Origin of the sequence: Marinobacterium mangrovicola (assembly GCF_004339595.1) — a bacterium.
GTDB classification, from domain to species: domain Bacteria; phylum Pseudomonadota; class Gammaproteobacteria; order Pseudomonadales; family Balneatricaceae; genus Marinobacterium_D; species Marinobacterium_D mangrovicola.
The window spans coordinates 288,358-344,253 of record NZ_SMFU01000008.1; the positions used below are offsets into that span (position 1 = coordinate 288,358).

The window sequence follows — 55,896 nt, forward strand, 5'->3', positions numbered from 1 at the left end:
TGTTTTTAACGGATTGTATTAAGAAAAAAATGTCTGTTTCTTATATTCCAGTTGTTACGGGAATACATCCAGTTATTAGATCTGGAGATGATTTTTTTTCTTCGAAAGAAAAGATTATAGCGAAAAGGAAAATGATAAAAAGAATTTTTGATAGATACGGGTTTATATTTATTATTGCATTCTGGCTGAAGAAATTTGGTCACGTTTTTAAAGAAGGGGATATTGTTTTATTCACTCGTTATATTTTATTTGGCCGATGATATAAATATGCCCCGTGTCTCGATAATTATGCCGGTACATAATGCTTCTGAATTTATCGGTTATTCAATAGGGTCCGTACTCGGACAAATATATTCTGATTGGGAATTGTTATTGGTCGATGATGCTTCATCTGATGATTCTTTTGATATTGCTCAATCCTATCGAGACCATGATTCAAGAATAAATACCTATAAATTAAATGAAAAATCTGGTCCTGCGGTGGCTAGGAACTTTGCGATTTCCAAGGCTGTCGGTAGGTATATAGCGTTTCTTGATTCAGATGATAGTTGGTCTCCGAAAAAACTGGCGATTCAGTTAAAGTTTATGGAAGAGAAAAAGGTTTTCTTCAGCTATTCGGACTACCAAAAAATAGATAGAAATGGGCTTGATATCGGCAGCGTAACAACTCCCCCTGTTGTTAATTATTCTAGACTTCTAAAAGGTAATGTGATCGGTTGTCTGACGGCAATGTACGATACTCAATATTTCAGCAAAGTATATATGCCTGAAATTTTTAAAAGACAGGATTACGGGCTTTGGTTGAAATTGCTTAAAATGACGGACTATGCGTACGGAGTTCAAGAGCCGCTTGCACAGTATCGAGTACATGATAATTCAATATCGGCAAATAAACTGAGTGCTGCGCACTATACCTGGAAACTCTATCGCGAGGTTGAAAGGCTGTCGTTAATTAAGTGCAGCTGGTATTTCTCGCATTATGCTGTTCGTGGCTTGCTTAACAACTATAGATGACTATTAGATTTATTGGCGGATCAGAAAGGATATGATTTCTAGGCTTGCTGTAGGTGTTGTAGGGTTGATCCTGGGGCCGCTTGTGGTTGCACTGATGATGTGGTCATCCCCCCAAGTTTTGTTGTACCCAGACAATGTGCAATTTAATTCTCTGATCGCTATAGCGCTGACTTATCTGCTCTGTAACTTTACGCTTTCCCGTCTCATTACCTACCCCGGTACGCGTGCAAAGCTTTATATCCTGCCCATCGTCACGTTGGCGTTTATGCTCACCTCGGGCTTTTTCCTGGCCAGTCGCCTTGGTTATTCGCGTATGGCGCTGGTATATGGGTGGCTCTTCACGCTGATCTGGTGCTTTGTCAGTTACTCCTTATCTATCCGTTATCGTCAGCGTCGTTTTGCGGTCGTTCCCTTTGGCGAGGCTAAAGGTCTTAGCTTTCCTAATACCGTTCTGACCGATGAACTTCTTTCACCGGAACTGAGGAACAAGCGTACTGATGCGGTGGTGGTTGACCTTGACTCAGATGAGCTCACACCAGAGTGGGAGCGCTTTCTCGCTTACTGTACGCTTTCCCGAATCCCGGTCTACCACGTCACTCAGGTGAGGGAATCCCTGACCGGCCGGGTTTATATAGATCGACTGTCTGAGAACGCGTTCGGTGCGCTACTTCCGCCAGCCCTTTATGAAGCTGCAAAGCGTCTGCTGGATATTCTGGTGTCTCTGGTGGCAATCCCGCTGCTTACCCCTGTGATGTTGCTCACGGCGCTGTTTATCCGGCTGGAAAGCCCTGGGCCGGCGTTGTTCTGTCAGCCTCGGGTAGGGCAGGGCAATCGGGATTTCCGGATCTACAAATTTCGTAGCATGTATAAAGATTCAGAGGCGAAAGGTGCGCAGTTGGCTACCCAGGGTGATGCCCGCGTCACGCGGGTGGGGCGTATTATTCGGCGGCTGCGTATTGACGAGTTACCTCAGTTTTTCAATGTTCTTAAGGGTGACATGAGCCTGATAGGGCCCAGGCCGGAGCAGCGGGCATTGGTTGAGCAGTTTGAAGGCGAGATACCTTTTTACGTATATCGCCATGTGGTTAAGCCGGGCATTACTGGCTGGGCGCAGGTTACTCAGGGTTATGCGGGTGATGTGGATGACACGCGCATCAAACTCGAATATGACTTTTACTATATCAAGCACCTCTCACCCTGGCTGGATCTATTGATCCTGTTCAAGACCATTCGCACTGTGCTTACTGGCTTTGGTGCGCGCTGAGCCTGCATCGCTAATTTTTTCTATGGAAGCAAAATGAAAATACTGGTCACAGGTGGCGCTGGCTATATCGGCTCGCATACCGTTGTGGAGCTGTTATCTAGCGGACATGATGTGCTTGTGCTGGATAACTTCTGTAACAGTTCGCCGTGTGTTCTGGAACGCGTAGAGCAGCTGCATGCGTCTCAAAAACCAGGTGTTGCGCGCCTGCAATGGGTCGAAGGCGATGTCAGGGATCGAGAGTTATTGGATCGGCTATTTGCCGAGCATAGCTTCGATGGAGTAATTCATTTCGCGGGGTTGAAAGTAGTCGGGGAGAGTATCGAGCGGCCGCTGAAATATTATGAACACAATGTGGGCGGCTCTATTATCCTGTGTCAGGCGATGGAGGCGGCGGGGGTATTCAACCTGGTGTTTAGTTCCACAGCCGCTGTCTACGGCACACCTGAACGCCTGCCTGTGTGTGAGTCCCATCCTTGCGGTGAGACCAATAACCCCTACGCTCGCTCTAAACTGATGGTGGAGCACTTGCTAACGGACCTGGCCCGTTCCGATGAACGCTGGTGTGTAGCATTGCTGCGGTACTTCAATCCGACAGGGGCCCACGCCTCTGGAATGATCGGAGAGGAGCCACGTGGGGTCCCAACCAATCTGATGCCCTATATCAGCCAGGTGGCGGCAGGGCGGCGTGAGTGCGTGTCGGTGTTCGGTGGCGATTACCCAACGCCCGATGGCAGTGGGGTGCGTGATTATATTCATGTAGTCGATCTCGCCCTGGGGCACCTTGCAGCACTGAAGTGGATGCAGGAGAACAGGGGAGTGGGTATCTGGAATCTTGGTACCGGAAGGGGTTATTCCGTACTGGAAATGATCAAGGCATTTGAGGCGGTCTCTGGAAAGGCCGTTCCTTACCAGATTGTCGAACGCCGTTCCGGGGATGTCGCTGAGTGTTGGGCGGCGCCATCAAAAGCTGAAGCGGAGCTCAACTGGCGCGCAGAGCGTGGGTTGGATGAGATGATGGCAGATACCTGGCGCTGGCAATCGATGAATCCGCGTGGATATGCAGAGTGAAGTCGTTTATTGGTTGGGGTTTTAGGCCCTTTCTACCTGGAGGTCGAAATTGACCTGTCAGTCTGCGGTAGGGGCGGCATGGAGCGAATCCAAAGGGCGTAACTCTGGAGGCGAGGGCTAGATTGCCGGCTCCGAGGGCGGTTTAGATACGAATGGGAAGGTACATCTGAGAAGTGGTGGGCCCAGCAGGACTTGAACCTGCGACCAATGGATTATGAGTCCACTGCTCTGACCAACTGAGCTATAGGCCCGAAACGAGAGCGCCAATGATACCGGGGCGGTGAGTAGGGCGCAATATGTTGAATTAAAAGGAAAGGCGGGTAGTTCGCAGCGTGCAAAAGATAAGGGGCATGGCTTCATATTGAAGAAGCCATGCCCCTTTTATTTTACTCGTCCAGGAAGCTGCGCAGGTGATCGGAGCGGCTCGGGTGGCGCAGTTTGCGCAGAGCTTTGGCTTCGATCTGACGGATACGCTCACGGGTAACGTCGAACTGCTTACCGACTTCCTCAAGGGTGTGATCGGTGTTCATGTCGATACCGAAGCGCATGCGCAGTACCTTGGCTTCTCGGGCGGTGAGGCCAGAGAGAACGTCTTTGGTCGCTTCGCGCAGGCCTTCGCCGGTAGCGGTATCCACCGGAGAGTGCAGCGTGGTGTCTTCGATGAAGTCACCCAGGCTGGAGTCTTCGTCGTCACCGATCGGCGTTTCCATGGAGATCGGCTCTTTGGCGATCTTCAGGACCTTGCGGATCTTGTCTTCCGGCATCTCCATGCGCTCAGCCAGTTCTTCCGGCAGCGGCTCGCGACCCATCTCCTGAAGCATCTGGCGGGAGATACGGTTGAGCTTGTTGATCGTTTCGATCATGTGCACCGGAATACGGATGGTGCGCGCCTGGTCAGCGATGGAGCGCGTGATCGCCTGACGGATCCACCAGGTGGCGTAAGTTGAGAACTTATAACCACGACGGTATTCGAACTTATCCACCGCCTTCATCAGACCGATGTTGCCTTCCTGGATCAGGTCCAGGAACTGCAGACCGCGGTTGGTGTACTTCTTGGCGATAGAGATAACCAGACGCAGGTTGGCCTCAACCATCTCTTTCTTGGCGCGGCGGGCGCGGGCTTCACCGATCGACATGCGACGGTTGACCTCTTTGATCTCCGCCAGGGAGATGCCCACTTCCTCTTCGATCTGGATCAGGCGACGTTGCGCGCGTTTCAGATCGTTGATGTGGTCTTCGATATACGGAGCGTAACCGGCGCCAGATGCAACCAGATCTTCAGCCCAGGTCGGGTTAGTCTCGTTACCCGGGAATTTCTGGATGAACTCACGACGCGGCATGCGTGCACGCTGGGTGCAGATGCGCATGATGGAACGTTCCTGTGCACGAATACGATCGATGTAATCGCGTACACGTGTTACCAGCGCATCGTAGAAGCGCGGAGACAGCTTGATCGGCGCGAATACGGCGCCCAGTGCTGCCTGTGCTTCACTCAGTTCCTTGGCGTCGTCACCCAGGCGAGCGGCGTGGAAACGTTCAACGGCTTCCTGAATAGCGCCGAAGCGCAGACGTGCTTCCTCGGGATCAGGACCACGCTCTTTCTCTTCGTTGTCGTCTTCCTTCTTGGCGCCGTCGCCATCTTCTTCGTCATCGTCATCATCGTCGTCATCGGATTCATCATCGTCGATGTCGTCGATGGGTGCTTCAGTTTCTTCTGCCGGCGCGTCGGAATCTGGATCGATGTAACCACTGAAGATATCGCTCAGGCGCCCCTCTTCCTGCAACACAGTGTTGTAGGCTTCGAGAATGGTGTCGACACTACCCGGGAACTGCGCCAGTGCTATCATCACTTCGCGGATACCTTCTTCGATACGCTTGGCGATATCGATTTCGCCCTCGCGTGTCAGCAGCTCGACGGTACCCATTTCGCGCATGTACATACGGACAGGATCGGTGGTGCGACCGGCGTCTGATTCGACGGCGGCAAGCGCGGCGACGGCTTCGTCGTCCGCTTCTTCGGCGGAATCACCGCCGGTTAGCAGCAGGTCTTCCGCATCCGGAGCTTCTTCAGACACGGAGATACCCATGTCATTGATCATGCGGATAATGTCTTCGACCTGATCCGGATCGGCGATATCCTGCGGCAGATGGTCGTTCACCTCAGCATAGGTGAGGTAACCCTGTTCTTTACCGCGGGCGATCAGCTCTTTTAAACGTGACTGCTGCTGTTGGGAGTTATCCGACATAGAACCCCTGTCTGAAGAGTAAATGCTGAAGGTGTGACTGATGGCAGTGTGGAATCAAGCGCGACATTATAGCGATTTTGCGCCTCTGTGGCCAGTTTGTATGCAAGAAGAGTTTGCGACTGCCGTCAGGTATTGGCTAACGAACAGTTAAAGAATAGAACAAAATTCCTGCTTTGCTGATGCATTAAGGAAACGCAGATTTGTAGCTCATTGATCCGCCGGGTTTGTGTCGTGCTATCACGCGCCGGCTTAAGGGTAAATAGGGGCGCGGGGCGCGAAATCAAGGGCGGCGGTTCGTGCGCTCCGTCTCTATGGGAGTTGGAGCGCCTTGGCGCAGTCCCTGGCAGGGCCAGGTCTGAGTGCTGTACTGCTCAGGACGACTGGGTGCGGCTCAGTAGCAGAGATTGTAGCTGCTGTTTCTCTTCAGCGGTCAGCGGTGTCTGGCGCTGCTTCTTCATCAGCTCATCGATGCGGGCGTCGCTGTGGCGACCGAGCAGTCGCTGCATGGTTTCGCGGAACAGCTGGGCGGGGTCGATATTGCCCAGCACCGGTTCCATATGAGCGATCTCATTCAGCAGCATCAGGTAGGCCTGGCGCTGCGGATCTTCTTGCCAGTCCACAACCAGCATGCCAAGTGATGCGCCGGGTGTCTGCTGCAGATAGTCCAGTAGCTCGATCAATAGCTCGATATTCGGTTCCTGCAGACCCTTGAGAAGGCCTGCTTCCGACTGGCTTGCGGCCAGTTCCGGGTGGTGCAGCAGGATAGAGATGGCGCTGCTGACCAGGTTGATCTTCACCGAACGGTCCGAGCTCGATCTGGGGCGATTGCGCTGCGCCGGTGCGGCAGGAGCGCTTTCGTGATAGCTCGGCGCGTCGTCCTGGTAATCAGGATAATCCGCAGGAATATAGTCCTGCTCGTCCGCCATCGGCGGCATGTCGTCATAACCCTGGGGCTCGCGCGGTGCCGGGCGCGGTTTGGATTCGCTGCGGCTTGCAGGCTCCGTGGCGCGGTGCAGGTCGATCACGCTATTGAGCTGCTCCAGCGACAGGCCGGTGATTTCACAGATCCGGTCCATCATCATCTGTTGCAGCAGACTTGGCTGCATTGACTGGATCAGCGGCAGGGCCTGATTACTGAAGCGGGCACGGCCATCCATGCTGGATAGATCCGCATCTTCCGCCAGTGCCTTGAAGAAAAATTCGCTCAGCGGCAGGGCTTCGCTGACGCGCTGGGTGAAGGCGGCTTCGCCCTCCTGGCGCACTAGCGTATCCGGGTCTTCACCTTCGGGCAGGAATAGAAAGCGAGCCTGCTGACCGTCTTTGATAACCGGCAGGGTGGTATCCAGGGCTCGTTTCGCAGCCTTGCGTCCGGCGTTGTCGCCGTCAAAGCAGAAGATCACCTCCGGCACGATCTTGAACAGCCGCTCAAGGTGGTGCTCGGTAGTGGCGGTGCCCAGTGTGGCCACGGACCAGGTGATACCGTGCTGGCTCAGGCTGACCACATCCATATAGCCTTCAACAATGAGCAGGCGATTCAGATCGCGGGTCATCTGGCGGGCTTCGTAAAGGCCGTACAGTTCACGCCCTTTGTGGAAGGTGTCGGTTTCCGGCGAGTTCAGATACTTGGGCTTGTCGTCGCCGAGTACCCGGCCACCGAAACCGATGGTGCGGCCACGCGCATCGCGGATGGGGAACATGATGCGGTCGCGAAAGCGGTCGTAGTAGCTGCCGCGCTCCTCATTGTGAATCAGTAGACCGGCACGTTCCAGTTGGCTTTGTGCATTCTCTAGCGACGACAGGTGGCTGAGCAGATTTTCCCAGCCTGGCGGTGCGTAGCCGATCTGAAAGCGGGCGGCGATCTGGCCGGTCAGGCCGCGATTCTTGAGATAGGTGACCGCTTTCTGGCGCTGTTCGTTGCTGCGCAGCTGCTGCTGGTAAAAGCTGTTGGCCTGTTCGAGTACCGAAAACTGGCTTTTGATCTGCTTTTCGCGGGCGATATCAGCGGGGCGATCGTTCTCTTTGGGGACTTCCATACCGGCGAGGCGCGCCAGTTCTTCCACCGCTTCCGGGAAGCTGAGCCGGTCATGTTCCATGACAAAACCGAGCGCGTTACCGCCAGCACCGCAGCCAAAACAGTAGTAGAACTGTTTATCCGGGCTGACTGAAAACGACGGAGACTTTTCCTTGTGGAAAGGGCAGAGGGCGGAGTAGTTTTTGCCGGCGCGTTTGAGCTTGACCCGGCTGTCGACTACATCAACGATGTTGACGCGTGCGAGCAGGTCATCAATGAAATGTTGGGGGATTCGCCCGGCCATAAAACCTCGCTGTCGATTGGCAGCGAGAGCTTAGCGTCAGAGCTTCGCTTTTACCAGTTTGGAAACCTGGCCCATATCGGCACGGCCCTGGAGCTTGGGTTTGATAATACCCATCACTTTACCCATGTCGGCCATTGAGGCGGCGCCGGTTTCGGCAATCGCCTGATCCAGAATCTCGTTGATCTCACTATCACTGAGAGGCTGCGGCAGGAAAGTTTTAATCACCTCCAACTCCTGCTGCTCCTTGTCCGCCAGTTCCGGGCGCTCAGCCGCCAGGTACTGGGCAATCGAATCGCGGCGCTGCTTGACCATTTTGTCCAGCACCTGCAGTACCCGGGCGTCGTCGAGTTCGATGCGTTCATCAACCTCGATGCGTTTGATATCGGACATAATCAGGCGAACCGTGCCGAGGCGGGCCTTATCTTTGGCACGCATGGCGTCTTTCATCGCTGCGGTAATTTGCGCTTTGAGGTCAGACATGGCGGTTTCCTGTGTTCGAGAGTCGGGTATCGATTACAAGTAGTGTGCGTGTTCTACAGGTCGATCAGTACAGGCGTACGCGACGAGCGTTTTCGCGAGATACTTTCTTAGCGTGACGCTTAACAGCAGCAGCTGCAGCACGCTTACGCTGAGTAGTCGGCTTTTCGTAAGACTCACGACGACGAACTTCAGCCAGGATGCCGGCTTTTTCGCAGGAACGCTTGAAACGACGCAGAGCTACGTCAAACGGCTCGTTATCTTTAACTTTAACGCTAGGCATTGTTGATCACCTTTTAGCTGGGATTTTGGGTTTAATTTATTCTCTTTAGCAGGTTCTGAGGCCGCACGCAGAGAATAAGGCCGCAAATTGTAGTCAGGCTGGCTGTCCCTGTAAAGAGATGGGATAATTCCGCGCTATCAATTTTGCACTAAGTTTAGTATCTGCCGCAGCGCTCTTCTTGGCGACCCCATGGCCTTGTGTCTGTAGGGGCCCGCGCGGCTGGTCGGAAACAGGTTTTAAAAAGGCGAAACAATGCGAGTACTGGGGATAGAAACCTCCTGTGACGAAACCGGTGTGGCGCTGTACGACAGTGAAAAAGGGCTGTTGGGCGATGCGCTCTATTCACAGGTCGCGATGCATGCGGAATACGGCGGTGTGGTGCCGGAGCTGGCATCCCGCGATCACGTGCGCAAACTGATCCCGCTGATTCGTGAAGTGATGGCTGAAGCCAGTCTTGGTCTCGGTGATATAGATGCTATCGCTTACACGGCTGGCCCCGGTCTTATCGGTGCGCTGATGGTCGGTGCCTCCACCGGTCGTGCGCTGGCTCTATCCCTCGGTGTACCGGCAGTATCTGTACATCATATGGAAGGCCATCTGTTGGCTCCGATGCTGGAAGAGACGCCGCCGGAGTTTCCCTTTGTGGCACTGCTGGTTTCCGGCGGTCACACACAGCTGGTTAAGGTAGAAGGCATCGGCCGCTACAGCCTGTTGGGGGAATCCCTCGATGATGCCGCCGGTGAAGCGTTCGATAAAGCTGCCAAAATGCTCGGCCTGGATTATCCGGGCGGGCCACTGGTCGCCAAGCTGGCACAGCAGGGCGACCACACCCGGTTCAGATTCCCGCGCCCGATGACTGATCGCCCGGGGTTGAATTTCAGCTTTTCCGGTTTGAAAACGTTCACACTGAATACCGTCAATGCGCACCGCGACGACGCCGGACAGGTGGATGATCAAACCCGTGCAGATATAGCCGCTGCCTTCGAAGATGCGGTGGTGGATACACTGGCTATTAAATGTCGTCGTGCTATCCAGCAGACCGGTTACCGCCAGTTGGTGATTGCCGGTGGGGTCAGCGCTAATACCCGTCTGCGTGAGAAGCTAGAAGCGGCCATGAAGAAAGAGCGCGCCAAGCTGTTTTATGCCCGTCCCAAGTTCTGCACCGATAACGGTGCGATGATCGCCTACGCCGGTTGCCAGCGTTTGCTGGCCGGGCAGGAGAGCGACCTGACCATTCTTGCCCGCCCACGCTGGCCGATGGACACCCTGCCGGCGATCTGAATGCCAGGTCGCACCCGCGGCCAAAGGTGTCGCGGGGGCCAGGGTGTGTTGCCGCAGCGTTGACTAATATAAAAGTTATTAAAGGTAGCGGTGGTTGATCGCGCCGATAGCGGTGCTACAGCTTGGGTTCGTGGTGGCTGATCAGATTGCGGATATTGCGGGCATGACGGCCTATCAGTAACAGCGAAATCAGCGTCAGTGTGCCGAGCATCTCCGGTCGCAGGAACCAGGCATAAAGTGGTGTCAGAATCGCTGTCAGTACCGAGGCCAGTGATGAGATGCGGGTGGTCAGGAAGATCAGTAGCCAGCTGGTGACCTGTCCCAATGCAAGGGCAGGGCTGAGTACCAGGCAGCCACCCAGGGTTGTTGCTACGCCCTTACCGCCCTCGCGGATCGCAAAAGCGGGGTAAAGGTGGCCAACGACGGCGGCGAGCGCACACAGCGCAAGATGTGTCGCCTCAAGTTCGGCCAGGATGCCTGCGCCCACAGCGGCTGCGCCTTTGCCCAGATCACCGAGCAGCGTCAGCACGGCTGCGATAGGGTTGCCGATACGCAAAACATTGGTGGCGCCGGGGTTACGCGAGCCTTGTTGACGGGGGTCGGCGATGCCCATAGAGTTGCACACCAACACGGCCGTGGGGATGGAACCTAAGAGGTAACCCAGCCCGACGAGCAGTGTCGCTGTCGTTGTCAGGGGGTCTGGCATCCCACAGAATTCTCCAGGTTAAAAGATGGACAAAGTTTACATTCGTGGCTTAGAGGTGCAAACGGTCATCGGTATCTATGACTGGGAACGCAAGGCACCGCAAAAGCTGGTGATCGATCTAGAGATGGCTTGGAGTATCGCGGAAGCGGCGGCCAGTGACAATATAGAGGCGGCACTGAACTACAAGAGCGTCTCTCAGCGGATCATCGCCCATGTGGAGGCGAGCCGTTGCCTGCTGATCGAGACACTGGCGGAGCAGATCGCCACGCTGGTGCGTAACGAGTTTTCCGTTCCCTGGCTGCAGCTGGAGCTGAGCAAGCCCGGCGCGGTTGGCGAAGCCCAGAGTGTCGGCGTCAAAATCGAGCGGGGCGAAGCTGTCTGATGACCAGCGTGTTGCTAGGGCTTGGCAGTAACCAGAATCGCCACGCCAATCTATCCGATGCTCTGGATGCCCTGGCTCAGGCGTTTGGTTCTATCCGTGTATCCCGCGTGTTTGAGAGTGAAGCGGTGGGTTGTACCGGCGACAACTATTTCAATCTCGCGGTGGCTATCGACACCGACTGGCCGCTGGCTGAGTTATCCAGCTGGTTGAAGTGTCTGGAAGACAGCTTTGGCCGTATCCGCCGGGGTAAGCCGGTGGAGCAACCGCTGGATATCGATATTCTCACCTATGGCGAACAGGTTGGGCGTTTCGATAAGGTTCAACTGCCGCGTGCGGAAATCCTGCGGAACGCTTTCGTCCTCTGGCCCTTGGCTGAGCTGGTGCCTGACGTTGCTCACCCGGTAGAAAAGCAGACCTTTGCTGAACTCTGGCACTCATACGACAGCACGCAGAAACTCTGGCCGATCCACTTTGAGTGGCAGGGCAGAGCAATCTCTGCACCCGATAACAGCAGCCAGGGCGCCGCGGCAGGCTGATCTTTTCTATCAGTTTTTCCTCACCCTGGCCGATCAGCCTTCAGCGCAGATCGCCAGCTGACGTTTTTCAATCTCCTCGCCCAGCGCCTTACCCGAAAAGCCCTCAGACATGAGCTGGCGTGGTTCTACGGCACTCATTCTTTCCAGCAGCGTTTCTATCCCCTCGGCTATGCCGCCAGTCTCTGTCTGAACCAATGCAGCCGCGCAGGGGCGCAGCAATTCGAGCCGCTCGGGGCGGCGTAGCAGGTCCAGCTGTTTCACCAGTTTCAGTTTCCGCTCGGCGGCCAGCTCGGAGAAGGTGGCCAGGTCCTGATGAAACTGTCGTAGCTGCAGGGCCAGGTCGCGGAACCGGTTGGGGGCTCGGAGCCTTACGCTGAGCTCCCGGATCTGTTCCAGGGCGGCGTCGCTCTCCGCTGAGGCGGTGGCCAGGTTGGTTAGCAAGGCAAACTGCTGCTCCGCATTGCCGCTGTTTTCAGCAAGTTGAGTGCTGGCAGTTTCCGCCGCTTCGCTATCCAGCTCACAGAACTCCGGCAGCAGGCGTTCACAGGCGCTCACCGCGTTCAGGCTGTGGATAAACACCAGCGGTGACCGGGTCCCCAGGGCGCGCTCGAACTCCTGCCACACACGCTCGGGCGTCAGATAGTCGAGCTCGTCGCTGGCGCTGATCTCGCGCATCAGCGCCAGGGTTTCATCGGCGATACGGAAATTGAGATCAGCGAAACGGGCGGCGAAGCGGGCCACGCGCAATACGCGCAGTGGGTCTTCACGAAAGGCGGGAGATACATGGCGTAGCACGCGGGCTTCTATATCCTGCTGCCCGCCGTAGGGGTCGATCAGCTGGCCGTCGCTGTCCTGGGCGATGGCGTTGATGGTCAGGTCGCGCCGGCGCAGGTCCTCTTCCAGACTCACATCCGGGCTGGCGAAAAACTCAAACCCCGTATAACCCTTGCCGGACTTGCGCTCGGTGCGCGCCAGGGCGTACTCCTCGGCGGTTTTCGGGTGCAGAAACACCGGGAAGTCCTTGCCTACCGGCTTGTAGCCGGCATCGATCATCTCTTCGGGGGTAGCGCCGACCACGACCCAGTCGTGGTCTTTGACCTTCAGGCCGAGCAGGCGATCGCGCACCGCGCCACCCACCAGATAGATCTGCATGATCAGTTCTCGCAGCGTTCGGGGAAACTCTGCTGCCAGGCTTCAAAGCCGCCATCTAGGCTGTAGACCTCATCAAAACCCTGGTGAACCAGGAAACCGGCGGCGGACTGGCTGCTGATACCGTGGTAGCAGCAGACGATCAGTGGCTTATCCATATCGGCGTTGGCCATAAAGTCCTGCAGGTTGTCATTGCTCAGGTTGAAAGAGCCATTGATGTGGCGAGCGGCATAGCTCTGTCCATCGCGGATATCGACCACGGACGCGCCCTGGTCGATCAGCTCGGCCGCCTGTTGGGTTGAGATGCAGCGGTATTGGTCCATGGTTGGGTCTCCAGTACTTCAGTGAGCATTAATAGCTAGTGAGCATTAATTATTAGTGTGCGTTCACTAGCAGAGCGTATTTTTTAACTAGCAAAGTCGAGATGCCCGGCACAGCCGCAGGAAAACAGCTCGCAATCTTCCAGCCGCAGGGCGGTCAGCGCTCCGCCCCAGACACAGCCGGTATCCAGCGCGATGGTATCGCGTCTGCCGGTTTCCCCCAGGGCGGCCCAGTGGCCGAACAGCTGGGTGCGCTTGATCGGCTTGCTGCGTTCCACTTCATACCATGGATGGTAGCCGTCCGGCTGGGTTTCAAGGCCGCCGTTGGCGCTGAAATCCAGTTTTCCCTTGGGACTGACAAAGCGCATCCGTGTCAGGTAGTTGGTAATCAGGCGCAGCCGGTCCCAGCCCTTTACCGAGTCCCGCCAATGGTCCGGCTGGTTGCCGTACATATGGCGGAAATACTCTTCGGCGAGCGTGCCTTGCAGGACCTGTTCTACCTCGCCGGCAAACCCTCGCGCCTGCTTCAGCGTCCAGATCGGCGGGATACCTGCGTGGGTCATCACATAACCCAGGGCTTTATCATCGATCAGTAGTGGCTGATGTCGCAGCCAGTGCATAAGCTCTTCGCGATCCGGTGCTTCCAGAACAGGAACCAGGGTGTCCTTGCGTTTGCCGCTGGCCATGCCGTAATGCACGGCGAGCAGGTGCAGGTCATGATTGCCCAGTACGGTGCGGGCTCGTGCTCCCAGCGATTTGACGAAGCGCAGGACTTCCAGTGACTTGGGACCACGGTTAACGAGATCGCCGGCAAACCAGAGTTGATCCTGGTCGCTGAAGCCGACCCTGTCGAGCAGTCCCATCAATTCGTCGTAGCAGCCCTGAATATCGCCGATCGCGTATGTAGCCATGCACTCCTGCCGTCTGTTCCGGTGAATCGAATCCGATATCATACCGGATCAGCCCCCCGGGCCACATCCGCCCGTTAAACACCGGTTTAATTGTAAGTAGAGGTTTGTTTGGATAACGCAGTCTCTTTCCCGCCGAGCTGGCGCGCCGATGCACGGGTACTGATTCTTGGTTCTATGCCGGGGCAGGCGTCGCTGAAAGAGCAGCGCTACTATGCGCACCCTCGCAATGCGTTCTGGCCGATCCTGGCGGAGCTATGCGGCTTCTCACCGGAGCTTACCTATGCCGAGCGCTTGCTGGCCCTCAATGAATCCGGTGTAGCGCTTTGGGATGTGATCGGGAGCTGCCACAGGCCGGGGAGTCTTGATAGCCGTATCGCGGCTGAGTCGGTGCAGCCTAACGACCTGCCAGGATTGGTCTCGCAACTGCCGGAGCTGCGTCTGATTGCCTGCAATGGCGGCACGGCCTACCGGTTATTTACTCGTCACTTTGGTTCTTTAGTGGGTGCTGAGCACCCGGATCGACCCGCTGTGCTGCAGTTACCTTCCACCAGCCCGGCCTATGCGGCGATGAGTTTTGATCTCAAGCGCGAGCGCTGGCGGGCCATGCTCGAGTATCTGGCAAAAAGCGACAGCTAATTTAGGTATTGATCTACGGCATGGCTTCTTTGTTGCAATAAAGATACATAAAGCCAAAGGCATCTTGTCGGCTTTACTACATTCTTAAGCTCTATTGCTGCAGGGGTAGCCATCGTGAAGCAAAACTTGCCGGTGACTCAGGTCGAGGAAGCCTTTCCCGCATCTTCAAACATACTGTCCACCACGGATCTCAGGGGACAGATCACCTACGTCAATGATGACTTTGTAAGCATTAGCGGGTTCTCGAGAGAGGAGTTGATCGGCAGCAGCCATAACATGGTGCGCCATCCCGATATGCCGCCAGCGGCTTTCGGCGACCTCTGGAGTCGGGTGAAAAGTGGCCGCTCCTGGATGGGGGTGGTGAAAAACCGCTGTAGCAACGGTAACCACTATTGGGTGGATGCCTATGTCACGCCGATCGAGCGTAATGGCGAAATCGCCGAATACCAGTCGGTCAGGCGTAAGCCGGATCAGCAGGCGGTCGGCCGTGCCGAAGCGCTCTACGCCAGGCTGAGTGCAGGCAAGGTGCCCAGCTGCCTGAAAGGGCGCGGACTCTCCTACAGGATGCGTTTGCAGCTTTGCGTGGTGCTGCCACTGCTAATGGCGGCGTTGATCGGTGGATTGCTCGGCGTCTCTGACGATGCATTTATGCTGCTCGGCGGCGCTGGGGTTGCGGCGGTAACCTCCCTACATTTCGCGTTCAAGCCCCTGGCTGCATTGACTAGGAGGGCGAAAAGCCTGGTTAGCGATCCGGTGGCTCAGTGCATCTACACCGGGCGCATGGACGAGATCGGCCAGTTGCAACTGGCGATGAAAATGCTGGAGTCGGAAACAGCGGGTCTGATCGGACGGATTTCCGATACTTCCGGGGCGCTGACCGCGGGCGTCTCCGGGTTGAGTGCGGCGGTTGAGCAGTCCCAGGCCGGTGTGCGGCGGCAGTTCTCGGAAACCGATCAGGTCTCCTCTGCCGTGAACGAAATGTCCGAGAGTATCCAGAGCGTAGCGCGCAGTGCCCAGGGAACCTCTGAGGCTGCCGCCCGGGGACTTGAAGAGGTCAACGAGGGCAAGGCGGAAGTGGACGCCTGCGGCGCGGCGATCCTGCAGATGAAAGCTGAAATCGGACGCGCCGCCGAAGTGATTCGGGAGGTGGAGCTGAGCAGCCGCAATATCTCCGGCATTCTTGATGTGATAGTCACGGTTTCTGAGCAGACCAACCTGCTGGCGCTCAATGCCGCCATCGAAGCAGCACGGGCCGGCGAGTCCGGTCGTGGCTTTGCCGTAGTAGCCGACGAAGTACGTTCACTGGCTACCAGGACCCAGAGCTCCACCGACGAAATTCGCGATATGATCGAACGCCTGCAACAGGGCGCGCGCAGGGCAGTCGAGGCGATGAACGCCGGTCAGGCGCAGGCGGATCTTTGCGTGGAGCAGAGTGAACTGACCGCTGATTCCCTGGATCGTTTGCTGGATTCGATCCAGGAGATCTCCGCCATGAGCCTGGAGATCGCTGAAGCGGTGGACCAGCAGAGCCGGGTGGCCGAGACCATCAACCGCAGTGTATTCAGCATTCGTGATATGTCGAAAATGAACCTGGAGGCGGTGGAGCAGAGCTCCCAGACCAGCCATCACATGCTGGGTATAGCCACAGGTTTTGGCGAACTGGCGCAACAGTTCTGGGCAGGGCGCAGTAAAAAAGGCGCCTGATTTGGCGGCGCTGCGGCCAGTTTGGTGACACCTATGGTGGTAACCCAGGGCTTGGGGTAGGGTAACTCAATCAGGGAAACCCTACCCATTTCCAGCGAGGGCTCGCCATGAAAGTCGTGATCGCACCGGATTCATTCAAGGAAAGTCTCAGCGCTGCCGAGGTCGCCGCAGCTATAGCCGCCGGCTGGCGAATGGCGCTACCGGCAACAGAGTGCATCGAGCTGCCCATGGCTGATGGCGGTGAGGGCACCACCCAGGCGCTGGTCACCGCCAGCGGCGGGCGCCTGGAACATTGCGACGTAACTGGCCCTCTTGGTGAAATGATGACCGCCTTCTGGGGGCGTATCGGCGAACACACGGCGGTGATCGAGTGCGCCGCTTCCGGTGGACTTGACTTGCTGGCGCGGGATCAGCGCGATCCCTGGCGGGCAACGACCCGGGGCACCGGCGAGCTGATTCGTGCCGCGCTGGATGTGGGTATGAACGAGATCATCATAGGCCTTGGCGGCAGCGCTACCAATGATGGTGGCGCCGGCATGATGCAGGCGCTGGGTGCGCGCCTGCTCGATGACAGCGGCGCCGAGATTGGCCCCGGTGCAGAAGGCCTGGAGCAACTGGCCGCCATCGATCTGTCGGGGCTGGATAAACGCCTCAAAACCGCCCGTTTTCAGGTCGCCTGCGATGTGGATAACCCGCTGACCGGCCCCAATGGCGCCTCCGCTATCTTCGGCCCACAGAAAGGTGCCGATGCGGCGCTGGTGCAGCGCATGGACGCCTGCCTCGCCAATTACGCCCGGGTGATTACCGAATGCATCGGTGAAAAGGTCGATACCATCGCTGGCGCCGGTGCAGCCGGCGGGCTGGGCGCGGCCTTCCTTGCCTTTTTTAACGCCAGCCTGAAGCCCGGTATAGAGATCATGCTGGACGCAGTGGATATGGATAGTCACCTGGAAGGAGCGGACCTGGTGATCACCGGCGAAGGCCGTATCGACTCCCAGACCGAGCGCGGTAAAACTCCGGTGGGAGTGGCGCGCAGAGCCAAGCATCACGGCGTGCCCTGTATCGCCCTGGGTGGATCTGTACCGGATGAGGTGGAGGTTCTTGAGGCGTTATCGAAACAGGGACTGAAAGCGGTGTTCCCGATACTGCCGGGCGTGGCCGATCTGGAGCAGGCACTGAGTGAGGCAGACACCAACCTGAAACTCTGCGCGAGAAATCTGGCGGCCTATTGGCAGCTTGCCGGCAGATCAGACTAGCTCTCTTTACAAGGTATCAGTATTGAAACCCGGCTCAGGCCGGGTTTTCTGTTTTTGGTGAAAAGCGCCCGGGACTTGCAAATTTTAAATTATACAAATAGTACGCATTATCATTTAGATTGGATTTAACTTTGTGTATCTTTGGCGTTTTTCCGGCGTCGCATTTGTTGCCGAAAGCAAACACCTCACAAGAAAAAAGGAAATCCTGATGTTCTACCCGGAGCGATTCCATCGCCGACTTCTTCCGCTGGCGATCTGCGCCGCACTGCCGACGCTTGCCCAGGCCGCAGCATCGGATGAGATGGTTGCCGAAGAATTGAGCCTGGATACGGTCGTCGTTTCCGCGACCCGAGCCAAGAGCGTGGCGGGCGAAACGCCGCAGAAGGTTACCGTGATTACCCGCGAGCAGATCGAACAGCAGCTGGCGATCTCCGAAGATCCCGGCGCGGTGCTTAGTAACCTGATTCCTTCCTATTCGCCCAGCCGGCAAAAACTGTCCAACTCCGGTGAGAGCTTCCGTGGCCGTTCCGCGCTCTACATGATCGACGGGGTGCCGCAATCAAACCCGTTGCGCGATGGTTCACGTGACAGCTACACCATCGATCTTTCGATGGTCGAGAAAATCGAGGTGATTCACGGCGCCAGTGCCGAGCATGGCCTGGGCGCCACAGGCGGGATAATCAATTTCGTTACCCGCAGTGCGGACAGCGGCTCCCTGACCCAGCACGCCGGTATCAGCGTCAGCAGCGACGATGACTTCAAGAGCAACGGCCAGGGCCACAAGCTGGATTATCGTATCAGCGGCCAGAACGGCGCCTGGGACTTTCTCGGTGCCGCCAGTGTGCAGCGTCGGGGCATGTTCTACTCCGGCGATGACGAGCTGATCGGCAATAACTACGCCGGCGAAACCCAGAACTCGGACAGCCACGATATCATGGCCAAGCTGGGCTACTGGTTGGATGATAACCAGAATTTCGAGTTCTCGATCAACCGCTTTGAGCTCGAAGGGCGCGGCGGCTATGTGCCGGTGCCCGGCGATCGTGATGCCGGGGTCGCCACCACTGCGGAGCGGGGCGATGACGGCGGCGATCCCGAATACAACAAGGTGACCACTGCGAACCTGACCTATTCCCATACCGACTGGTTTGGCAATGCGGTTGATGTGCAGTTGTACAGCCAGCGTTTCCGCTCCCAGTTTGGTACCTCGCCTTACTTCCCTTACATCGACGGTTCCGGCGACACCCGGTACGACCAGACCCGCAACGAATCGGATAAGCTTGGCGCCAAGTTCACCATCAACCGCGATGGTCTGCTGAATGATCGACTCTCGCTGACCGCCGGCCTGGATGTGCTTCAGGATGAAACCCGCCAGACGCTGGTGCATACCGGCCGTACTTACGTCCCCGAGACCGAGTTCGATAACCGTGCTGTGTTCCTCCAGGGCGATCTGAAGGTGACTGACAGCCTGTTGTTCCAGGCCGGTGTCAGGCATGAACGCGCTTCCCTGGATGTGGGGACTTACACCACCGTCGACCGCAGCGGCGGCAACCTGTCCGATGGCGTGGTGGTTGGCGGCGGCAGCCCCGATTTCAACGAGACGCTCTATAACGGCGGCATCGTCTACCAGGCGACTCCCTGGGCCAGCCTTTACGCGAACTATTCCGAAGGCTTTGGTATGCCGGATGTGGGGCGTGTCCTGCGTGGCGTCAGCGCGGCTGGCTCCGATGTGGATAACCTTCTGGAGCTGGAACCGATCGTCACCGACAACCGTGAAGTCGGCGTGCGCTTTGACTGGGACCGTTACGGTCTTGAGATCAGCTACTACGAGTCCAACTCTGACCTCGGTGAGCGTCTGAGCCTGAATAACGGCGTCTGGGTCGGTAACCGTGAGAAGACCGAGATCAGCGGTATCGAGATCACCGCCGATGCGAAACTGACCGATTCACACACCCTGACCGCCAGCTACACCCGCGCCGACGGCGAATCCGATACCGATGGCGACGGCAAGGTGGACAGCGATCTGAATGGTGCAAACATCGCCCCGGACACGCTCAAGCTGGCCTGGGATGCGCGCTGGAGCGAACGCCTGAGCTCTCATCTGCGGGCAAGCCACTACTTTGACCGCAGCATCGATGATGACCGGTACGACTTCGACGGTTACACCTTGGTTGATCTGGGAGTGGGTTACCGCCTGCCGGTGGGTCGTGCCCGTCTGGGTGTGGAAAACCTCTTCGACCGTGACTACTTCACCTATTACTCACAGGCCGCCCGCGCCAGTGATGATTACAACTTCAAGGGCCGCGGACGCACGTTGAAGCTGAGCTACAACGTGGATTTCTGATCCTGAAGGTATGAAAAAAGGCCGCTGCGATAGAGATCGCCGCGGCCTTTTTTGTATCCGTTGACGGGGTTTTTATCTCTCCTGTCGCTGCTGGCGATAGAGCAGGTAAACGAAGAACGGCGCGCCAATGGCCGCGACGAAGATCCCCGCCGGCAGGTCCCTTGGGGCGAAGGCAAGGCGACCGATAAGATCGGCGCTCACCAGCATCAGCGAGCCGAGCAGGGCGGACACGATAACCAAACCGGTATGCCCGCCGGAAACCAAGCGCCTGGCAGCATGGGGCGCGATCAAACCGATAAAGCTGAGCCCGCCGGCGAAGGCGACACCGGCACCGGCCAGCGCCACGGCGATCACCAACAGGCCGAGCCTTTCCGCCGCGAGGCGTGATCCAAGGCCGGTGGCGAGCTGGTCGCCCAGCACCAGCAGATCCAGCTTGCGCGCATTGAACAGTGCCAGCGGCAGGAACAGGGCCACCCAGGGCAGGATGCTGCTGACCTGTTTCCACTGTGAGGCGTAGAGGCTCCCTGTCAGCCAGACGTAAGCGCGCATGGCGGTGGCGTCGGAGCTCAAGACGATCAGCAGCGTAGTCAGCGCACCGAGTGCGGCGGCCAGGCCCACGCCAATCAGGATCAACCGCGTCGGCATCACCGAGCTGCTGCCACTGAGCAGGGTGATGATCAGCGCGACCACCAGAGCACCGAGGAGCGCCACCCAGGGCAACCAGGATTCGTTCAGCTGCGCACCGCCCAGGGTGAGAAACAGTACCGTGGCCACCGATGCGCCGCCGGTGATACCGATCACATCGGGGGATGCCAGCGGGTTACGCACCAGCCCCTGCAGAATCAGCCCCGCCACCGCCAGAGCAGCGCCAACAATGATCGCCATCAGCAGCCGTGGCAGACGTATCTCATGCACGATCAGGACAATATCGCTCTGTTCGGGTTGCAGCAGCGCATTGATCACTGCAGGGAATGAGGTGGGGTGGCTGCCCAGGGTCAGGCCTGCGAACAGGCCGCACAACAGCAGGGCGAGTAGTAGCAGCGCAACTACCAGAGTGCGGGGCACCAAACGGAAAGACAGCTGGCCAGTGTCGCTGCGCAGAGTGATCGAGCGGCTCACGCGGTGTAGCTCCTTTTCCGGGCAAGGTAGAGAAAGAAGGGCGTTCCCAGCAGCGCGGTCATCACACCGACCGGGATCTCCTGCGGCGCGATAACCAGCCGGGATACCACGTCCGCAGCCATTAGCAGGGTGGCACCGAGCAGGGCGCAGCCCGGCAGCAGCCAGCGATGATCCGGCCCCAGCAGGGCGCGCACCATGTGCGGCACGATCAGCCCGAGAAAGCCGATCAGACCGGCAATGGAGACCGAGGCACCGGCCAGCATGATGACAGCGGTGGCAGCCAGTATTTTGATCATCAATATCCGCTGACCAAGGCCGGTAGCCAGCTCATCGCTGAGGGCGAGCAGATTAAGCTGGCGCGCCAGGAGTACGCAGGTAAGACCCGCCAGCAGGAAAAACGGTAGCAGCGGCAGCAGCGTTTCCGTACCACGGCCGGAGACCGAACCACCGAGCCAGAACAGAATACTTTCCAGGCGCTCCTGATTGACGATAAGCAGTCCCTGGGCAAAGGAGACGAACAGCGCGCTGATCGCCACGCCGGCCAGTACAATCCGGGAAGGCGATAAGCCTTTTGCTCCGCCGCCCAGCAGCACCACGGCCGCGGCCGCGGTACCGGCGCCGAGAAACGCGCTCCAGACCAGCAGCAGAGGGGCGCTGAGGCTAAACAGAGTGCTGGCTGCCACCAGGAAAAACATGGCGCCGGCGTTGATACCGAGAATGCCGGGAGAGGCCAGCGCGTTGCGTGTCAGGGTCTGCATCAGCGCGCCGGATACCGCCAGGCTGGCGCCTACGCACAGGGCGATCAGGGTGCGGGAAAGCCGTTCGGTGCTGAGAATCAGGTGGTCGGTGTTCGATGGATCGAAATGACCGATGGCGCTGATTAGTGTCGCGGCTGATATATGCGTGTAGCCCAGCAGCAGGCTGCATACAGCGGCCATCAGAAGCAGGGCAGCCCCGACCAACAGGAGTGCCGTACGCTGAGTGTTAGAGGTAAACATCAATGGCTCCCCGGCGTGTCTTGCGGGCTGTACAGGGCGTTCAAATCGTCCAGCATCCTGTTGGCCGCCAGGATCCCGCCGCCCATATTCCAGGTGATGGGATCGACCAGGTACACCTGGTTGTTTTTCACGGCGTTGAGGTTTTGCCACAGCGGGTGCTGCTGCCAGCGCTGGAAGGTCCGTTGCACGGCCGGGTCCTGCTGGCGCATGAAGATAAAGATCACATCGGCATCCATGGCCGGAATGCTTTCCAGGCTGGTCAGTTTGATACCCCAGCCATCCTTCTTCTGGCTATTGGGCCGGTCAAAACCGATCTCGTCGAGAATACGCCGGGCGAAACTGTCGTAGTAGATCCGCGCATGGTCGGCGCGAAAACTGATGACCGCAGCCTGCTGGGGCCAGCCTTTTCCGAGCTGGCGGCTAAGCCGGTTGCGTGTGGACTCGACCCGTTTATCCCACTGGTTTAATAGCTGATCGGCCTGCTGCTGCCGCCCGGCGGCCTCGCCGATCAGTTTGAGCATCGCCTTGAAGTCAAAGGCGGTATCCGGCACCACGGTGGGGGCTATCCGCGACAGCAGCGGATAGATCTGCTCGTGGCGGTAACGGGCGCCCACAATCAGGTCGGGCTTAAGCCAAGCGATGCTTTCCAGGTCAGGCTGGGTTTCAAGCCCCAGGTAGTCCGTGTGCTCAAGCGCCTCGCGCAGGTAACTGTACATCGGTTTTTCCAGCCAGGATTCAACGGCGCCCACGGGCGGAATTCCCAGTGCTACGGCGGTATCGGTGGCGCCCTGGTACAGGCTGACGACTCTCTCAGGCTTGCCGCTGATATGAGTGATACCGAAGGCGTGTTTGATGACACGCTCGCTGGCGAAGACAGAAGTGGACAGCGTTAGCAGAGCTAGAAGCGTGATGATCGCGGTGCGATTGCAAAAAGGCGGGTACAGCTGGCTCATGGGTTCCCGGTGGAGGTCTGCGTTATTGTTTAAGATCGAATTGTAAATAAGAATGATTTAGAATTCTCTGATTGCCGTGGGCATTTTTGCAGTAGTGATCAAACCCGCCGACCCGGAGCGTCGATGACCGCCAGTTTTACCCCTGTTTCGCGTCTTAAAGCCGAAGGGCTCAAAGCCGGATACGGCGAGCGTACCGTGCTCGATGGTGTGGATTTCTCTGTGCCGGAGGGGCGGCTTACGGCCTTGCTCGGGCCTAACGGCAGCGGCAAATCCACCCTGTTGAAAACCCTGGCCCGCACCATCGTGCCCAGCTTTGGTAAGGTCCTGCTGGATGGTGTGGATATCCATCGTCACAGCACCCGCGATGTGGCGCGCAATCTGGGTCTTCTGCCGCAAGGGCCGGAAGCACCGGAAGGATTGACCGTGCGGGAGCTGGTATCCCTTGGGCGTTCACCCTACCAGAGTTTCTGGCGGCAAAACTCCCGTGAAGATGAAACTGCCGTCACTGAGGCGATGGAGCGCACCGATGTCGCCCAGTTTGCCGACCGTTCCGTGGATGCGCTTTCCGGCGGCCAACGTCAGCGCTGCTGGATTGCACTGGTGCTGGCGCAGCAGACCGACATCATCCTGCTCGACGAGCCAACCACCTACCTGGATCTGAGAGTGCAGGTGGGGTTGCTGGAACTGCTTAGCTCCCTGGCCCATGACAGCGGACGCACGCTGCTGGTGGTGCTGCATGATCTGAACCTGGCTGCCGCCTACGCCGATGAGCTGGTAATGATGCGTGATGGCCAGATACTGCATCGCGGCACGCCGGATGAGGTGTTTACCCCGTCTAATCTAAACCAGGTGTTCGGCCTGGATGCCAACGTGATTCGCGATGCGGAAAGCTCCACGCTGGTGTGTGTGCCACGTCGCTATAGCAGCAGGGCGGGAGAGGAGCGGTCATGGGGAGTATGAAGCGCCGTTTCTGCACCACGGAAAGCCTAGAGATCGATGAGCCGCTGGCCGGCACCGGCAATCATCCCGTACGCAACCTGCTGATCAGCTGGCCGCGCTCGAAATGGACCCGCAGTGCGCGTCGCGCCAGTGATATGAGCGATGCCGTAAGCGGGCTGCTGGATCGGCTTGCGAAGCAGGGACTGCGGGTTAATCTGATAGACCGCCGAGAGGACAGGGAGAAGAGTCATCGTATCTTCCTGATGCCGGAGAACCAGAGTTACCGGGTGCTGCCCGAGCAGTTGCCAGCGTTTCTGGAGCAATTGCTGGCGGGGGCCCAGGAACCCGGTGAACCGCTAAACCATCCACTGCTGCTCTGCTGCACCCACGGACAGAAGGATCGCTGCTGCGCCAAGTTTGGTTTCCAGGCGTATAAGGCGCTCGCCGAGAGCGCGCAGCAGGAGGCGTTGCCGTTTTCCGTTTGGGAAAGCAGTCATCTGGGCGGCTGCCGCCTCGCCGCCAGCGCCGTGGTGATGCCGTCCATGCGCAAATACGGGCGGATCAGCCCGGAACATGCACTGCCGCTGCTACAGAGTGAACTGAAGGGGCGCCCCTATCTGCCTTGCCTGCGCGGTGAAGCGGAGCTGAGTTCTCTGCAGCAGGTGGCACGTATTGCCGCAATGGAGGCCCTGGCTGCGACCGCACCGGATGCAGAGTTGGAGATCCTCAGTGAAGAGACGCTTGCCGGAGAGCGCGAGTGTGCAACAGCCTGGTTGGTACTGCGCTGGCGTGTGGGTGAAACGGAAGGTTTCCTGCGAGTTAAGTGCCGCGAAGAGGAGTTGATCCGCTTCGATACCTGCGCCGACGTGGATGCTGAGGAAGCAAAACCCGCCAGGGTATGGCGGGCTGTAGATGTGGCTGACTGCGAGGCTCCGGCCTAGTCGTCGTAATGGATAATCGACAGCAGCTGCAGCGGTACTTTCTTTAGCTCTTCCGGGCCGTGAGGCACCTCGGCATCGAAGGAGAGTGAATCGCCGGGGCCCATCTCGTAAAGGTGGTTGCCGTGACGATATAGAATCTCGCCCTTGAGGATGTAGATAAATTCCTGGCCCGGGTGCGAGAAGGTGGGGAACACCTCGCTGGCATCATCCATGGTGATCAGGAACGGCTCGTAGCTTTTCTTCTTGCCACGGTGGTAGTTGAGCAACTGATAGGTGTGGCCCTTCTCGGTACCGCGACGCACCACTTCCATCCCTTCGCCCGCCTTGGTTAGCTGAGCGCCGCCAGAGGGGCGGTCATAATCGCTGAACAGTTGAGAGATCGGCAGGCCGATGGCGTCACAGAGTTTGCTGAGCGTTTCCAGGCTGGTGGAGACCTGAGCGTTTTCGATCTTGCTCACCATACCCTGGCTGAGGCCGGCGATACGCGCCACATCGGTGATCTTCAAACCCTGCTCGGTACGCTTGCGCTTTACCTGCATGGCGATGTACTGCTCCAGACGCAGGCGCGGATCGCTGTTCTCCCGGCTAAGGCTGATCTCGCCTTTTTCCAGGGCGTCGATGTGTCGTGAAGCCGTATTTTTTTCGCTCATAATCCTTCGCTCAAACCTGTTCTCTCGTGTTCCCAGGACTCAGTGTGACATTCCTGTTAAGAAACTTTATTGATTCTTGGCGAGAAAAGCGAAGTTTTTTTCCAGAAAATCCGCGGGCTTTTTGGCTGGGGGCGAAATGCCCCGCCATCAGAGTAGTGGCGGGGCAGGGGATATAACCCTAGCTTGCGCAGACCGGTACCAGGGATTTGGCGCGGTCGTAGACCTGGTCAGCCGGCAGTGATTTCGCCGTGAGCATCTCGATATTGTGGTCGATCACGCCCTGCAGGGTCTCTTTCCAGGCCGGGTTCTCGGTACCGCCTTCCACGGTGTAGAAACTGTGCCCATCCTTCAGCGCTTCCTCGCGGCCTCGGGCATCCAGGTCGTCCAGCTCCTTGCCCATGGCGCGGGCCCACTCCATACCACTGTTGCTATCGATTACCTGCTTCAGGTCATCCGGCAGCCGTGCATAAGTGGCGTTGTTCATGGTGGTGATAAACGACAGGGTATAGAGACCGATCTCGGTGTGCTGGGTCAGCTGTTCGTTGAGGCGAAAATCTTTCATCGCCTGCCAGGGGAAGGCGACACCGTTCATCACACCGCGCTGCACGGCGGTGTAGGTTTCCGGTGCAGGCATACCCACCGGCTGGGCACCCAGGCCTTCGAGCAGGTCGCCGACCACGGTGGTGGCGCGACGGATACGCAGGCCGGCAAGATCTTCCGGTGTTTTCACCATTTTCTCACCGGTATGGATGTGGCCAGGGCCATGTGCGAAGAAGAACAGCGGATGGGTATCCTTGTACTCGTTACTGATCAGTTCCTCGTCGTAGAGATTCTGCAATACACAGCTGGCGTTTTCGGCGCTGGTGACGATGCCGGGCAGTTCGATCACCTGAGTCAACGGAAAGCGTCCGGCGCTATAGCCCTGGGCGGTCACGGTGATATCGGCGACGCCGTTAACGGTCGCATCATAGCTGGCGGGCGCCTTGGCCAGGGTTTGAGAGGGGTAGATATCGATAGTTAGACGACCATCCGAGCGCTCGTTGAGGCGCTCGGCCCAGGCGTTAACCACCTTGTCGACGCTGGAGCCTGACGGCCAGAAATGAGCCAGGCGCAGGGTATAGGAGTCAGCGGCCTGGGCGGCGGAAGCGGAGAGGCCCAGCAGCACGCCGGCCGCAAGCGGCTTGATCAGAGAGGTCAGTTTCATGGTGCTTATCCTTTATCTTTATTTTTAAACGGATGTTGTTGGGTTTTCGGTGACTTGGGTTTTCACTTACTTAGTTTTTCGGTTAGCAAGTGGCGCCTTCCGGGAAGGGGGAACAGCTTCTCCGGAAGGCGTAACTTTTTACAGGCCCAGTTACAGGCCCAGTTACAGGTCCAGTTACAGGCCCAGTTACAGGTCCCGTTACAGGTCCCGTTACAGGTCGAGAGTCAGGGTGCCTCCCTTGGCTCTTGAGCAGCAGGGCGTGAACTGGTCGTTTGTATGTCTCTCCTGAGGGGTCAGGAAGTGGTCCCTGTGATCGGGTTCGCCATCGATAACACCGGTCAGACAGCTGCCGCAGACACCCTGCTCGCAGGACTTGGGAATATCAAAGCCCGCCTCTTCCAGGGTCGACAGTACGCTGGCGTTAGCCGGCACGGTGAGCGTTTGTCCGGTGCTGGCGATACGCAGCTCGATCGCCTGGTCATCGTCGCTGCTGGTGGGCGTTGCAGCGAAGTACTCGTAGTGCAGTTTCTCCTCCGGCCAACCCAGCTCCCGGGCGCCTTCGAGCACCGCCTGCAAAAAGCCCTCGGGGCCGCAGACGTAGATCTCGGTATCCCGCTCTGTCTGGCTAAGCAGCGCCTTGATATCCAGGCGCGCGCCGTCATCGTGATGCAGGTTGACCTGGTCGGCAAAGCTTGAGCTTTCTATCTCATCGATGAAGGCGGTGTGAGCGCGTGATCGGGTGCAGTAGTGCATGCCAAAGGGTTGCTGGCGCTTCTGCAGCTCGTAGGCCATGGCCAGGATCGGAGTGATGCCGATGCCACCGGCCAGCAGCAGGCTCGGTGATGAGTTCTCACTCAGGGCAAACAGATTGCGCGGGGCACTGATCTGCAGGGCACTCCCCGGGTTCAGCTGCTCATGCATCCAGGTGGAGCCGCCACGGCTTTTGGCATCTTTAAGCACTCCGATTCGGTAGGCCGAGCTTTCTCCCGGCAGGTTGCAGATCGAATACTGGCGGATCAAGCCGTTACCGGTATGCACATCGATGTGGGCGCCGGCTTCGGCGACAGGCAGAGGTGCGCCATCGGTACTTACCAGTTCGAAACTGCAGATATCGGCGGTTTCCAGCCGCTTGCCGCGAATACTGACGCTGAGCAGGCTGGGATCAGCTTTCGATTGGGCCGGCGCCTGTTCTGCAGAAGTCGTCTCTGCTGCGGCGGGCTCTGTCGTGGTTTCTGTGCTGGCGGCTTTCAGGCGCAGCGGCAGTGCGGCCAGACCGCGCAGGGTGTTGTTCAGCCACCACTGGGGTTCGCCGCACAGCTCTATGCTTTCGATCCGTTTCGCCAGCGCGGTAAAGAGCAGCTCGGTTTCCAGGCGGGCCACCATCTGGCCGACACAGACATGGATACCGTGGCCAAAGCCGACGTGTCCTGCGGCTTTACGCTGGATATCAAAGTCGTTGGGGTTTTCCCACTGGCGTGGATCCCGGTTGGCCGACGCCAGGAATAGCAGCACCTTGGAGCCTTCGGGGATGGTCTGCCCCTCGATATCCACGTCACGGGTGGTTGTGCGCAGGAAGGTCTGTACGGGAGACGCATACCTCAGCACTTCCTCGAACGCCTGGGGTGCCAGGGAAGGATTCTCACGCAGGATCTGCCACTGCTCGGGATGGCGGGCGAAGCAGAGCAACGCGTTGCCGATACCAAAGATGGTGGTGTCCAGCCCGGCGGTCAGCAGCGAGCGCACCAGCAGCCCCGCCTCTTCGTGGGTGATATTGCCAGCATCCGCTTCTGCATAGATCTTCGCGCCAAAGCCTTCGTCCGTCAGGGCTTCTCTGCGGCACTGATCGGTAATCCAGGAGATCACTTTCTGAGCGTCGGCCATCGATTTTTCCAGCCGCTCATTGCGGGGGCCGAAGGCGTTGAAGGCCATGTCACCGTAAGGCAGCAGGTTCTCGCGCCCCTCAGGAACCAGACCAACCGAATCGGGAAATACGCGCAGCGGATAGGCCTTGGCGATCTCTGCGACACCATCGAGTTCACCCCTGTCGGCCAGGCGGTTCACCAGCTCTTCGGCTTTGCGGGCGAAAGGTTCACGCAGAGCTTCCAGCGCCGGGCGCGACAGGATGCGGGACATCACGCCACGGGTACGGTCATGGAAGGGCGGATCAACCTCAAGCAGCAAACTCGGCGGACGCCAGGGTTTTTCTTTCTTGAAATCGGTCAGGCCGACGCCGCGTGATGAACAGAAGGTTTCCCAGTCGCCGAGTGCCGCTTTCACATGTTCGAAACGGGCCATGGCCCAGACCTGGTATTTCGGCAGCCAGACCAGCGGGCCGGCTTCACGCAGTTGCTCGTGGAAAGGGTAGGGGTTCAGCAGGAATTCGTCGCTGTAGGGGTCTACATCAAGTACCGGTACGTCATGCTGGACGGCATGCATATTCATTGTTGAGCCTCGCTTATTATTTTTATCTTGTGTCGGGACGGCTGCTCTGGCCTGTCCCAAACTTGTGTTCGAGACTAGAAACTGGACTACTATCTGTAAATCATCGTTTGTTTATTTCGAATATAAAAATAATGAATATTAAAGATATCGATTTGAATTTATTGAAGGTTTTCGACGCCATCCAGACGACGAAAAGTGTCTCAGAGGGGGCGGCGCTGATCGGATTAAGCCAGCCTGCCATGAGTTTTGCGCTGTCAAAACTGCGCCGGCAGTTCAACGATCAGCTGTTTGTGCGCACTGCCAAAGGCATGACCCCCACGGCCCGGGCGATGGAGTTGGCCGACCCTGTCAGCCGGATTCTGGAAACGGTTAACCGGGAGTTGTTGCAGGAGGCCGAGTTCGATCCGGCCCGTGCTGAGCGCACCTTCACCTTCAGCATGTCGGATATCGGTGAGATGGTATTTCTGCCGAAACTTCTGAAAAGGCTGCTGCAGGTTGCCCCAGGGGTATCGATCAAAACCCTGGTAATGCCGCCCGCGAGGCTGGAACGGGCGATGGAGGAGGGTGAGGTAGACCTGGCGCTCGGCTATTTCCCGGACCTGGTTAAAAACGGTTTTTATCAGCAGCGGCTGTTTCGGCATAACTTCGCCACCATCGCCCGTGCCGACCACCCGGTTATCGGCGACAGCCTCAGCCTTGAGCAGTTTATCGAAGTGCCCCACGCCATAGTGACGCCGCAGGCGCGCAGCCAGGAGATCTTCCACCGGATGCTGGCGAAGCAGGGGATCAAACGGAATATCGTACTGACAATCCCGCACTTTATGAGCGTGCCGTTTATCGTCAGCACTTCCGATCTGATCGTGACCCTGCCGCGGGCGGTGGGGACCTCCTTTGCGCAGCTGGCCAATATCAAGGTGCTGGAGCCGCCGCTGGAAAACCCGGTGTTTGTGCTCAAGCAGCACTGGCATGTCCGCTTCCACAAGGACCCGGCCAACCGCTGGATGCGCAGTCTGATCTATGAGTTATTCCACGAGGAGTTTCCGCTAGAGGATGATTCCGAGATCAGCTCTCCAGAACCCTGGGAGCTCTAAAACCCCTTACTCAGCGAACGTACAACGCCTCAATTCGAGCCGTTTTCCCTGCGCTTTGCACCAAAATGAGCAGTTATTCTCCATCTTAATGGCAGGGGAAAACGTGCTACGGAGCTAACTTACTTATTTATCAGTTGGTTACGCATTCTGGTGCGTAAATTGCCTTTCTTCATGAGAAATAAACTATCCCAATGGGAAATAAAATGAGGCGGTTTTAGAGTGCTGCCTGTTTATTCCCACTGGCGATAAGACTCAACCTTATGAAGGAGGCGAGTGGTAATGCAGATCGATCCGCGTATCAAAAGCCGGCCGCTCTATGACCCGGTCGTTATCCGGTCAAAGGCGAAAAAACATCTCTTCATTGGTGCAGGTGCAGAGCTCGATGCTCTGTACGCCAGCCTGCCGCAGGAACAGTGCATCCGCGTCGCTGGCGGGGCGGATGGCCTGACCGAAGCGCTCCGTGCTGAGCTGGATAAGGTGTTCGACACACTGCCGCTGGCGAGTGCCGTTTATGTCTGCGGCAGCGAAGGCTTTATGTGGGATATCCGCAACCTGGCGCTGGCGGCGGGTCTTGCCGACGAACAGGTGCAGATGTGCAAGCCTTCCACGAAAGAGCGCCGTCTCTTCTGTACCCACTGCTACGAAATCACCGAGGGCGTAACTCATTCGCCGCAAGTCTGCTCCGCCTGCGGGCGCCTGCTGCTGGTGCGTGATCACTACTCCAAGCTGCATGGTGCTTACGTGGGTGTTCAGATCAATGCCGAAGACCCGGCCGATATCCCGGAAACAGAGGAGCTGGTGTGATGAGTACCGATAGCATTCGTGTGCGTGTCAGCGGCATCGAGCAGGTCTCTCCGCTGATCCGTGAATTTACCCTGGAAGCGATCGATGGCGAATTCCTGGCATTCTCCCCCGGCAGCCATGTGGTGGTTGAGATGCCCGCTGAGCCGCGTCCGCACCGCAACGCCTACTCACTGCTGAGCGATCCGCGCGACAGCGGCTGCTACCGAATCGCCGTGCGCCTGCAGGAGCAGTCCCGCGGTGGCTCCGTCTATATGCATGAGTCGGTGAAGGTGGGTGATGAACTGACGATCACACCGCCGGCCAACCTGTTCGCGCCGAACTGGAACGCCGGCAAGCACCTGTTGCTGGCCGGTGGCGTGGGTATTACGCCGTTTATGGCGTACCTGCCGGAGCTGAAGCGCCGCGGTGCCGATTTCGAACTGCACTATCTCTACCGTGGCTCCAGCACCGGCGCCTACCGCGAACAGCTCAAGGCCGAGCTCGGCGAGCAGTGCTTCCTCTATGACTCCGAAGCCGGTGAGCGCTGTGCCCTGGGCGAGCTGCTGGCAGAGCAGCCGCGCGGTACCCATGTCTATATCTGTGGTCCGGAAGAGCTGATAGCCGGCGTACGTGAGGTCACCGAAGAACTCGGCTGGCCCGCCAGCCATGTTCACTTCGAAGCGTTCGCCGCGCCCCAGCCGGGTAATCCGTTCGAGGTGGAGCTGTCGCGCAGTGGCCGCACCGTGAAAGTCGATGGCGAGACCACGCTGCTGGAAGCGCTGGAAGATGCCGAGGTTGATGTGCCGCATCTATGTCGCGGCGGCGTCTGTGGGCAGTGTGTCACCCGCGTGCTGTCCGGCGATATCGAACATCGCGACGAATTTCTATCAGCGGCCGAGCGCGAGCAGGGCGACTGCATTATGCCTTGTGTTTCCCGCGCTTCCGGTAAGCGCCTGGTTATCGATCTTTAGGAGTTATCCCCATGAGAATGGCACCCAAACCGATTCAGAGTTTTCGCGACGATTTCACCTATTCCAACAGCCCCGGCGCGGTGGCGCGTTTTCCCTTCCCCTTCCCGGAAGATGAGTACATGTACTCGGTCAATATCGAGCCGCATGTGACACCGGGCCCTGAGGGCAGTGTCTACGAGCACCTGCTCGATATCGACGAGCACTATCTCTCCGAGATGCATGAGCGTGACCTGGTGCTGAAAGAGAATCCCAAGCGCTGCCTCGCCATGCCGCATATGGATCTGGCCTGCTGGGACATGATCGACCGCGTCATGCACTGCTTCTCTGAAGATTACCCGGAGCACTTCAAGCTGACCAAAGCCGGCGATCAGTGGAGCTGGGAAAACAAGCTGCTCAACATCAACGACAGCTTCACCTTCGGTGACAGCAGCACGCTGCCGCTGCCGCCGATGGAGTATATCGGCCGCCAGGTGCAGGGCGATTTTGCGCTGCTGGATCAGCGCGACGGTGATCTGTTTATGGATGCCGGTATCGTCACCTGCCCGGCGGACTGGTCGCTGGCATTCGATGCCGGTATGGGCTTCAAGGAGTGGCACGGCCCGGTGCCCATGGCTCATGAGATGGGTATCTTTGACCGCGCCCTGAAATACCTCTGCGCGATTCCGCTGGGTCGCCCGGTACGCCGCCTGAACTGGACTCTGACCGTGAATGCACGCATGGATACCTCACCGGAAACCTACCCAAGCTGGGGTTCTGACCGTGCGAGTGTTACGCCGGAAAACGTCGGCGAGAAGGTGCATCTGCGTGTGGAGCTGCAGGTGCTGGATCGCATGTCACGCAGTAACGCGCTGATGTTCAGCATCCGTACCTACCTGATCAGCCTGGAAGATTTGGTCACCAACCCGGAATGGGCCAAGCGGATGCACCGCGTAATGAAAGGTCTGCCGGAGCAGCTGATCGAGTACAAAGGTCTGACCCGCTTCCATCCGCTGGTCGTGGAGTGGCTGTCCAAGTACGACCCGGCGAACTGAGCCAGTGACTATTCTGAAACGCTAAAAGAAGGAGAGACTCTTGGGCTGGATATACCTGTTGATCGCCGGAGTGCTGGAGTGTCTCTGGGCCATCGGTCTCAAGTACAGCGATGGCTTTACCCGTCTTTGGCCCTCGCTGATCACGGCGGTGCTGATCGTGGTGAGCCTGGCGCTGCTGTCGTTTGCCATGCGTACCATTCCGGTGGGGACTGCCTACGCGGTCTGGTCCGGCATCGGCGCCTCGGCGCTGGCGATTGTCGGCATCCTGTTTATGCAGGAGCCCGGCGGCGCGCTGCGGATCTTCTGTATCGGCATGATCATCGCCGGCGCGGTGGGGCTGAAGCTGGTGGGTGGTGAAGGCAGCACCGCCTGAATCTCCCGGCCGTTGGGTAAATCGACATTCGCGAGCGGCATTTGCAGCTATCCTGAGTGAGGGCTGCAGATGCCATACGGAACGCAATGGAATGCTTTGTAGATAGCAGCGTACCTGCGAACAAAAATGTCGCTGTCGGGAAGGACGGGGCCGGAACCTAAGGCTATCGTCTCAGGCAACATATCCACAGTTCTGGAGAGAGCTCATGAGCAGAGCCGAAACCGAAGCGTTGATCTTCGAATACTACCGCGCCTTCAACCAGGGCGATATGGAATGCTTCCTCGGTCTTCTGACCGAAGATGTAGTCCACGATATCAACCAGGGTGAGCGTCAGGTTGGCCGCGATGCGTTCGCGGCATTCATGGATCATATGAACCGCTGCTACCGCGAGGAGCTGACCGGTATCTCCATCATGAGCAGTGCCGACGGCAGCCGCGCAGCGGCCGAGTTCGTCGTTAACGGCGAATACCTGGTGACCGATGAAGGTCTGCCGGAAGCCAAGGGTCAGACCTACAAGCTGCCCGCCGGTGCGTTTTTTGAAGTACGTGGCGGCAAGGTGGCTCGGGTCACCAACTACTACAACCTGGAAGACTGGATCGCTCAGGTGGTTGGCTAAGCTGACCGCCGCGATCTAACTCAACGGCCTCACCGAATTACCGCCTTTTTTTCAAAAGGCGGTATTATCCCGCGCATGAACGATTACAAGCTTCTTACCCTGAGTGGTGCCGAGCTCGAGCCCTGGCTCGACCATGTGGCGGCGCTGCGAATCCGGGTTTTCCGTGACTTCCCCTATCTCTACGACGGCTCGCTCGAATACGAGGCGAAGTACCTGCGTACCTATGTGGAAACCGACTCCGCCGTCTGCGTGCTGGCGCTCAATGGCGAGCAGGTCGTTGGCGCCTCCACCGGGCTGGCGCTGGCCGATGAGACCGAAGAGTTTCGCCGCCCCTTTGAACAGTCCGGCTGGAACGTGGACGATATCTTCTACTGTGCCGAGTCCGTGCTGCTGCCGGAACATCGCGGCGCCGGTTTCTACAAGGGGTTCTTCCGCGAACGTGAGGCCCAGGCGCACGCTTTGGGTAAGTCGATCAGCGTGTTCTGCGCCGTACAGCGCCCCCAGGATCATCCGTTAAAACCCGCCGATTACCAGCCGCTGGACGCTATCTGGCAGCACTTTGGTTACAATGCCGAAGCTGGTCTGCTTACCGAATTCAGCTGGAAGGATGTGGGCGATGCGGAAGAGACCGCCAAGCCGATGCAGTTTTATCTCAAGCAGCTTGTTTAAACGCCTAGCCAGGCCTGCCCCTAATAATTAACGCTCCGCGCCCAAGAGACTCCCATGAACCGTACCCTGACCCTCGCTGCCGCCCAATACCCGATCAACTTTGTCGGTAGCTGGGAAAACTTCCGTACCAAGATCCAGGGCATGGTGAACGATGCCGTCGGTAAGGGCGCCAACTTCCTGCTGTTTCCCGAATACTTCAGCATGGAGCTGGCTTCGCTGTTTGAGGCCAACGTCTACCGCTCCCTGTCAGGTCAGCTGGAGGCGATGCAGAGCCTGCATCAGCCGTTCCTGGATCTGTTCACCGAGCTGGCGCAGGAACACAAGCTGTATATCCAGGCGGGGACTTTCCCGCTGTTGCAGGAGAATGGCCGCTACGTGAACCGCGCCTGGCTGTTCCGACCCAATGGCACCCGCGACTACCAGGATAAACTGCAGATGACCCGCTTTGAGTCGGAGCAGTGGCTGATCAGCGCCGGCAGCGAGATCCGCGTGATCGACACCGTTTTCGGCAAGGTTGGCATCTCTGTCTGTTACGACAGCGAATTCCCGGCCATCGCCCGCAAGCAGGTGGAGATGGGCGCCGATCTGATTCTGGTGCCGAGCTGCACCGATACTCAGGCCGGCTACAACCGCGTGCGTATCGGTTGCCAGGCGCGGGCGCTGGAGAACCAGTGCTTCGTCGCCCAATCACCGACCATCGGCGAGGCACCCTGGTCTGAGGCGGTGGATATCAACAGTGGCCGCGCGGCGATCTATACTCCGGTTGATTACGGCTACCCCGATGATGGCGTGCTGGCGCAGGGGGAAGAGGGCGAAGCCGGTTGGGTCATCGCCGAATTGGACCTGGAAGCCCTGGCGCAGGTACGCGCCAACGGTCAGGTATTCAACCACCGCGACTGGGACAGCCAGTTCCGCTTCAAATGATTTCTTCGTTTTCCTGAACGGAGCTTTTTGATGCCGTTTGGCAGCCATGGCTAGCGGAGTGGTGCAGTGTCCCCTTCTGCGATGCCGAGCATCGGAGGCTGAAAGAGAAACAAGGGACAGGCTGTTTGAGCAGCGAAGCTGCGAGTTTCCTGTCCCGCTCTTTCAGACGAGAAGCGCAGGGGAATCGGCGCAGCCGATCAAGCAGTAGGGGCGGTTTGGGATCGTTAAGGCGCTTGTCCGCACAAGCGCCTTGACTCGCCAGCAGGCGAAAACCTGAGCAGAGAGCGAGAGACGCTCTCAATCCAGGTGCAGCGGCGCAGGCGAGTCCCTGACCGCTTTAGGGCTTCACTTCAGTTACTTCATCCGAATGGTGAAGTGCTTCAGGATCGGCTCGATAATCTCCCAGGTGCCGACAAAGTCCGCTTCAATCACGAACGCATCGCCTGGGCCCACTTCCACCGACTCACCGCCTTCCGGCGTGATGATCGCCTTGCCTTCGATCAGGTGAATGAACTCCCAACTGGCGTAGGTGGCGTGGTAGGTACCCGGCGTGGCGGTCCACCAGCCGGCGATCATCGACTCGTCCGGCGCGGTGTATTCGATCCAGGTGGACATGCTTGGCGTGCCTTCCTGTTTCACCCAGCCCGGCAGGTCATCGGTGATCGGTTCAACGCTGCGTACCGGCAGTTTGGTAATGCTGCTCATGGTGAATCTCCTGTTAAAGGGCCAGCTTAGCTGGCCTTTTTAGCCTTGGTTTCGGCGTCGCCCAGGTAGGCTTCCATGGAATCGTCCAGCGCATCCAGCCAGGGGGTGTGGTGCGGCGGCGCCATGGTGCCGGTCATCAGTGAGGCGTAGGAGTGATCACGGAAGGTCATGATGTTTTCCTTCTTGTGATTCTTCCACTCCAGGAAGGTGCGGTTCACGCCATCGATATCGAAGGTGGGGTAATCGGTCTGCTCGATCAGGTGCAGGATGTAAGCGCCTTGGTATTCGTACATCTCCTTCGCTGTTTCCAGCGCCAGCTCCTCTTCGCGCCACTTCAGGCTGTCGGCGGTCATCTCCTCCTTGGATGGCAGCGGGATGCGGCCGAGGATGATGTCGCGTACAAACCAGGCCTGGGCATCGAACATGTTGAAGGAGTACCACTGGTCCTGCATGCCGACGTAGAAGAACTGCGGGTTATCTTCCCAGACCACGCCTTTATAGAGGTCCAGCGGCCAGAGGCGGTTGTCGGTCTTCAGCGCAAGTTCGTCATCAAGGAAGGGGAAGTGGTGCAGGTAACCGGTACAGAGGATGATCGCGTCGATCTTTTTGCTGCTGCCATCGGCGAAGTAGGCGTTCTCTACATCGACGTGGGTCAGGTTGGGTTTCTCTTCCCAGTTTTCGGGCCATTTGAAGCCCATCGGTGCGGTGCGGTAGCAGCTGGTGATGCTGCGAGCGCCGTACTTGTAGCACTGGGAGCCGATATCTTCGGCGGAGTAGCTGGCGCCGACGATCAGAATATCCTTGTCCTTGAATTCCAGCGCGTCGCGGAAGTCATGGGCGTGCAGGATACGGCCGCCAAACTGCCTGAAGCCCGGGAACTCCGGCACCTTCGGTGTGGAGAAGTGACCGCTGGCGCAAACTACATAATCAAACTCTTCGCTGTAGCTGTTACCGGTGTTGTGGTCCTGAACCTCGACGGTGAACATCTTGGTGTCGGCGTCGAAGGTGATATGGCGGACCGGGGTGTTGAAGCGGATATATTTGCGTACATCGGCCTTTTCCACACGGCCCTTGATGTAGTCGAAAAGCACTTCGCGAGGAGGGTAAGAGGCTATCTGCTTGCCGAAGTGTTCCTCGAAGGTGTAGTCGGCGAACTCCAGACACTCTTTCGGTCCGTTGGACCAGAGGTAGCGGTACATGCTGCCGTGTACCGGCTCGCCGTTTTCATCCAGTCCGGTGCGCCAGGTGTAGTTCCACATACCACCCCAATCGCTCTGCTTTTCAAAACAGACCAGCTCCGGAATATCGGCACCTTTGGCCTGGGCAGACTGGAAGGCTCTAAGCTGCGCCAGGCCGCTGGGACCGGCGCCGATAATGGCTACTCGTTTGTTCATGAATCTCTCCAGTTATCTTGCAGGTTCTAAAAATAGTCGTGCGCAAAATGTGTGTAAGATCCAAGTTAAGCGCTGGAGGGCGCGCTGATAATTCCCCGGTGGGGGTAGGTAAAAAGGGGTAGTTGCTGGGGTAGTAAGAGGGGGTGCTCGAAGGGAATAGTCAGAGGTGTAGTTGGCGATACAGCCGGAAGCGGGGCGGATGAAACGGAGCAGAGAGCGTGAGCCGCTAAGGCTAGTCACGCTCCATGTATTGCAGGGAGGTACGGTGTGAGCGGCCCACATGCTCACGCAACAGCTGCGCGGCCAGGTCGGACTGCCCCTTGAGCACCGCCTTGACGATCTCGCCATGCTCGCTGAACGAGGTGTGCAGCCGGTCCTCTACCCGGAACTGGGCGCGGCGGTAGGGCGTCACCTTGGCCCGTGCCAGCAGCACCGCTTCGGCCAGAAAGTGGTTGTGGGCACCTTCAAACAGGGCCTCGTGCAGCTTGATATTGGCAGCCTCGTAGGCGTCCACATTGCCGTTGAGCACATGGGCGTGGCTGTCCAGGTGGATCGCCAGCAGCGCCTCGCGCTCCGCCTGTTTCATGTTGATCGACGCCATGCGGGCGCAGAGGGCTTCCATCTCGGCGGCATACTCAAACATCTCGGCCAGCCGGTCTGAGGTGATCTCGGTGACGAACACGCCGCGGCGGTGGCGGTGTTCCACCAGGCCGGTGGCGATTAGCTGCTTCAGCGCCTCGCGCACCGGCGTGCGGGATACTTCGAACTGGTCGGCCAGGGCCACCTCATCAAGACGGGCGCCGGCTTCGATACGCCCGGAGAGAATATCGTCCGACAGGGCGCTGCGGATGCGTGCCGCCAGTGGCAGGTCTTGTGTTGTTTGCTCAGTCATAACGGTGCCTTGCTGCTAGCGCTGCCTGAATACTCAGGGTTTCAAGCCTGTTCTTTTTCGTTGGCCGGCGCGACTCAGCTCGCCGGGTCCATCAACGACACATGGGCGGCGACGATGCGCCAACCCTCCGGGCGCCGTGCCCAAACCTGGCTCTGGCGACCGATCCGCTCCGAGCCCGGACGGGTGAACTCGGTCCAGGCGGTGGCCAGATCCGCGCCGTGGGCGGTGATCACCGTGTTACGCAGCTCGCGATAGAGCCCCTTGCTCGGGCGCTGTTTACGAAACTCGGCAATCTGGTCATAGCCGTACAGGTTCTCGGTGGCGCCGTAGCGTACCACCCGCGGATCGTTCCAGAACAGCTTGTCCAGGGTCACAACATCGTTGCTGATCAGGGCCTGTTCGTACTCGCCAAAAGCGGCTTTCACCTCTTCCAGCACGGCTGCATCATCCAGTATCACTCATACTCTCCTTTTATTTGTGGTTATTCCAGCCGGCGTCCAGCTCGGCAGCCAGATTCAGCAGCGCTCGGTCGCTACCGGCGGGGCCGATGAGTGACAGACCCACGGGGCCCGTGCCGTCATGCAGCAGCGGCAGGCTGATCTGCGGCAGGCCTGCGATACCGGCGATGGCGTTCATCCGCATGGTGCGGGTGCGGGTCGCATCCACCTCTTCCGGGGACGCATCGATCGCTGGCGCATGGCCAGGCGCCGTGGGCATACACCAGACGGTGTTGTTATCGAACAGGCTGCGGACTTCGTTACGCAGGGCATCGGCGGCGGCCAGCGCGGTGGCGTATTCGTCGCGGCTGATCTTTGAGGCGGCTTCAAAACGCTCGCGGATGCCGGGGCCAAAGTCCGGTCGGGTCGCCTCTATCCATTCACCATAGGCCTGCCAGGCCTGATAGCCCTGCACCACGCGGAACAGTGAGGGGAAGCGGTCAAGCTCACCGAGGGTGATTGCGTCGATCTGGGTGAGTAGCTTGTTGGCGTCGAGCCGTTCCTGCAGTTGGGTGAGCAGTACCGGTTCCACATTGGAATACACATCGGTAATCCCGCGTACCCGGGAAAATTCGAAGCTGTCGGCATCCTTGGGCAGCAGCACCTTGCCGACCTTGCTCAGCGTTTCGATATCGCGGGCAAACCAGCCCAGGGTGTCGAAGCCGGGCGCCAGTGGCGCGGCGCCTTCGCTGGAGATCGCTGCATGGGTGGGGCGGATGCCGTAAACGCCGCAGTAGCTGGCGGGAATGCGCACCGAGCCACCGGTATCGCTGCCGATGGCGAAATCCACCAGCCCGGCAGCAGTCACCGATACCGAGCCACTGGACGAGCCGCCCGGAATCGCGCCCGGCAGTGCCGGGTTAGGCGGTGTGCCGTCATGGGCGTTCTGCCCGGCGATGCTGTAGCAGAGCTCGTCGGTATGGGTCTTGCCGATCAGGTGAGCACCGGCGTCCAGCAGAGTGGTGATTACCGGGGCGTCCGCAGTGGCGGGGGCGTGGGTTGCGCGCCACTGGGGCTGGCCGAGGCCGGTGATATGCCCCTTGAGCTCGAAGATATCCTTGCTGGCGAAAACCAGCCCATCCAGAAGGCCGCTGCCCTGGGGCAGGCGCTCCACCGGGTCGTTCTCGATAAAACCTGTGGTCAGTTGCATGGGGGCTTTCCCTATCCTGTTAGCCGGAAATACCGGACATGACGGTGCGTGGCAGCCAGAGGCTGATTTCCGGCACGGCGTTGATAACGAAGAGTACGATCAGTGCGAGCCACACCAGCGGCAGGGCGCCCTTCACCGCCTGGCCATAAGTGACGCCACCCAGGCTGCTGGCCACGAACAGGTTCATGCCGAAGGGCGGGGTGAACATGCCGATGGCGCAGTTGACGCAGAGGATCACGCCCAGGTGCACCAGATCCACACCGGCCATTTCTGCCACCTTGATCACCAGCGGCACCAGGATGATGACGATGGAGTTGGGGTCCAGGAACATGCCGGCGATCAGCACCACCACGTTGATCAGAAGCAGCAGCACCACCGGGTTATCGCTCAGGGAGAGCAGGCCGGTGGCGAGCTGCTGGGTCAGGCCGGAGGTAGTCAGGTACCAGGAGAAGGCCGCGGCGGAAGCGACGATGATCATCACCTGGGTGGTCACCACGGCGCTATCGACGCAGACCCGCCAGAGATCCTCAACGCTAAGCTCACGGTAGATAAACATGCCAACGACAGTGGCGTAGACCACCGCCACGGCGGCCGCCTCGGTGGGGGTGAAAATACCGCCGTAGATACCGCCCAGAATCAATACCGGAATCGCCAGCCCCCAGGAGGCTTCACGCAAAGCGGTGAACAGCTCCTGGCGGGAGGGGAAGGGGCGTGACTCCATGCCCGACTTGCAGGCGCGGTAGTAGCAGTAAGCGAGGAACACCAGGCCATAAACCAGGCCCGCGCCGATGCCCGCCATAAACAGAGCACCGATCGATACGCCGGCCATGGCGCCGTAAACGATCATAAAAATGCTCGGCGGAATGATGATGCCCACGGCACCGGTGGCCATCAGCAGGCCCACGGAAAACTTCTGGTCGTAACCCTCTTTCAGCATCGACGGCAGGATCAGCCGACCCACCGACACCACGGTGGCGGGGCTGGAGCCGGAGATAGCGCCGAAGAACATGGAGCCGGTCACGGTGGTCATCGCCAGGCCGCCGCGGAACGGGCCCACCAGCATCTGCGCCACCTTGAGGATACGGTTGGAGAGGCCGCTGGTGCTCATCAGGTTACCGGCCAGAATAAACAGCGGGATCGCCATCAGCGGAAAGCTGTCGAGGCCGGAGAACATGCGCTGCACGATCAGCATCGGCGGTGTGGTGCCGGCCACACTGAGGCCGATAAACACGGCCAGCGTCAGCGCGACGAATATCGGTAGTCCGGCGGCGAGCAGGCCGGAGGTAAGAAAAAGAAATCCTGAACCCATATTAAGCACCTGCCGGGGTATTGCTGTATTCGAGGGACTGGTTGCGCAGCAGGCGCACCAGGGTTTCCGACAGCCGGATCAGCATCAGCGCCGAACTGAGCGGAATAGAGATGTAGAACAGGTACATCGGTGCTTCCATGGCCGGTGAGCTCTGCCCGAACATCATGATCTGGCGGGTCAGGTGATAACCGTGCCAGGTCAGCATCGCGCACAGCGCCATGCAGGTCAGGGTGATCAGAATCTGCAGCGGCTTCTGCATGTTCTCGGGGGCGATCTGCTTGAGCACATCGATACGGATATGAGCGTTCTGGCGGAAGGCGATGCTACCGGCGATAAACACCATCCAGATAATCGAGTAGCGCACGCTCTCTTCGGCCCAGCTGAACGAGTAGTTAAACAGGGCGCGGGCGCCGATCTGAATACAGAGCATGGAGGCGGCAAAGATGATCAGCACACCCACGGTGCCGTTCTCGATCCACGCCAGCAGACGACTGAAACTGTTCCACATAAAGAGTCTCCAGCCCGGGGCCTGGGAGGCTGTGAACAGCACAGCCCCGGGACGTTCTGATCGGCTTACTGGGCGGCGAGGGCTTGCTGGGTACGCTCAAGCAGGTTGTCGTCGAGCTTGCCGGCGAACTCGTCATACACTGGGGTCATCGCCTGGCTGAACTTCTGCAGCTGCTCCGGGCTCAGGCTGACGATCTCGGTACCGCCGGCGGCTTCGATGCCATCCAGGTAGGCCTGCTCGCGGGCGATGGAGCGCTCACGCTGGTACTCACCGGCTTCACGCACGGCGGCTTTCAGCATCTGCTGGTTTTCCGGACTCTGCTGATCGAACCAGGTTTTGCTGAAGATAAACGCGGTAGCCAGGTAGCCGTGGTTGGAGAGCATCAGGTCATCCTGCACCTCGTAGAACTTCATCTGCGAGATGGAGACCAGCGGGTTCTCCTGGCACTCCACCACACCCTGCTGCAGCGCGGTGTAGGTTTCGCTGAAGGCGATCGGTACCGGGTTGGAGCCCAGCGCCTTGTACTGGGAGATCAGCAGCGGGCTTTCCATCACGCGCACCTTGCGGCCATCCAGATCGTCGGGGGAGGTTACCGCGTGGTTGCAGGTCAGCTGCTTGAAGCCGCTTTCCCAGAACATGGCCGGTTCAAAACCCGCCTTGCGCAGGCCAGAGAGCACCTCGTCACCGATGGGACCGTCCAGCAGTTCATAGGCCGCTTCGCGGGACGGGAACAGGAAAGGCATATCGATCAGCTGCAGGTTCTTGTTAAAGCCGCTGAGCTTGGCGGTGGGGATCGGGGCGGCTTCGACGGCACCGAACTGCATCTGCTGCGCTACCTGAACATCATCGCCGAGGGCGTTGTTCGGGTAGATGTTGACCTCATATTCGCCGTTGGAGCGCTCCTCGATCAGCTGCTTCAGGCGCTCGGCGCCTTCGTGCTGGGCGCTGTCTTCCGTCATATCGTGATGCAGCTTGATCACGGAGGCTGCCTGAGCGGTCAGGGCGGTGGCAGACATGGCCAGGGTCATGGCGCTGATCAGGGTTTTGAGCGGCTTATTCATCTATCTCTTTCCTTGTCTCGGCGGTTAGGGATTGTTAGTAACCTTTTTGTATACAAGAGCAAGATGAGTGCCAGTTATAAAAACAACTAAGAATCAATGGGTTGTGAATATTCAGGGAGAGGTGGTCTAAATTGGTGCGCTATTTTGGCTTTGTATACAGAGATTCTGTCTGCTTTTGGTGCGTTTGTGGTCAGACGCCTTGGCGAGCTAAGTGTGAAGGGGCGGGATGAGCGCAGATTGTCTCGGATAGCTCGAGACCCAGGGCGGGAAAAGTGGCTCTTAAGAAAGGTGTCTCGACATTGTGTAGCGAGGGAGGGGGAGCTAAAAGCGCCAGTGCGCCGTCGCTGCTAACTGGACGAAGTTGGTCACTTCAGCGGCAAAACACCGTAGTGCTTACCCATGCTGGCGCAGTACTTGGTCCATTCGATGTTCTCACTGAAGTTGGCCAGAAAACTGAAATCGGAAGAATCAAACCAGCGCTCAGCCCAGTACAACCGCTTATCCGCGTAGATCTGTGCGATAAACTGGTCCGGGTCCGCCTTGCCTTCCGTTTCGGCGCGGGGAACCGCATGGATTTTAAATTCAGTGGATACCGCCTGCATCCGCTGGATCTGATCATCGGGCTTGCCCTGGTAACCCGCCGACTCGGCCAGCACATCATAGATCGCCGCACACTCCGCCATGCTGACAGAGATATCCTGAGCAGTGGCTTGGCCAGTGGTGCAGGCCAGTAGGGTTAGTAGCAACAGGTGTGGTGATTTCGTTGGTCGAGTGAAGGTGTTAGGCATATTTGTACCTCAATTCCTCCTCGGCTATGGGTACTAAGTTAAACAGCTCAGAATCGTTCTCGCGATGAACGCAAAAAACTTGGCCATTACCGTTGGGGCCCAATGCCCAAAAAAGCTTTGGCCAAGACCTGCGGATGCTCTGAACTTTACGATACGCATTCTTTTCTACAGAGTTTTCTGGGTCTGCATTGAGAGGAGGGTTTCTGCAATGCTCATTCATAAACGCTAATAGCTTTTCTATTTCCTTCATGTCCTTCTTAACTTCACAGGCGACCAGCTCTTTATTCGACGCATTTTCATAACAAACCAAGTCAAACGCCCAAGTTTTTGATTGAGCACCAAGGTTATCAATGGGCCACCCATACTCCACATGTAACCTCGCAAGAGCGCCGATTGTGATAATTGGCTCTATCCAAAGCGTTATAGGCCGGGGTATTACGCTCTTTTCACCTTCCCAAAAGATCTGCTCTTTTGCAGAGCTTTTAGGTGCAACAAAGGACCCCTTTGACTCAGAGACAAGTCCATCATCGACTGCTTGCATAAACCAGAGTGCATCAAATTCATGGAGCCTTTCAATCGATGATAACTTAAATCCATCTAGTGGGTACTTTCGGTGGGGGGCATTGCAGAAAGATGGTAACCACTCCTTTTGCAACCGGTCAGTGAATGCTGTAATTATATCTTTCACTGGAAATTCCTATCTTGAATCTTGAGGTAACGCTGCAGTTAAAGGGCCGAAAAAGCGTAGCTTTGGATGTACCAGTAAGCAAAGCGAATGATTTTCAACGCTTTGTTATGTTTATTTAGTTCGAACCTTTTCTCCAAAGAACTCTTCAACTTTCGCCGTTGATTCGGCTATTTTCTGGCTGAACTCATCCTCGTCAGATGTAAAATAGACAACCTTGTCATTCTCTATGATTCGCTCCGGGCTATTATCTACACTAGCTCCTGGCCCCGCATAGGCACCTTTCAACCAAAAGTGAAGCCAAATCGCTCCGCGGACATTTCCAATTCTCTGCTGAATTTCATTGAAGCAATCCTCTGCCTCTTTACCCCAAATAACTTTTGCCTCAAGACGAATCGTTTGTAACTCTACCCATTTCTCATTGAGGTACGTTATTCGCTCGCTATAAATTCGTTGTTCCTCTTCAAGTCGGCGACCAGCCTCGACTTCCTCTTGGCTAAGATAAAGCATTGGATTTCTCACGGACTGAAGTGCCTGCTGGACTTCGTATGTCTTTAGTATGGCTTTCTTTGCAATCTCATACTCACTTGTGCCCCTGAGCTGCCTATTCCACGTAAAAAGCCCAAGTCCACCAATAGTAAGGGCGCCAATCGTACCGAAAATAGAGACTACATCTTTCGTCAGTGACCAGTTTATATCGCTTATTGTGATACAAAGGTTCAATACAGTCTCCTAGAAACATAACGCCATTATAAATTGCCGAAAGAAGCGCAGCGTATTGAGGTCAATTTCATAATTTTGTTAGTATTCCATCAATACGACCACACCTACTATCGAGTTAAATCATTCTTAAAATCTTCAAACCTATAATCTCTAGAAAAATATGAAAAGGACTTAAGATAGAAATAGTCTTCCTTAGTCATAAATTCTTCGCTTATTTCTTTAGATATATCTATAGCCTTGCCGTGGTCTATTTCATCACTTAAATTAATATGCTGAACACCCTCTGTAGGCATGTGGCTCCTTGACGCGCCATAACTCTGCAACTCTTTTATATAATCCTCAGTATTGCACTCCCAACCAAAAACAATTAAAGGCCCTACAGAAACACCCTTTATGTATTGCCTATGAAGCATCAACCACTCGATAGTTTCAGAAATAGTTTCACTTGTTTCTCCGGCAAAAAGAAGTATGTTAATCTTTACAAAGATGCCATTAACGTGACACTCTTTCAACAATCTCGAAGCGCGATCCAAATATAATGCAGCGTTTCTTGTTTTGCCCATTCTAATAAGTTGAGATTTTGAAGCGCTCTCCAGCCCCAAATCTAGAACTTTTAAGCCAGCTTCTGCCAAATGCTTTACTAGCTTCAAATTTATAGTATCGACTCTGCTTTCCGAGCGCCAATCAAAAAATAATAACTCATGCTCTCGCTTCTCTTTAAGACTTTCAACCCATGATCTTGTAGGGATAAACATTGACGACTCAAAATATATATTCATTTTATTTAGATTATCGTCAATAAGTATTGATTTCGCCTCATCAATAATAATTGATGATGATTTTAATCTTTGCAGTGGCTCGTTTTTTTCCTGACAAAATGAACATCCCATACCACACCCTCTAGAAACTTCTAGACTAGGCTGATAAAGCTCTCTTTCATATAACAAATTATAGTCAAGAGAGTTTTTCAGGGTGGAAACAGGTATCTTTAATTTTTCAAACTCAAAAGATAGACATGACTCAACAATTCTAGTGATATTTCTATCAGCCAAGCCAGGAACAACTATATCGGCATCAGGAACAAGTGATTGCATTAAGTCACTTCTGTCTGCAATTACCCACCTTCCTCCAATTATTATTTTCACCGATGAATTTATTTCTTTAATAAGGGATATAAATTCATTCACCCACGATATTGCATAAAAACTTGGAACTGATATTAAAAAAGGCAATGTGCTTAAATTACAAAAACCAAAATCAATACATTTTTTTACTGTTTCAATAGGGCTTTCGAAAAGACCTTGAATCTGTAATGCATTCCAACCCGATTTCCTTAACTCCGTAGCAAGTGATAACAAGCCATAATTTAAATATCTATTCTGCCTATTTATCACCGTATCTGATTTTTTAACGATCAACTGGCCTGCACTTATACAAAATATACGATCCATGTATGACCTCTAAATACTAACAGTCTGTTAATGAGGTCTGCGACCTCATAATAATTATTAGCGGGTATACCTTTTAATTATCGATATTGTGGCTTCTGTAAAATAAGCTATTGAAAATAAAAAGAAAAAAAGACAGCTATTCGCAGCAGACAGATTAAAAGGTAGACGATTCGCTCGATGTAGGCCTGAAAAGGTAAAGCGCTCTAAAGTTGCTGAGGAAGCTGCCGGAGGCGCTGGGGCGGTGTGCAGAGGTATGCAATTTACCGTTAACGCTGGGAGTGCACTGCAGGTATTCATTATCAGTCCCTTAGCTTACCTACCGTAGAATCTATGCGTCTACTGCTTGTCTGACGCTGGAGTCAGTTTGCTACGGTTGGGAGAAAGGCACAAGGTAGATAAGGGAGTTCTTGTGTAAGCACTTTGTATGAGGTTCGCTAACCCGGCTGGGGATGCGACGAATGCCTTTGATTGTTGCTCTTAAACCACCTCCGATGGAGGTGGTGATCGTTTAGTCGAGGCTCTGCCTTTCTCTTGCCGTATCGATAACGGGGCTCGGTGTCTCATGGCTGTCTGAGCGCATAATCGATCCCCTTTGGCACAGGGAAGTCGGCGTAGCCGACCAAGCCTTAGGGGCGGTTTGGGATTGCAAAGGGACTTACTTAGCAACGAAAGCCGCACAAGTCTCTTTGCTCGGCAGCAGCCGAAACCGGCCTAAAAAAGGACACGGATGTGGGGGCTCCCGGCATTCGTCGGTGGGTTTAGCCAGGCTCCCTGCTATGCAGGTGGATTTTTATTCTTAGCTGGCCTGAATCCGTGGAAACGCTGGCCTCATCCGTGGCTGATGAGAAGCCAATAAAAAAGCGCGGAGCCAGAAGCTGCCGCGCCAAAACAGGTTGGGTAAACCTTGGAAAATCAGAGGGTGCCGTTGCGCTCGGACCAGGTGGCCAGAAACGCTTTCAGGCGCGGTGATGTGGGGTTGGCGAACAGTTCTGACGGCGGGCCCTGTTCTTCGATACGGCCGTCGGCCAGGAAGATCACCTTGTCCGATACCTGGGCGGCAAAGCCCATTTCGTGGGTGACGATCACCATGGTCATCCCTTCCTCCGCCAGCTGGCGCATTACCTTGAGTACCTCGCCGACCAGTTCCGGGTCCAGCGCTGAGGTGGGTTCATCGAACAGCAGGATGCGCGGTTCCTTGGCCAGCGCACGGGCGATGGCGACACGCTGCTGCTGACCGCCAGAGAGAGTACCGGGGAATACATCGGCCTTGTGCGCCATATCCACCTTGGTCAGGGCGGCCAGGGCTTTCTCCTTGGCTTCGGCGCGGGAGAAGCCGGCCACCAGCATCAGCGGCGCCATCACGTTCTCCAGCACGCTTTTGTGCGGCCAGAGATTGAACTGCTGGAACACCATGCCCACGTTGCGCAGGTCTTTCTGAACCTGGTGCTTGGGCAGGGGCTTGAGGTTACCGGCGTTATCGGAGCCGTAACCGATCATCTTGCCTTCGACGGTGATCTCGCCACCCTCATAGGTTTCAAGAAAATCGATACAGCGCAGCATGGTGCTCTTGCCGGAGCCGGAGCCGCCGATGATGCAGACGACCTCGCTCTGGTAGACATCCAGGTCGATCCCCTTGAGGACCTCGTTGTCGCCGAACCTTTTCTTCACGTCGATCATGCGGATGACCGGCTTCTGTTTCACGTTGCTCATGGGCAGTCTCTCTTCAATCTCTTTTCAGTCTGGCTGCAAAGTGCGGCTCAACGGGCGGCGATATAGGCGGTCAGCCGGGTTTCGACGCGACGGGCGGCCCGTGACAGCGTGAAAGTGATCAGCCAGTAGGTGAATCCAAGGAACAGGTAAGGCTCGATCACCGAGAAGGTCTCGGTGGACATCCGCGTCGCGGCAGTGGTCATCTCCGGCACGGTGATCACCGACAGAATCGCGGATTCCTTCACCAGAAGGATGGTCTGGTTCACCAGTGTCGGCAGCACGCCGGCAAACATCTGCGGCAGGCTGACGTGGAAAAAGGTCTGGCTGCGCGAGAAGCCCAGGTCCGTGGCCGCTTCGATCTGTCCCTTGGGGATACTCTGAAAGCCGCTGCGGAAAATCTCGGCAAAGTAGGCCGCGGTATAGAGGCCAAGGCCGCCGATACCCACCTGGATTTCGCTGAATTCCAGGCCCACGAACGGGCCGCCGTAGAACACCAGGTAGATCTGTACCAGCAGCGGCGTGCCGCGGAACAGGGTGATGTAAAGACGGTAGAACACGTAGAGCGCGCGGTTGCCGCTGCGGCCGATAATGCAGAGCAGCATCCCCAGCAGCAGGCCGATCACCAGGGCGCCGCCGCAGACGTAGAGGGTGAACATCACCCCTTTGAGAAGCTGTGGGCCGTAGGTAACGAAGAGTGTCAGGTCCATGCTTGTCTCCTAGCGGTAGCTGAGTCGGCGTTCGAGATACTGACCGGCCTGGCTCACCGCGGTGGTCAGCACCAGATAGAGCAGCCCGGCGGCGATGAAAAACTCGATCGGACGGTAGGTGGTGGACGAATACTGCTGTGCCACCCGCATCAGCTCGGTTACGGCGATGGTGGAGATCAGCGACGAGTTCTTGATGATATCGATGGCATCATTGACCAGCGCCGGCAGGGTGTTGCGGGCCACCTGGGGCAGCTCCACATGGATCAGTGACTGCCAGCGGCTGAAGCCGAAATCCCAGGCGGCTTCCAGCTGGCCTTTCGGCAGCATCTGGAATCCGCCGCGCAGGATCTCGGCCTGAAACGCGCTGCTGTTAAGTGACAGCGCGATGATCGCCGCGAGAATCGAGGGGATGTTGATCCCGGCCAGTGGCAGAAAGAAGAAGATGATCGCCAGCTGGATCAGTATCGGGGTACCGCGCAGGGCGCTGATATAGACCGTGGCCAGTCCTCTGATCACCGGGTTTTCGGCACGGCGCGCCTGACAGATCAGGGCGCCGATAATGAAGCCGAAAAAGATCGAGATACCTGAAATCCAGAAGGTCATCCACAGCCCGTTAAGCAGAGCGCCGCGGTATTCCCAGACTACTCCGAGATCAAACATCCTTAGCCTCCGTTTTCGCAGCTAGTAGAGTCGCCGCGCTGACGCTTAAGCGACACGGCAGAGACGCAGAGCAGTTCAAACATCATGGTGGCGCCGGTCAGAGCGGTAACGCCGCTGGGATCGAATGGCGGAGCCACTTCCACCACATCGCCACCGATGATGTTGAGATCCGCCAGGGAGCGGATCATCTGCTGCGCTTCGAAGGTGGTGAAACCGCCGATCTCCGGGGTGCCGGTGCCGGGCGCGTAGACCGGGTCCAGACCATCCACGTCGAAGGTGACGTACACCGGGCTGTCGCCCACCACCTGCTTGATCTCGTCGATCACCGCGTTCAGGCCCATCTCGTAGAACTCTTCGATATGGATAACGCGCATGCCGCTTTCGTAGCTGAACTTCCAGATATCGCGGTCGGTGACGCCGCCACGGATACCGATCTGGATTGTCTTCTTCGGATCGATCAGGCCTTCCTCAGCGGCCACCTTGAACGGTGAGCCGTGGTGGAACTTGGAGCCGAGGTAGAAATCGCCGGTGTCGCAGTGGGCATCGAAGTGCACCATGGCCACCGGGCCATCCTTCGCCAGCGCCCGCAGGATCGGCAGGGTGACGGAGTGATCGCCACCGGCGGAGATCGGCATGACGCCGGCTGCCTTGATGCCCTCGTAGAACTCTTCGATGGACTTGTGCGCCGCCAGCAGTTCGAACGGGGTGTCCGGCACCGCATCGCCGGCATCGCCGACGCGCACCAGGTCAAAGGGCGCAACGCCGGTGGCCTGGTTGATGGTGCGCATCAGGCTGGACTGGTTACGCACCTCGCGCGGCCCGTGACGGGCGCCGGCGCGGTTGGTGACGCCGCCGTCGAAGGGCACGCCGATCAGGGCGATATCGATATCTTCCAGCGTCGGTGCGTAGGGCGTACGCATAAACGTGGGGATGCCGGTATAGCGCGGCTGAACCTTGGGATCCTTGCTCATGCTTCGGCTCCGAGGGCTTTCTGTTCGCGGTGGTGAGCGATGTAGCCGATGGTGTTCATCAGCAGCTGGGCTGCGAGGATAGAGGTCACCTCGGCGGAGTCGTACGGCGGTGCCACTTCACAGACGTCCACGCCGACGATATCGCCGCGCTGGGCCAGCTGTTCGATCACTTCCAGCACTTCGTAGTAAGCGAAGCCGCCGTGGCTCGGAGTGCCGGTGCCCGGTGCGATGGACGGGTCGAAACCGTCGATATCGATGGTCAGGTAGTAGCGTTTGCCCGCCGGGATCTTCTCCAGCAGCGCTTCCAGACCCAGCTTACGCACCTGGCGCACGGACAGGATGGTGGAGCCTGCATCTTTCGCCGCCTGGTGGTCGGCCTGGTTGGAGGAGGAAACGTTGCGGATACCCAGCTGGGTCATGCCGGACACGTGTTCCATCTCGGAGATACGGCGCATGCAGTTGCCGTGGCCGTAACGCACGCCGTGGCGCTCGTCGACGAAGTCCAGGTGAGCATCAAACTGCACAACGTGGATCGGCTCTTCTTCGGAGTAGGCCGCCACGTTGGCTGCGGTGATGGCGTGGTCGCCGCCGAGGATTACCGGGGTGGCGCCGCTTTTCAGGATCTCACGCACTGCTGCTTCGGTGTTTTCCAGGCATTTTTCGGTGTTGGTGTGGATCATGTCCACGTCGCCCAGATCGACGATGCGGACCTTGTCCTTCTGCAGGTACAGGGTGTCGCCTTCGTAGTCGTAGGCACCGCTGTGGCCGAAGCTGAACAGGGTAGAGGAGGCGCGGATGCCACGCGGTCCGAAGCGGGCGCCGGAGCGGTACTGGCAGCCCATGTCGTAGGGCACGCCGAGTACGGCGAAGTCGGCGTCGATCTCATTCCAGTTGGAAACAACCGGGCTCTTGGCAAAAGTGGTGTGGCCAACAAACGGCAGGTTCAGGCGGCCGGTTTCGTAGGAGTTTTCGCTCATGAGGGGACTCGCTTTTAAGGCAGAACGTCCGCCGTGTTAAAGCGGGCGGACGTTGAATAAGTATTGTTAATCGATACTGTTGTTTACTGTGCGGCTTACTGTGCAGGAGTGGGCAGTTCGCCTTCCGGCAGCTCCATGGTGAAGCCGAACCACTTCTGCTGAAGTTCTTCCAGCTTGCCGCTCTGCTGCAGCTTCAGCAGGCCCTGGTTGAAGAACTCGACCAGACGCTTGGAGTCGTCATCCTTGCGGCCAGCCCAGCCGTAGTAGGCGGTCGGGCCAAAGGCCGGCTGTACCAGTTCGAACATGTCCGGACGCTTCTTGACGATGGGCGCCAGGTTCGGGATCGCCTGGGGTACAAAGTCGACGCGGCGTGAAGCCAGGGCAGCGTAGGCTTCGTTGTAGTCGGTGAACTCCTTGATATCCTTCACGCTTTCACCCTTGGGCTCGAGCACGGTCTTTTCGTACTCGCGGACACCGGTGAGCTGTGCGGAACCCGCCTGTACACCGGCGACCTTGCCGGCCATATCTTCCGGTGAGTTGATGCTGTCATCGCCCTTGCGCTTGAGCATCGCCAGAGAGGCGTCGGCAATCGGATTGGTGAAGGCGTAAGCGTCGAGACGCTTCTGGGTCATCATCAGCGAGGTGGCGACGAAGTCGTAACGCTCGGCGTTCAGGCCCGCCAGGATGCCCTGGAACGGCAGGTCGAGCTGCTTGAGCTCAACGCCCGGAAGGTCTTTCAGGATCTCGTCGAGGATATCCTTGCCGTAACCGACGATCTTGCCGTCCTGGAGCATTTCAAACGGCTCGTAACGCGCTTCGGTAGCGATCACGATCTCGCCACGGTCCTTGATATCGTCCAGCAGATCGGCCTGGGCGCCCATGGCGGTGAGCGATAGTCCGGCGACGCAGAGAAGCTTTTTAAAACGGTTCGTGCTGTTCATGTCATAACCCCGTACGTTAGAGAAAGAGGGCCGGTTAAGGCATGGGGCTATCATCAGAACAACGCATTAACCCTACAAACGGTATTTCCTTATTGTCGGGGATAAGGTTTTCTTATGTATTTTTTTGGTTCGCGTTAACCGAGGTTATGCATCAAATTTGTGCGCTGTTTTTGCCGCTATCCCCGCTGTGGCGCGAATCGGTGCAGTGGTACGAATCCTGCTTGTTTTCTGCGTGAGGTGTCTCTTGTTGGATACCCTATACAGGAAAAATTGATGTCTATACGTTTACCCCCGCTTGAATCCCTGCGCTATTTTGAAGCAGCCGCTCGCCATCTCAGCTTTACCCTTGCCGCCGAAGAACTGTGCGTTTCGCAGAGTGCCGTCAGCCAGAAGGTGATTCAGCTGGAGGGGCGTCTGGGCTATAAGCTGTTTGAGCGCAGAACCCGGCAGCTGGTGCTGACCGATGCGGGCGCCACGCTCTATCCGGTGGTTCACACCTCGCTGATCGATATCCGTGATGTACTCAGCGATATCGAATCCGATAACCGCATGAGCAAGCTCACCGTCTACTGCATGCCGTCGTTTGCCAGCCGCTGGCTGATGCCGCGTCTGCATGACTTTCATATCAAACACCCGAATATCGATGTGCACCTGGTGGCGGAACTGGCCGAGCCCAACTTCCATAACGAGATTGTCGATATCGGTATCTGCCACGGTATCGGCGATCAGCCGGCCATGGAGCAGCAACTGCTGTTCTGGGACTACATCTACCCGGTAGCCAGCCCGGAGCTGCTGAAAAACCACGCCATAGCGGCACCGAAGGATCTGGTGGGTGTCTCGTTGATCCATGATTCTTTGCCCCAGGCAAAGTTATCCACATCCTGGCAGCGCTGGCTGGTGGAACGCGGAATCCGCGAAGTGGATTGCAGTAGCGGTTATCGGTTTAACCAGGCAGACCTGATTGTGCGCGCGGCGCGGGATGGCCGTGGCGTGGCGCTGGGGCGCCATGTGCTGGTGGCTAACGAGGTTCAGCGTGGGCGTCTGATACCGCTGTTCGGCGAGTGCGAAAAGGATGATGGCGTTTACGTGGTGTGTCTTAAAAAACTGCTGGAACGGCCCCAGGTGGCGGCATTTTTCACCTGGCTGCAGGAACAGGCGGCGGAGTTTCAGCAGGAGTTCGCCGTGGATAAGTTGCTGCCCAGGGCGGCGCAGCTGGCGCAGAGTGATCCATTAGCAGAGGTTATTGCTGAATAAGTAATAGCGGTTTGTACCCCCGCTGAGGCGGGCGCATGATCTTCCTTATGATTAAGGAGGGTATGTGTTTGCCGATCTGACCGATATACGCACGGGGGTTAAGTCCCGTGCGGCCTTCTCGGCGGAAGAGATGTTCCGCCGTCTGAGTGTGGTGCGCGAGTTGATGCGCGATCAGGGACTGGATGCGTTGATACTGACCGACCGGGCCAGCATCGCCTATTACAGTAATCTGTTGCCAACCTCTGCACAGCAACCCACGCTGCTGATCCTGACGCCGGAGCGCTCCGTCACCCTGGCCCCGATCAGTGAAGGGGGCCACGCTTACCGTTACAGCTTTGGCGACAGCCTGGTTTACCGCGATGCCGAGCAGCTGTTCGGCACTGTTCGCCGCCTGCTTCCCGCTGCGCGCGAGATCGGTATCGAATCCTGGAGCTTCTCTGCGGCCCTGAGGGCTGGCATCAAGGCGGCGCTGGGGCAGCTGAAAAACCTGCAACCGCTGGAGCAGCAGTTGCTGGCACTGCGTATACGTCGCTCGGAAGAGGAGATCCAGCTGCTGCGCAGAGTCGCCGCGCTTGGTCGACTGGGTTACGACACCTTTGTCAGTGCCCTCAGCGACGGGCTGGCGGAGTATACGCTGGCAGAGGTGACGCGGGGCGCCATGCTGGATGAGGCGGCGATCTATTATCCCCACCTGGAGATCAGCGATATCTCGGCGCTGGTACAGTCGGGTAACAATACCGATGGTCGCTTCAATCCGCCCGGCGCTCGCTGGGTTCAACCCGGGGATCTGCTCAGCCTCTGCTGCCTTCCGGCGCTGGCCGGATATCGGCTGCACAGTGCCCGCACCTTTTTCCTGGGCTACTGCGAAGATGAGCAGCTTAGGCTTTGGGACATCAACTGTGCGGCACATCGCAGAGCGCTTGAGCTGGTCGCTCCCGGCGTTAAGCCCGCCGATGTGAGCGCCGAGCTGGATGCGATCTATCGGCGCTTCGATCTGATCAACCGGGGGACCCGAAACTACCTGACGCTGTTTGGCGGGAGTGCGCTGGCAACAGGCGCGGAGTTTATGCAGCGGCCACTGGAAGCGGGGACAGTGCTGACGTTGACCACCGAACTGTTGTTGCCGGATACCAGTGCCGGGGGCGCGGGTTATCGCGAGGTCAGCCAGTTACTGGTGACCGAGAGCGGCTGTGAACTGCTCACCGATCTGCCGCTGGGTGCCGCCAGTAACCGGGTGGTTCAGGATTCCAGAGAAAGCGCGGAGCTCGGGCGCGCCTGGGAGGGCGTGCCCTGAGCCTCCAGGGTGAAAATCACGCCCTCGACACCCAGTACCGTGCCGGATTCCGAGTAGATGCCCTGGCCCTTTTCGCTTACCTCACGTTCGCTGCCATCGGCGTGGTGAATGCGGTAGTGCAGGTCGAAGCTCTCGCGGCGATGCAGCGCTTCCTGTACCTGGTCCCAGACCGGGCTGGCATCTTCGGGGTGGATCAGCGCGCCGTAGCTTAGCCGGGGCTGGTTCACCAGGGCATCGGCGCTGTAACCCGTGACTTCCAGGCAGCCCTCGCTGACATACTCCATGCTCCAGTTACGGTTGTTGCGGGCGCGATAGAGCATCACCGGCAGGTTGGCCATTAACTGGCTCAGGCTGCGGTGGCTGGCGTCACGTTGCTGATCCTTGCGCACCTGCGGGGTGATATCGCAAAGGCTCAGGCTCACCGGCCAGTCCGAGTCGTTGTTGAGTGGCTGGGCGCGCAGTTCGCACCAGTGCAGTTCGCTGTCGCTGAGGAGGCGTAGCCAGACCGGTGCCGGCCGCTCGCCTTTACGCAGCTGCTCCAGCTGTTCGCGCCAGAGGTTGTGATCCCGGGGGTGCAGATAGCGATGCAGCGGCGCGCCGATGAACGGCTCGCCATCAAGCAACTG

General features: G+C 57.6%; 56 protein-coding genes and 1 tRNA gene (2 of these 57 cut by a window edge). 23 read left to right on the top strand and 34 right to left on the bottom strand.

The genetic code is table 11. The annotated features are described in order from the left end of the window. From CLV83_RS09830 to galE, 4 genes are all read left to right on the top strand, one after another. Positions 1–260, top strand: the 3' end of a protein-coding gene (locus CLV83_RS09830) for a glycosyltransferase (protein ID WP_132291203.1). The gene continues 523 nt to the left of window position 1, outside the view; only the last 260 of its 783 coding nucleotides appear in the window; its start codon lies off the left edge, out of view; it ends in the stop codon at positions 258–260. Then, positions 223–1,014 (top strand): glycosyltransferase family 2 protein, encoded by a 792-nt coding sequence (locus tag CLV83_RS09835; protein WP_207894830.1) that lies wholly within the window; start codon positions 223–225, stop codon positions 1,012–1,014. The genes CLV83_RS09830 and CLV83_RS09835 overlap by 38 nt, the downstream gene beginning before the upstream one ends. Before the next feature lie 136 nt (positions 1,015–1,150). Next, positions 1,151–2,278 (top strand): sugar transferase, encoded by a 1,128-nt coding sequence (locus CLV83_RS09840; protein WP_243642354.1) that lies wholly within the window; start codon positions 1,151–1,153, stop codon positions 2,276–2,278. Positions 2,279–2,311: 33 nt separating this feature from the next. Next, on the top strand, positions 2,312–3,346 hold the full coding sequence (galE, locus tag CLV83_RS09845) for a UDP-glucose 4-epimerase GalE (RefSeq protein ID WP_132291208.1): 1,035 nt from the start codon (positions 2,312–2,314) through the stop codon (positions 3,344–3,346). Between the two features lie 174 nt (positions 3,347–3,520). Here the strand turns inward: galE and CLV83_RS09850 are convergent. The 5 genes from CLV83_RS09850 to rpsU all read right to left on the bottom strand — a co-directional run bounded on the left by CLV83_RS09850 (position 3,521) and on the right by rpsU (position 8,667). Continuing rightward, positions 3,521–3,597, bottom strand: a tRNA-Ile gene (locus CLV83_RS09850). A gap of 135 nt (positions 3,598–3,732) precedes the next feature. Beyond that, complete coding sequence (rpoD, locus tag CLV83_RS09855) at positions 3,733–5,592, bottom strand: RNA polymerase sigma factor RpoD (RefSeq protein WP_132291211.1); 1,860 nt, start codon at positions 5,590–5,592, stop codon at positions 3,733–3,735. 371 nt (positions 5,593–5,963) lie between these two features. Then, positions 5,964–7,907 carry a DNA primase gene (gene dnaG / locus CLV83_RS09860; protein ID WP_132291214.1) on the bottom strand — a complete coding sequence of 648 codons (1,944 nt, stop codon included), beginning with the start codon at positions 7,905–7,907 and terminating at the stop codon, positions 5,964–5,966. 36 nt (positions 7,908–7,943) lie between these two features. After that, on the bottom strand, positions 7,944–8,387 hold the full coding sequence (locus tag CLV83_RS09865) for a GatB/YqeY domain-containing protein (RefSeq protein ID WP_132291217.1): 444 nt from the start codon (positions 8,385–8,387) through the stop codon (positions 7,944–7,946). A 64-nt stretch (positions 8,388–8,451) separates the two neighbouring features. Further along, positions 8,452–8,667 (bottom strand): 30S ribosomal protein S21, encoded by a 216-nt coding sequence (rpsU, locus tag CLV83_RS09870; RefSeq protein WP_132291220.1) that lies wholly within the window; start codon positions 8,665–8,667, stop codon positions 8,452–8,454. Between the two features lie 252 nt (positions 8,668–8,919). Between rpsU and tsaD the strand changes: the two genes are divergently transcribed. Continuing rightward, complete coding sequence (gene tsaD, locus CLV83_RS09875; protein ID WP_132291223.1) at positions 8,920–9,948, top strand: tRNA (adenosine(37)-N6)-threonylcarbamoyltransferase complex transferase subunit TsaD; 1,029 nt, start codon at positions 8,920–8,922, stop codon at positions 9,946–9,948. A gap of 115 nt (positions 9,949–10,063) precedes the next feature. On the opposite strand, the gene plsY is transcribed toward tsaD, so the two are convergent. Next, positions 10,064–10,654 (bottom strand): glycerol-3-phosphate 1-O-acyltransferase PlsY, encoded by a 591-nt coding sequence (plsY, locus tag CLV83_RS09880; protein ID WP_132291226.1) that lies wholly within the window; start codon positions 10,652–10,654, stop codon positions 10,064–10,066. Positions 10,655–10,679: 25 nt separating this feature from the next. Here plsY and folB point away from each other — a divergent pair, with 25 nt between their 5' ends. Further along, a complete protein-coding gene (gene folB, locus CLV83_RS09885) occupies positions 10,680–11,036 on the top strand; it encodes a dihydroneopterin aldolase (protein WP_132291229.1) in 357 nt (118 codons plus the stop codon). Beyond that, positions 11,036–11,572, top strand: a complete 537-nt coding sequence (folK, locus tag CLV83_RS09890) for a 2-amino-4-hydroxy-6-hydroxymethyldihydropteridine diphosphokinase (protein WP_132291232.1) — start codon at positions 11,036–11,038, stop codon at positions 11,570–11,572. The genes folB and folK overlap by 1 nt, the downstream gene beginning before the upstream one ends. A gap of 33 nt (positions 11,573–11,605) precedes the next feature. Here the strand turns inward: folK and CLV83_RS09895 are convergent, their stop codons facing one another. The 3 genes from CLV83_RS09895 to CLV83_RS09905 all read right to left on the bottom strand — a co-directional run bounded on the left by CLV83_RS09895 (position 11,606) and on the right by CLV83_RS09905 (position 13,952). Then, on the bottom strand, positions 11,606–12,724 hold the full coding sequence (locus tag CLV83_RS09895) for a tRNA nucleotidyltransferase/poly(A) polymerase-related protein (protein ID WP_132291235.1): 1,119 nt from the start codon (positions 12,722–12,724) through the stop codon (positions 11,606–11,608). A 2-nt stretch (positions 12,725–12,726) separates the two neighbouring features. Beyond that, on the bottom strand, positions 12,727–13,044 hold the full coding sequence (gene glpE, locus CLV83_RS09900; protein ID WP_132291238.1) for a thiosulfate sulfurtransferase GlpE: 318 nt from the start codon (positions 13,042–13,044) through the stop codon (positions 12,727–12,729). Between the two features lie 83 nt (positions 13,045–13,127). Further along, positions 13,128–13,952, bottom strand: coding sequence for a symmetrical bis(5'-nucleosyl)-tetraphosphatase (locus CLV83_RS09905; RefSeq protein WP_132291241.1), 825 nt, complete (start codon positions 13,950–13,952; stop codon positions 13,128–13,130). 108 nt (positions 13,953–14,060) lie between these two features. On the opposite strand from CLV83_RS09905, the gene CLV83_RS09910 reads away from it, so the two are divergent. The 4 genes from CLV83_RS09910 to CLV83_RS09925 all read left to right on the top strand — a co-directional run bounded on the left by CLV83_RS09910 (position 14,061) and on the right by CLV83_RS09925 (position 19,889). Continuing rightward, a complete protein-coding gene (locus tag CLV83_RS09910; protein WP_132291244.1) occupies positions 14,061–14,588 on the top strand; it encodes a DNA-deoxyinosine glycosylase in 528 nt (175 codons plus the stop codon). 114 nt (positions 14,589–14,702) lie between these two features. Continuing rightward, positions 14,703–16,292, top strand: coding sequence for a methyl-accepting chemotaxis protein (locus tag CLV83_RS09915; RefSeq protein WP_132291247.1), 1,590 nt, complete (start codon positions 14,703–14,705; stop codon positions 16,290–16,292). A 107-nt stretch (positions 16,293–16,399) separates the two neighbouring features. Then, entirely contained in the window at positions 16,400–17,548 is a 1,149-nt protein-coding gene (locus tag CLV83_RS09920) for a glycerate kinase family protein (protein WP_132291250.1), read from the top strand. Between the two features lie 208 nt (positions 17,549–17,756). Then, positions 17,757–19,889, top strand: coding sequence for a TonB-dependent receptor (locus CLV83_RS09925; RefSeq protein WP_132291254.1), 2,133 nt, complete (start codon positions 17,757–17,759; stop codon positions 19,887–19,889). Between the two features lie 72 nt (positions 19,890–19,961). Here CLV83_RS09925 and CLV83_RS09930 read toward each other — a convergent pair whose 3' ends face one another. Genes CLV83_RS09930 through CLV83_RS09940 form a run of 3 tightly spaced genes read right to left on the bottom strand, consistent with a single transcriptional unit; the run spans position 19,962 to position 22,959 of the window. Next, the gene (locus tag CLV83_RS09930) at positions 19,962–21,008 is read right to left on the bottom strand and encodes a FecCD family ABC transporter permease (protein ID WP_132291257.1); all 1,047 of its coding nucleotides are present in this window, start codon (positions 21,006–21,008) and stop codon (positions 19,962–19,964) included. Further along, the gene (locus CLV83_RS09935; protein WP_132291260.1) at positions 21,005–22,006 is read right to left on the bottom strand and encodes a FecCD family ABC transporter permease; all 1,002 of its coding nucleotides are present in this window, start codon (positions 22,004–22,006) and stop codon (positions 21,005–21,007) included. The genes CLV83_RS09930 and CLV83_RS09935 overlap by 4 nt, the downstream gene beginning before the upstream one ends. Beyond that, on the bottom strand, positions 22,006–22,959 hold the full coding sequence (locus CLV83_RS09940) for an ABC transporter substrate-binding protein (protein ID WP_132291263.1): 954 nt from the start codon (positions 22,957–22,959) through the stop codon (positions 22,006–22,008). Before CLV83_RS09940 ends, CLV83_RS09935 begins: the two co-directional genes overlap by 1 nt. Before the next feature lie 123 nt (positions 22,960–23,082). On the opposite strand from CLV83_RS09940, the gene CLV83_RS09945 reads away from it, so the two are divergent. After that, positions 23,083–23,919, top strand: coding sequence for an ABC transporter ATP-binding protein (locus CLV83_RS09945; protein ID WP_132291266.1), 837 nt, complete (start codon positions 23,083–23,085; stop codon positions 23,917–23,919). After that, complete coding sequence (locus CLV83_RS09950; RefSeq protein ID WP_243642355.1) at positions 23,907–24,839, top strand: sucrase ferredoxin; 933 nt, start codon at positions 23,907–23,909, stop codon at positions 24,837–24,839. Before CLV83_RS09945 ends, CLV83_RS09950 begins: the two co-directional genes overlap by 13 nt. On the opposite strand, the gene CLV83_RS09955 is transcribed toward CLV83_RS09950, so the two are convergent. The 3 genes from CLV83_RS09955 to CLV83_RS22760 form a co-directional block, all read right to left on the bottom strand. Next, complete coding sequence (locus tag CLV83_RS09955) at positions 24,836–25,489, bottom strand: helix-turn-helix domain-containing protein (RefSeq protein WP_132291269.1); 654 nt, start codon at positions 25,487–25,489, stop codon at positions 24,836–24,838. The genes CLV83_RS09950 and CLV83_RS09955 overlap by 4 nt on opposite strands. Before the next feature lie 178 nt (positions 25,490–25,667). Then, positions 25,668–26,693 (bottom strand): TRAP transporter substrate-binding protein, encoded by a 1,026-nt coding sequence (locus CLV83_RS09960; protein ID WP_132291272.1) that lies wholly within the window; start codon positions 26,691–26,693, stop codon positions 25,668–25,670. A gap of 210 nt (positions 26,694–26,903) precedes the next feature. Next, a complete protein-coding gene (locus CLV83_RS22760; protein ID WP_132291275.1) occupies positions 26,904–29,135 on the bottom strand; it encodes a cytochrome P450/oxidoreductase in 2,232 nt (743 codons plus the stop codon). A 152-nt stretch (positions 29,136–29,287) separates the two neighbouring features. On the opposite strand from CLV83_RS22760, the gene CLV83_RS09970 reads away from it, so the two are divergent. The 8 genes from CLV83_RS09970 to CLV83_RS10005 all read left to right on the top strand — a co-directional run bounded on the left by CLV83_RS09970 (position 29,288) and on the right by CLV83_RS10005 (position 35,593). After that, positions 29,288–30,226 (top strand): LysR family transcriptional regulator, encoded by a 939-nt coding sequence (locus tag CLV83_RS09970; protein ID WP_207894832.1) that lies wholly within the window; start codon positions 29,288–29,290, stop codon positions 30,224–30,226. 279 nt (positions 30,227–30,505) lie between these two features. After that, positions 30,506–31,030: a dimethylamine monooxygenase subunit DmmA family protein gene (locus tag CLV83_RS09975; protein ID WP_132291278.1), complete on the top strand. Its 525-nt coding sequence runs from the start codon at positions 30,506–30,508 to the stop codon at positions 31,028–31,030. Further along, positions 31,030–31,980, top strand: coding sequence for a PDR/VanB family oxidoreductase (locus tag CLV83_RS09980; protein ID WP_132291281.1), 951 nt, complete (start codon positions 31,030–31,032; stop codon positions 31,978–31,980). The genes CLV83_RS09975 and CLV83_RS09980 overlap by 1 nt, the downstream gene beginning before the upstream one ends. Positions 31,981–31,991: 11 nt before the next feature. Next, positions 31,992–33,011 carry a heme-dependent oxidative N-demethylase family protein gene (locus CLV83_RS09985; RefSeq protein WP_132291284.1) on the top strand — a complete coding sequence of 340 codons (1,020 nt, stop codon included), beginning with the start codon at positions 31,992–31,994 and terminating at the stop codon, positions 33,009–33,011. Between the two features lie 40 nt (positions 33,012–33,051). Beyond that, positions 33,052–33,384 carry a DMT family transporter gene (locus tag CLV83_RS09990; RefSeq protein ID WP_132291287.1) on the top strand — a complete coding sequence of 111 codons (333 nt, stop codon included), beginning with the start codon at positions 33,052–33,054 and terminating at the stop codon, positions 33,382–33,384. Between the two features lie 205 nt (positions 33,385–33,589). Further along, positions 33,590–34,000 (top strand): ketosteroid isomerase-related protein, encoded by a 411-nt coding sequence (locus CLV83_RS09995; RefSeq protein ID WP_104003546.1) that lies wholly within the window; start codon positions 33,590–33,592, stop codon positions 33,998–34,000. A gap of 75 nt (positions 34,001–34,075) precedes the next feature. Beyond that, positions 34,076–34,669 carry a GNAT family N-acetyltransferase gene (locus CLV83_RS10000; RefSeq protein ID WP_132291290.1) on the top strand — a complete coding sequence of 198 codons (594 nt, stop codon included), beginning with the start codon at positions 34,076–34,078 and terminating at the stop codon, positions 34,667–34,669. A 54-nt stretch (positions 34,670–34,723) separates the two neighbouring features. Further along, on the top strand, positions 34,724–35,593 hold the full coding sequence (locus tag CLV83_RS10005; RefSeq protein ID WP_132291293.1) for a carbon-nitrogen hydrolase family protein: 870 nt from the start codon (positions 34,724–34,726) through the stop codon (positions 35,591–35,593). 354 nt (positions 35,594–35,947) lie between these two features. Here CLV83_RS10005 and CLV83_RS10010 read toward each other — a convergent pair whose 3' ends face one another. From CLV83_RS10010 to CLV83_RS10095, 18 genes are all read right to left on the bottom strand, one after another. After that, a complete protein-coding gene (locus CLV83_RS10010; protein ID WP_132291296.1) occupies positions 35,948–36,298 on the bottom strand; it encodes a cupin domain-containing protein in 351 nt (116 codons plus the stop codon). Positions 36,299–36,324: 26 nt separating this feature from the next. Further along, on the bottom strand, positions 36,325–37,692 hold the full coding sequence (locus tag CLV83_RS10015) for an NAD(P)-binding domain-containing protein (protein ID WP_132291299.1): 1,368 nt from the start codon (positions 37,690–37,692) through the stop codon (positions 36,325–36,327). Between the two features lie 232 nt (positions 37,693–37,924). Beyond that, entirely contained in the window at positions 37,925–38,584 is a 660-nt protein-coding gene (locus CLV83_RS10020; protein WP_104003538.1) for a GntR family transcriptional regulator, read from the bottom strand. 74 nt (positions 38,585–38,658) lie between these two features. Continuing rightward, positions 38,659–39,042, bottom strand: a complete 384-nt coding sequence (gene hpxZ, locus CLV83_RS10025; protein WP_132291302.1) for an oxalurate catabolism protein HpxZ — start codon at positions 39,040–39,042, stop codon at positions 38,659–38,661. 13 nt (positions 39,043–39,055) lie between these two features. Further along, positions 39,056–40,231, bottom strand: a complete 1,176-nt coding sequence (locus CLV83_RS10030) for an amidase (RefSeq protein ID WP_132291305.1) — start codon at positions 40,229–40,231, stop codon at positions 39,056–39,058. Between the two features lie 19 nt (positions 40,232–40,250). Then, positions 40,251–41,540: a TRAP transporter large permease gene (locus CLV83_RS10035; RefSeq protein WP_132291308.1), complete on the bottom strand. Its 1,290-nt coding sequence runs from the start codon at positions 41,538–41,540 to the stop codon at positions 40,251–40,253. A gap of 1 nt (position 41,541) precedes the next feature. Further along, the gene (locus CLV83_RS10040; RefSeq protein ID WP_104003532.1) at positions 41,542–42,048 is read right to left on the bottom strand and encodes a TRAP transporter small permease; all 507 of its coding nucleotides are present in this window, start codon (positions 42,046–42,048) and stop codon (positions 41,542–41,544) included. 65 nt (positions 42,049–42,113) lie between these two features. Continuing rightward, positions 42,114–43,109, bottom strand: coding sequence for a TRAP transporter substrate-binding protein (locus CLV83_RS10045; RefSeq protein ID WP_132291311.1), 996 nt, complete (start codon positions 43,107–43,109; stop codon positions 42,114–42,116). A 365-nt stretch (positions 43,110–43,474) separates the two neighbouring features. Further along, entirely contained in the window at positions 43,475–43,897 is a 423-nt protein-coding gene (locus CLV83_RS10050) for a hypothetical protein (RefSeq protein ID WP_132291314.1), read from the bottom strand. Next, positions 43,890–44,585 (bottom strand): hypothetical protein, encoded by a 696-nt coding sequence (locus tag CLV83_RS10055; RefSeq protein ID WP_132291317.1) that lies wholly within the window; start codon positions 44,583–44,585, stop codon positions 43,890–43,892. The genes CLV83_RS10050 and CLV83_RS10055 overlap by 8 nt, the downstream gene beginning before the upstream one ends. A 111-nt stretch (positions 44,586–44,696) precedes the next feature. After that, positions 44,697–45,305: a hypothetical protein gene (locus CLV83_RS10060; protein WP_132291320.1), complete on the bottom strand. Its 609-nt coding sequence runs from the start codon at positions 45,303–45,305 to the stop codon at positions 44,697–44,699. Between the two features lie 107 nt (positions 45,306–45,412). After that, a complete protein-coding gene (locus CLV83_RS10065) occupies positions 45,413–46,756 on the bottom strand; it encodes a B12-binding domain-containing radical SAM protein (protein WP_132291323.1) in 1,344 nt (447 codons plus the stop codon). 912 nt (positions 46,757–47,668) lie between these two features. Beyond that, positions 47,669–48,466 carry an amino acid ABC transporter ATP-binding protein gene (locus CLV83_RS10070; protein WP_104003520.1) on the bottom strand — a complete coding sequence of 266 codons (798 nt, stop codon included), beginning with the start codon at positions 48,464–48,466 and terminating at the stop codon, positions 47,669–47,671. Positions 48,467–48,513: 47 nt separating this feature from the next. Continuing rightward, the gene (locus CLV83_RS10075) at positions 48,514–49,173 is read right to left on the bottom strand and encodes an amino acid ABC transporter permease (protein ID WP_104003519.1); all 660 of its coding nucleotides are present in this window, start codon (positions 49,171–49,173) and stop codon (positions 48,514–48,516) included. Positions 49,174–49,182: 9 nt separating this feature from the next. After that, on the bottom strand, positions 49,183–49,833 hold the full coding sequence (locus CLV83_RS10080) for an amino acid ABC transporter permease (protein ID WP_132291326.1): 651 nt from the start codon (positions 49,831–49,833) through the stop codon (positions 49,183–49,185). 2 nt (positions 49,834–49,835) lie between these two features. Beyond that, entirely contained in the window at positions 49,836–50,804 is a 969-nt protein-coding gene (gene speB / locus CLV83_RS10085) for an agmatinase (protein WP_132291329.1), read from the bottom strand. Then, positions 50,801–51,781, bottom strand: a complete 981-nt coding sequence (gene speB / locus CLV83_RS10090) for an agmatinase (protein WP_132291332.1) — start codon at positions 51,779–51,781, stop codon at positions 50,801–50,803. The genes speB (CLV83_RS10085) and speB (CLV83_RS10090) overlap by 4 nt, the downstream gene beginning before the upstream one ends. Positions 51,782–51,876: 95 nt before the next feature. Further along, the gene (locus CLV83_RS10095; RefSeq protein WP_132291335.1) at positions 51,877–52,722 is read right to left on the bottom strand and encodes a transporter substrate-binding domain-containing protein; all 846 of its coding nucleotides are present in this window, start codon (positions 52,720–52,722) and stop codon (positions 51,877–51,879) included. Between the two features lie 273 nt (positions 52,723–52,995). Between CLV83_RS10095 and gcvA the strand changes: the two genes are divergently transcribed. Together gcvA and CLV83_RS10105 are read left to right on the top strand one after the other, a co-directional pair. Beyond that, positions 52,996–53,976 carry a transcriptional regulator GcvA gene (gene gcvA, locus CLV83_RS10100; RefSeq protein ID WP_132291338.1) on the top strand — a complete coding sequence of 327 codons (981 nt, stop codon included), beginning with the start codon at positions 52,996–52,998 and terminating at the stop codon, positions 53,974–53,976. A gap of 64 nt (positions 53,977–54,040) precedes the next feature. Beyond that, a complete protein-coding gene (locus tag CLV83_RS10105; protein ID WP_132291341.1) occupies positions 54,041–55,270 on the top strand; it encodes an aminopeptidase P family protein in 1,230 nt (409 codons plus the stop codon). On the opposite strand, the gene CLV83_RS10110 is transcribed toward CLV83_RS10105, so the two are convergent. Then, positions 55,216–55,896, bottom strand: the 3' portion of a protein-coding gene (locus CLV83_RS10110; RefSeq protein ID WP_132291344.1) for a PAS domain-containing protein. It continues 138 nt past the right edge of the window; the window shows 681 of its 819 coding nt (coding positions 139–819); its start codon lies off the right edge, out of view; its stop codon occupies positions 55,216–55,218. The two genes, CLV83_RS10105 and CLV83_RS10110, sit on opposite strands and share 55 nt — an antisense overlap.

What these genes read in the sequence shown, in the direction of transcription:
- galE (WP_132291208.1), top strand. Translation starts at nt 2,312, where the DNA reads ATGAAAATACTGGTCACAGGTGGCGCTGGCTATATCGGCTCGCATACC.
- rpoD (WP_132291211.1), bottom strand. Translation starts at nt 5,592, where the DNA reads ATGTCGGATAACTCCCAACAGCAGCAGTCACGTTTAAAAGAGCTGATC.
- dnaG (WP_132291214.1), bottom strand. Translation starts at nt 7,907, where the DNA reads ATGGCCGGGCGAATCCCCCAACATTTCATTGATGACCTGCTCGCACGC.
- CLV83_RS09865 (WP_132291217.1), bottom strand. Translation starts at nt 8,387, where the DNA reads ATGTCTGACCTCAAAGCGCAAATTACCGCAGCGATGAAAGACGCCATG.
- rpsU (WP_132291220.1), bottom strand. Translation starts at nt 8,667, where the DNA reads ATGCCTAGCGTTAAAGTTAAAGATAACGAGCCGTTTGACGTAGCTCTG.
- tsaD (WP_132291223.1), top strand. Translation starts at nt 8,920, where the DNA reads ATGCGAGTACTGGGGATAGAAACCTCCTGTGACGAAACCGGTGTGGCG.
- plsY (WP_132291226.1), bottom strand. Translation starts at nt 10,654, where the DNA reads ATGCCAGACCCCCTGACAACGACAGCGACACTGCTCGTCGGGCTGGGT.
- folB (WP_132291229.1), top strand. Translation starts at nt 10,680, where the DNA reads ATGGACAAAGTTTACATTCGTGGCTTAGAGGTGCAAACGGTCATCGGT.
- folK (WP_132291232.1), top strand. Translation starts at nt 11,036, where the DNA reads ATGACCAGCGTGTTGCTAGGGCTTGGCAGTAACCAGAATCGCCACGCC.
- CLV83_RS09895 (WP_132291235.1), bottom strand. Translation starts at nt 12,724, where the DNA reads ATGCAGATCTATCTGGTGGGTGGCGCGGTGCGCGATCGCCTGCTCGGC.
- glpE (WP_132291238.1), bottom strand. Translation starts at nt 13,044, where the DNA reads ATGGACCAATACCGCTGCATCTCAACCCAACAGGCGGCCGAGCTGATC.
- CLV83_RS09905 (WP_132291241.1), bottom strand. Translation starts at nt 13,952, where the DNA reads ATGGCTACATACGCGATCGGCGATATTCAGGGCTGCTACGACGAATTG.
- CLV83_RS09920 (WP_132291250.1), top strand. Translation starts at nt 16,400, where the DNA reads ATGAAAGTCGTGATCGCACCGGATTCATTCAAGGAAAGTCTCAGCGCT.
- CLV83_RS09925 (WP_132291254.1), top strand. Translation starts at nt 17,757, where the DNA reads ATGTTCTACCCGGAGCGATTCCATCGCCGACTTCTTCCGCTGGCGATC.
- CLV83_RS09935 (WP_132291260.1), bottom strand. Translation starts at nt 22,006, where the DNA reads ATGTTTACCTCTAACACTCAGCGTACGGCACTCCTGTTGGTCGGGGCT.
- CLV83_RS09940 (WP_132291263.1), bottom strand. Translation starts at nt 22,959, where the DNA reads ATGAGCCAGCTGTACCCGCCTTTTTGCAATCGCACCGCGATCATCACG.
- CLV83_RS09945 (WP_132291266.1), top strand. Translation starts at nt 23,083, where the DNA reads ATGACCGCCAGTTTTACCCCTGTTTCGCGTCTTAAAGCCGAAGGGCTC.
- CLV83_RS09950 (WP_243642355.1), top strand. Translation starts at nt 23,907, where the DNA reads ATGGGGAGTATGAAGCGCCGTTTCTGCACCACGGAAAGCCTAGAGATC.
- CLV83_RS09955 (WP_132291269.1), bottom strand. Translation starts at nt 25,489, where the DNA reads ATGAGCGAAAAAAATACGGCTTCACGACACATCGACGCCCTGGAAAAA.
- CLV83_RS09960 (WP_132291272.1), bottom strand. Translation starts at nt 26,693, where the DNA reads ATGAAACTGACCTCTCTGATCAAGCCGCTTGCGGCCGGCGTGCTGCTG.
- CLV83_RS22760 (WP_132291275.1), bottom strand. Translation starts at nt 29,135, where the DNA reads ATGAATATGCATGCCGTCCAGCATGACGTACCGGTACTTGATGTAGAC.
- CLV83_RS09975 (WP_132291278.1), top strand. Translation starts at nt 30,506, where the DNA reads ATGCAGATCGATCCGCGTATCAAAAGCCGGCCGCTCTATGACCCGGTC.
- CLV83_RS09980 (WP_132291281.1), top strand. Translation starts at nt 31,030, where the DNA reads ATGAGTACCGATAGCATTCGTGTGCGTGTCAGCGGCATCGAGCAGGTC.
- CLV83_RS09985 (WP_132291284.1), top strand. Translation starts at nt 31,992, where the DNA reads ATGAGAATGGCACCCAAACCGATTCAGAGTTTTCGCGACGATTTCACC.
- CLV83_RS09995 (WP_104003546.1), top strand. Translation starts at nt 33,590, where the DNA reads ATGAGCAGAGCCGAAACCGAAGCGTTGATCTTCGAATACTACCGCGCC.
- CLV83_RS10000 (WP_132291290.1), top strand. Translation starts at nt 34,076, where the DNA reads ATGAACGATTACAAGCTTCTTACCCTGAGTGGTGCCGAGCTCGAGCCC.
- CLV83_RS10005 (WP_132291293.1), top strand. Translation starts at nt 34,724, where the DNA reads ATGAACCGTACCCTGACCCTCGCTGCCGCCCAATACCCGATCAACTTT.
- CLV83_RS10010 (WP_132291296.1), bottom strand. Translation starts at nt 36,298, where the DNA reads ATGAGCAGCATTACCAAACTGCCGGTACGCAGCGTTGAACCGATCACC.
- CLV83_RS10015 (WP_132291299.1), bottom strand. Translation starts at nt 37,692, where the DNA reads ATGAACAAACGAGTAGCCATTATCGGCGCCGGTCCCAGCGGCCTGGCG.
- CLV83_RS10020 (WP_104003538.1), bottom strand. Translation starts at nt 38,584, where the DNA reads ATGACTGAGCAAACAACACAAGACCTGCCACTGGCGGCACGCATCCGC.
- CLV83_RS10030 (WP_132291305.1), bottom strand. Translation starts at nt 40,231, where the DNA reads ATGCAACTGACCACAGGTTTTATCGAGAACGACCCGGTGGAGCGCCTG.
- CLV83_RS10035 (WP_132291308.1), bottom strand. Translation starts at nt 41,540, where the DNA reads ATGGGTTCAGGATTTCTTTTTCTTACCTCCGGCCTGCTCGCCGCCGGA.
- CLV83_RS10040 (WP_104003532.1), bottom strand. Translation starts at nt 42,048, where the DNA reads ATGTGGAACAGTTTCAGTCGTCTGCTGGCGTGGATCGAGAACGGCACC.
- CLV83_RS10045 (WP_132291311.1), bottom strand. Translation starts at nt 43,109, where the DNA reads ATGAATAAGCCGCTCAAAACCCTGATCAGCGCCATGACCCTGGCCATG.
- CLV83_RS10050 (WP_132291314.1), bottom strand. Translation starts at nt 43,897, where the DNA reads ATGCCTAACACCTTCACTCGACCAACGAAATCACCACACCTGTTGCTA.
- CLV83_RS10065 (WP_132291323.1), bottom strand. Translation starts at nt 46,756, where the DNA reads ATGGATCGTATATTTTGTATAAGTGCAGGCCAGTTGATCGTTAAAAAA.
- CLV83_RS10070 (WP_104003520.1), bottom strand. Translation starts at nt 48,466, where the DNA reads ATGAGCAACGTGAAACAGAAGCCGGTCATCCGCATGATCGACGTGAAG.
- CLV83_RS10075 (WP_104003519.1), bottom strand. Translation starts at nt 49,173, where the DNA reads ATGGACCTGACACTCTTCGTTACCTACGGCCCACAGCTTCTCAAAGGG.
- CLV83_RS10080 (WP_132291326.1), bottom strand. Translation starts at nt 49,833, where the DNA reads ATGTTTGATCTCGGAGTAGTCTGGGAATACCGCGGCGCTCTGCTTAAC.
- speB (WP_132291329.1), bottom strand. Translation starts at nt 50,804, where the DNA reads ATGAGCAAGGATCCCAAGGTTCAGCCGCGCTATACCGGCATCCCCACG.
- speB (WP_132291332.1), bottom strand. Translation starts at nt 51,781, where the DNA reads ATGAGCGAAAACTCCTACGAAACCGGCCGCCTGAACCTGCCGTTTGTT.
- CLV83_RS10095 (WP_132291335.1), bottom strand. Translation starts at nt 52,722, where the DNA reads ATGAACAGCACGAACCGTTTTAAAAAGCTTCTCTGCGTCGCCGGACTA.
- gcvA (WP_132291338.1), top strand. Translation starts at nt 52,996, where the DNA reads ATGTCTATACGTTTACCCCCGCTTGAATCCCTGCGCTATTTTGAAGCA.